This is a genomic window from Caproicibacter fermentans (assembly GCF_009746625.1).
GTDB lineage: Bacteria > Bacillota > Clostridia > Oscillospirales > Acutalibacteraceae > Caproicibacter > Caproicibacter fermentans.
Genome location: NZ_VWXL01000053.1, coordinates 115,344 through 167,889 on the forward strand (window position 1 = coordinate 115,344; position 52,546 = coordinate 167,889).

Annotated in this window: 70 protein-coding genes, 2 other RNA genes and 1 other annotated feature (1 of these 73 running past the window's edge); of the genes, 48 read left to right on the forward strand and 24 right to left on the reverse strand. The window is 49.7% G+C overall.

Translation table 11 applies throughout. The annotated features are described in order from the left end of the window. A protein-coding gene (locus tag CAFE_RS10070; RefSeq protein ID WP_156990566.1) for a D-alanine--D-alanine ligase family protein crosses the window boundary here: on the reverse strand, positions 1–20 show its 5' end (the start). Its footprint begins 1,048 nt before the window's first position; the window shows 20 of its 1,068 coding nt (coding positions 1–20); it begins with the start codon at positions 18–20; its stop codon lies off the left edge, out of view. 307 nt (positions 21–327) lie between these two features. Here CAFE_RS10070 and CAFE_RS10075 point away from each other — a divergent pair, with 307 nt between their 5' ends. The 11 genes from CAFE_RS10075 (at position 328) to CAFE_RS10125 (ending at position 7,727) form a co-directional block, all read left to right on the forward strand. Continuing rightward, positions 328–1,119, forward strand: a complete 792-nt coding sequence (locus CAFE_RS10075) for a DUF7674 family protein (RefSeq protein WP_156990567.1) — start codon at positions 328–330, stop codon at positions 1,117–1,119. Positions 1,120–1,390: 271 nt separating this feature from the next. Beyond that, complete coding sequence (gene rpmG / locus CAFE_RS10080) at positions 1,391–1,540, forward strand: 50S ribosomal protein L33 (RefSeq protein ID WP_066650113.1); 150 nt, start codon at positions 1,391–1,393, stop codon at positions 1,538–1,540. A 25-nt stretch (positions 1,541–1,565) separates the two neighbouring features. Next, positions 1,566–1,802, forward strand: a complete 237-nt coding sequence (gene secE / locus CAFE_RS10085; protein ID WP_066649903.1) for a preprotein translocase subunit SecE — start codon at positions 1,566–1,568, stop codon at positions 1,800–1,802. 23 nt (positions 1,803–1,825) lie between these two features. Further along, positions 1,826–2,347 (forward strand): transcription termination/antitermination protein NusG, encoded by a 522-nt coding sequence (gene nusG / locus CAFE_RS10090; protein ID WP_066649906.1) that lies wholly within the window; start codon positions 1,826–1,828, stop codon positions 2,345–2,347. A 114-nt stretch (positions 2,348–2,461) separates the two neighbouring features. Further along, entirely contained in the window at positions 2,462–2,887 is a 426-nt protein-coding gene (rplK, locus tag CAFE_RS10095) for a 50S ribosomal protein L11 (RefSeq protein WP_066649909.1), read from the forward strand. Between the two features lie 62 nt (positions 2,888–2,949). Then, a complete protein-coding gene (gene rplA, locus CAFE_RS10100) occupies positions 2,950–3,645 on the forward strand; it encodes a 50S ribosomal protein L1 (RefSeq protein ID WP_066649911.1) in 696 nt (231 codons plus the stop codon). Between the two features lie 44 nt (positions 3,646–3,689). Further along, positions 3,690–3,830: a sequence feature (ribosomal protein L10 leader region), on the forward strand. Between the two features lie 28 nt (positions 3,831–3,858). Then, positions 3,859–4,395, forward strand: coding sequence for a 50S ribosomal protein L10 (gene rplJ / locus CAFE_RS10105; RefSeq protein WP_066649914.1), 537 nt, complete (start codon positions 3,859–3,861; stop codon positions 4,393–4,395). A 31-nt stretch (positions 4,396–4,426) separates the two neighbouring features. Beyond that, complete coding sequence (gene rplL / locus CAFE_RS10110; RefSeq protein WP_066649917.1) at positions 4,427–4,801, forward strand: 50S ribosomal protein L7/L12; 375 nt, start codon at positions 4,427–4,429, stop codon at positions 4,799–4,801. Positions 4,802–5,019: 218 nt separating this feature from the next. Then, positions 5,020–5,568 carry a DUF4342 domain-containing protein gene (locus CAFE_RS10115; protein WP_156990568.1) on the forward strand — a complete coding sequence of 183 codons (549 nt, stop codon included), beginning with the start codon at positions 5,020–5,022 and terminating at the stop codon, positions 5,566–5,568. A gap of 19 nt (positions 5,569–5,587) precedes the next feature. Then, a complete protein-coding gene (locus tag CAFE_RS10120) occupies positions 5,588–6,265 on the forward strand; it encodes a response regulator transcription factor (protein ID WP_083210274.1) in 678 nt (225 codons plus the stop codon). Then, a complete protein-coding gene (locus tag CAFE_RS10125; RefSeq protein ID WP_156990569.1) occupies positions 6,255–7,727 on the forward strand; it encodes a sensor histidine kinase in 1,473 nt (490 codons plus the stop codon). The genes CAFE_RS10120 and CAFE_RS10125 overlap by 11 nt, the downstream gene beginning before the upstream one ends. 41 nt (positions 7,728–7,768) lie before the next feature. Here CAFE_RS10125 and CAFE_RS10130 read toward each other — a convergent pair whose 3' ends face one another. Beyond that, positions 7,769–9,127: a D-alanyl-D-alanine carboxypeptidase family protein gene (locus CAFE_RS10130; RefSeq protein ID WP_156990570.1), complete on the reverse strand. Its 1,359-nt coding sequence runs from the start codon at positions 9,125–9,127 to the stop codon at positions 7,769–7,771. 170 nt (positions 9,128–9,297) lie between these two features. Here CAFE_RS10130 and CAFE_RS10135 point away from each other — a divergent pair, with 170 nt between their 5' ends. Beyond that, positions 9,298–9,996, forward strand: coding sequence for a metallophosphoesterase family protein (locus CAFE_RS10135; RefSeq protein WP_066649925.1), 699 nt, complete (start codon positions 9,298–9,300; stop codon positions 9,994–9,996). Between the two features lie 96 nt (positions 9,997–10,092). Further along, complete coding sequence (locus CAFE_RS10140; RefSeq protein ID WP_156990571.1) at positions 10,093–10,464, forward strand: group II intron maturase-specific domain-containing protein; 372 nt, start codon at positions 10,093–10,095, stop codon at positions 10,462–10,464. Between the two features lie 111 nt (positions 10,465–10,575). Here CAFE_RS10140 and CAFE_RS10145 read toward each other — a convergent pair whose 3' ends face one another. The 7 genes from CAFE_RS10145 to rny form a co-directional block, all read right to left on the reverse strand. Then, complete coding sequence (locus CAFE_RS10145) at positions 10,576–11,385, reverse strand: DUF4367 domain-containing protein (protein ID WP_156990572.1); 810 nt, start codon at positions 11,383–11,385, stop codon at positions 10,576–10,578. After that, positions 11,382–11,936 (reverse strand): sigma-70 family RNA polymerase sigma factor, encoded by a 555-nt coding sequence (locus CAFE_RS10150; RefSeq protein WP_066649938.1) that lies wholly within the window; start codon positions 11,934–11,936, stop codon positions 11,382–11,384. The genes CAFE_RS10145 and CAFE_RS10150 overlap by 4 nt, the downstream gene beginning before the upstream one ends. A gap of 116 nt (positions 11,937–12,052) precedes the next feature. After that, the gene (gene recG / locus CAFE_RS10155; protein ID WP_156990573.1) at positions 12,053–14,083 is read right to left on the reverse strand and encodes an ATP-dependent DNA helicase RecG; all 2,031 of its coding nucleotides are present in this window, start codon (positions 14,081–14,083) and stop codon (positions 12,053–12,055) included. A gap of 47 nt (positions 14,084–14,130) precedes the next feature. Further along, positions 14,131–15,816, reverse strand: coding sequence for a DAK2 domain-containing protein (locus tag CAFE_RS10160; protein WP_066649940.1), 1,686 nt, complete (start codon positions 15,814–15,816; stop codon positions 14,131–14,133). A 165-nt stretch (positions 15,817–15,981) separates the two neighbouring features. Then, positions 15,982–16,242, reverse strand: a complete 261-nt coding sequence (locus tag CAFE_RS10165; RefSeq protein WP_066649941.1) for a stage V sporulation protein S — start codon at positions 16,240–16,242, stop codon at positions 15,982–15,984. A gap of 120 nt (positions 16,243–16,362) precedes the next feature. Continuing rightward, positions 16,363–17,130 carry a TIGR00282 family metallophosphoesterase gene (locus CAFE_RS10170; RefSeq protein WP_187037224.1) on the reverse strand — a complete coding sequence of 256 codons (768 nt, stop codon included), beginning with the start codon at positions 17,128–17,130 and terminating at the stop codon, positions 16,363–16,365. Between the two features lie 132 nt (positions 17,131–17,262). Next, complete coding sequence (gene rny, locus CAFE_RS10175; RefSeq protein ID WP_066649948.1) at positions 17,263–18,852, reverse strand: ribonuclease Y; 1,590 nt, start codon at positions 18,850–18,852, stop codon at positions 17,263–17,265. A gap of 556 nt (positions 18,853–19,408) precedes the next feature. Between rny and thrS the strand changes: the two genes are divergently transcribed. After that, the gene (thrS, locus tag CAFE_RS10180; protein ID WP_156990574.1) at positions 19,409–21,319 is read left to right on the forward strand and encodes a threonine--tRNA ligase; all 1,911 of its coding nucleotides are present in this window, start codon (positions 19,409–19,411) and stop codon (positions 21,317–21,319) included. 74 nt (positions 21,320–21,393) lie between these two features. On the opposite strand, the gene CAFE_RS10185 is transcribed toward thrS, so the two are convergent. Continuing rightward, positions 21,394–21,606 (reverse strand): hypothetical protein, encoded by a 213-nt coding sequence (locus tag CAFE_RS10185; RefSeq protein WP_066649955.1) that lies wholly within the window; start codon positions 21,604–21,606, stop codon positions 21,394–21,396. A 364-nt stretch (positions 21,607–21,970) separates the two neighbouring features. Here CAFE_RS10185 and nrdD point away from each other — a divergent pair, with 364 nt between their 5' ends. Together nrdD and CAFE_RS10195 are read left to right on the forward strand one after the other, a co-directional pair. Then, a complete protein-coding gene (gene nrdD / locus CAFE_RS10190; RefSeq protein ID WP_066649957.1) occupies positions 21,971–22,240 on the forward strand; it encodes an anaerobic ribonucleoside-triphosphate reductase in 270 nt (89 codons plus the stop codon). Positions 22,241–22,325: 85 nt separating this feature from the next. After that, positions 22,326–22,469, forward strand: coding sequence for a molecular chaperone GroEL (locus CAFE_RS10195; RefSeq protein ID WP_066650120.1), 144 nt, complete (start codon positions 22,326–22,328; stop codon positions 22,467–22,469). A 57-nt stretch (positions 22,470–22,526) separates the two neighbouring features. Here CAFE_RS10195 and CAFE_RS10200 read toward each other — a convergent pair whose 3' ends face one another. After that, positions 22,527–23,579: a PocR ligand-binding domain-containing protein gene (locus tag CAFE_RS10200; RefSeq protein WP_187037219.1), complete on the reverse strand. Its 1,053-nt coding sequence runs from the start codon at positions 23,577–23,579 to the stop codon at positions 22,527–22,529. A 118-nt stretch (positions 23,580–23,697) separates the two neighbouring features. On the opposite strand from CAFE_RS10200, the gene CAFE_RS10205 reads away from it, so the two are divergent. The 4 genes from CAFE_RS10205 (at position 23,698) to CAFE_RS10220 (ending at position 25,612) form a co-directional block, all read left to right on the forward strand. After that, complete coding sequence (locus tag CAFE_RS10205; RefSeq protein ID WP_066649959.1) at positions 23,698–24,330, forward strand: undecaprenyl diphosphate synthase family protein; 633 nt, start codon at positions 23,698–23,700, stop codon at positions 24,328–24,330. Positions 24,331–24,417: 87 nt separating this feature from the next. Then, positions 24,418–24,570, forward strand: a complete 153-nt coding sequence (locus tag CAFE_RS10210) for a hypothetical protein (protein WP_156990576.1) — start codon at positions 24,418–24,420, stop codon at positions 24,568–24,570. 17 nt (positions 24,571–24,587) lie between these two features. Beyond that, positions 24,588–24,824 (forward strand): histidine kinase dimerization/phospho-acceptor domain-containing protein, encoded by a 237-nt coding sequence (locus tag CAFE_RS10215; RefSeq protein WP_066649960.1) that lies wholly within the window; start codon positions 24,588–24,590, stop codon positions 24,822–24,824. A gap of 110 nt (positions 24,825–24,934) precedes the next feature. Beyond that, positions 24,935–25,612, forward strand: a complete 678-nt coding sequence (locus CAFE_RS10220) for a polysaccharide deacetylase family protein (protein ID WP_066649970.1) — start codon at positions 24,935–24,937, stop codon at positions 25,610–25,612. Positions 25,613–25,767: 155 nt separating this feature from the next. Here the strand turns inward: CAFE_RS10220 and CAFE_RS19675 are convergent, their stop codons facing one another. The 4 genes from CAFE_RS19675 to CAFE_RS10235 all read right to left on the reverse strand — a co-directional run bounded on the left by CAFE_RS19675 (position 25,768) and on the right by CAFE_RS10235 (position 28,588). Beyond that, positions 25,768–25,923 (reverse strand): hypothetical protein, encoded by a 156-nt coding sequence (locus tag CAFE_RS19675; protein ID WP_166525111.1) that lies wholly within the window; start codon positions 25,921–25,923, stop codon positions 25,768–25,770. A gap of 115 nt (positions 25,924–26,038) precedes the next feature. Then, positions 26,039–26,248 (reverse strand): cold-shock protein, encoded by a 210-nt coding sequence (locus tag CAFE_RS10225; RefSeq protein ID WP_066649973.1) that lies wholly within the window; start codon positions 26,246–26,248, stop codon positions 26,039–26,041. A gap of 281 nt (positions 26,249–26,529) precedes the next feature. Then, positions 26,530–26,667 (reverse strand): hypothetical protein, encoded by a 138-nt coding sequence (locus tag CAFE_RS10230; RefSeq protein ID WP_156990577.1) that lies wholly within the window; start codon positions 26,665–26,667, stop codon positions 26,530–26,532. Between the two features lie 460 nt (positions 26,668–27,127). Then, the gene (locus CAFE_RS10235) at positions 27,128–28,588 is read right to left on the reverse strand and encodes a recombinase family protein (protein WP_066649976.1); all 1,461 of its coding nucleotides are present in this window, start codon (positions 28,586–28,588) and stop codon (positions 27,128–27,130) included. Between the two features lie 75 nt (positions 28,589–28,663). On the opposite strand from CAFE_RS10235, the gene CAFE_RS10240 reads away from it, so the two are divergent. From CAFE_RS10240 to CAFE_RS10255, 4 genes are all read left to right on the forward strand, one after another. After that, positions 28,664–28,954, forward strand: coding sequence for a hypothetical protein (locus CAFE_RS10240; RefSeq protein WP_066649978.1), 291 nt, complete (start codon positions 28,664–28,666; stop codon positions 28,952–28,954). A 431-nt stretch (positions 28,955–29,385) separates the two neighbouring features. After that, positions 29,386–29,532, forward strand: coding sequence for a hypothetical protein (locus CAFE_RS10245; RefSeq protein WP_156990578.1), 147 nt, complete (start codon positions 29,386–29,388; stop codon positions 29,530–29,532). A gap of 459 nt (positions 29,533–29,991) precedes the next feature. Continuing rightward, positions 29,992–30,531 carry a hypothetical protein gene (locus CAFE_RS10250; protein ID WP_066649983.1) on the forward strand — a complete coding sequence of 180 codons (540 nt, stop codon included), beginning with the start codon at positions 29,992–29,994 and terminating at the stop codon, positions 30,529–30,531. A gap of 102 nt (positions 30,532–30,633) precedes the next feature. Then, positions 30,634–30,825: an alpha/beta-type small acid-soluble spore protein gene (locus CAFE_RS10255; protein ID WP_066649984.1), complete on the forward strand. Its 192-nt coding sequence runs from the start codon at positions 30,634–30,636 to the stop codon at positions 30,823–30,825. 168 nt (positions 30,826–30,993) lie between these two features. Here CAFE_RS10255 and CAFE_RS10260 read toward each other — a convergent pair whose 3' ends face one another. After that, the gene (locus CAFE_RS10260; RefSeq protein WP_066649987.1) at positions 30,994–31,248 is read right to left on the reverse strand and encodes a hypothetical protein; all 255 of its coding nucleotides are present in this window, start codon (positions 31,246–31,248) and stop codon (positions 30,994–30,996) included. A gap of 245 nt (positions 31,249–31,493) precedes the next feature. On the opposite strand from CAFE_RS10260, the gene CAFE_RS10265 reads away from it, so the two are divergent. Further along, entirely contained in the window at positions 31,494–31,706 is a 213-nt protein-coding gene (locus CAFE_RS10265) for a cold-shock protein (RefSeq protein ID WP_066649990.1), read from the forward strand. A gap of 65 nt (positions 31,707–31,771) precedes the next feature. Here the strand turns inward: CAFE_RS10265 and CAFE_RS10270 are convergent, their stop codons facing one another. Continuing rightward, entirely contained in the window at positions 31,772–32,728 is a 957-nt protein-coding gene (locus tag CAFE_RS10270) for a glycosyltransferase family 2 protein (protein ID WP_156990579.1), read from the reverse strand. A 414-nt stretch (positions 32,729–33,142) separates the two neighbouring features. Between CAFE_RS10270 and CAFE_RS10275 the strand changes: the two genes are divergently transcribed. Continuing rightward, positions 33,143–33,988, forward strand: coding sequence for an SDR family oxidoreductase (locus tag CAFE_RS10275; protein ID WP_233452776.1), 846 nt, complete (start codon positions 33,143–33,145; stop codon positions 33,986–33,988). A 58-nt stretch (positions 33,989–34,046) separates the two neighbouring features. Here CAFE_RS10275 and CAFE_RS10280 read toward each other — a convergent pair whose 3' ends face one another. The 4 genes from CAFE_RS10280 to CAFE_RS10295 form a co-directional block, all read right to left on the reverse strand. Further along, on the reverse strand, positions 34,047–34,613 hold the full coding sequence (locus tag CAFE_RS10280; RefSeq protein ID WP_066650000.1) for a uracil-DNA glycosylase: 567 nt from the start codon (positions 34,611–34,613) through the stop codon (positions 34,047–34,049). Between the two features lie 72 nt (positions 34,614–34,685). Next, entirely contained in the window at positions 34,686–35,465 is a 780-nt protein-coding gene (locus CAFE_RS10285; RefSeq protein WP_066650003.1) for a YhfC family intramembrane metalloprotease, read from the reverse strand. Between the two features lie 37 nt (positions 35,466–35,502). Further along, the gene (locus tag CAFE_RS10290) at positions 35,503–36,075 is read right to left on the reverse strand and encodes an SdpI family protein (RefSeq protein WP_156990580.1); all 573 of its coding nucleotides are present in this window, start codon (positions 36,073–36,075) and stop codon (positions 35,503–35,505) included. Further along, on the reverse strand, positions 36,053–36,349 hold the full coding sequence (locus tag CAFE_RS10295; protein ID WP_156990581.1) for an autorepressor SdpR family transcription factor: 297 nt from the start codon (positions 36,347–36,349) through the stop codon (positions 36,053–36,055). Before CAFE_RS10295 ends, CAFE_RS10290 begins: the two co-directional genes overlap by 23 nt. 452 nt (positions 36,350–36,801) lie before the next feature. Here CAFE_RS10295 and ffs point away from each other — a divergent pair. The 6 genes from ffs to ssrA all read left to right on the forward strand — a co-directional run bounded on the left by ffs (position 36,802) and on the right by ssrA (position 40,528). Beyond that, positions 36,802–36,902: signal recognition particle sRNA small type (gene ffs, locus CAFE_RS10300), an RNA gene on the forward strand. Positions 36,903–36,977: 75 nt separating this feature from the next. Further along, entirely contained in the window at positions 36,978–38,624 is a 1,647-nt protein-coding gene (gene dnaX / locus CAFE_RS10305) for a DNA polymerase III subunit gamma/tau (protein ID WP_156990582.1), read from the forward strand. A 15-nt stretch (positions 38,625–38,639) separates the two neighbouring features. After that, positions 38,640–38,990: a YbaB/EbfC family nucleoid-associated protein gene (locus CAFE_RS10310; RefSeq protein WP_066650029.1), complete on the forward strand. Its 351-nt coding sequence runs from the start codon at positions 38,640–38,642 to the stop codon at positions 38,988–38,990. A gap of 3 nt (positions 38,991–38,993) precedes the next feature. Next, on the forward strand, positions 38,994–39,602 hold the full coding sequence (gene recR, locus CAFE_RS10315) for a recombination mediator RecR (RefSeq protein ID WP_066650031.1): 609 nt from the start codon (positions 38,994–38,996) through the stop codon (positions 39,600–39,602). 78 nt (positions 39,603–39,680) lie between these two features. After that, positions 39,681–40,145, forward strand: coding sequence for an SsrA-binding protein SmpB (gene smpB, locus CAFE_RS10320; protein ID WP_066650033.1), 465 nt, complete (start codon positions 39,681–39,683; stop codon positions 40,143–40,145). An 11-nt stretch (positions 40,146–40,156) separates the two neighbouring features. Next, positions 40,157–40,528, forward strand: a transfer-messenger RNA (tmRNA) gene (gene ssrA / locus CAFE_RS10325). Between the two features lie 118 nt (positions 40,529–40,646). Here ssrA and CAFE_RS10330 read toward each other — a convergent pair. Continuing rightward, positions 40,647–41,837 (reverse strand): site-specific integrase, encoded by a 1,191-nt coding sequence (locus CAFE_RS10330; protein ID WP_156990583.1) that lies wholly within the window; start codon positions 41,835–41,837, stop codon positions 40,647–40,649. Further along, positions 41,809–42,816 (reverse strand): hypothetical protein, encoded by a 1,008-nt coding sequence (locus CAFE_RS10335; protein WP_156990584.1) that lies wholly within the window; start codon positions 42,814–42,816, stop codon positions 41,809–41,811. The genes CAFE_RS10330 and CAFE_RS10335 overlap by 29 nt, the downstream gene beginning before the upstream one ends. Before the next feature lie 302 nt (positions 42,817–43,118). Here CAFE_RS10335 and CAFE_RS10340 point away from each other — a divergent pair, with 302 nt between their 5' ends. The 15 genes from CAFE_RS10340 to CAFE_RS10410 all read left to right on the forward strand — a co-directional run bounded on the left by CAFE_RS10340 (position 43,119) and on the right by CAFE_RS10410 (position 51,953). Further along, positions 43,119–43,298, forward strand: a complete 180-nt coding sequence (locus CAFE_RS10340; protein ID WP_156990585.1) for a hypothetical protein — start codon at positions 43,119–43,121, stop codon at positions 43,296–43,298. 20 nt (positions 43,299–43,318) lie between these two features. Further along, positions 43,319–43,555 (forward strand): hypothetical protein, encoded by a 237-nt coding sequence (locus CAFE_RS10345; RefSeq protein ID WP_156990586.1) that lies wholly within the window; start codon positions 43,319–43,321, stop codon positions 43,553–43,555. Positions 43,556–43,565: 10 nt separating this feature from the next. After that, positions 43,566–44,312, forward strand: a complete 747-nt coding sequence (locus CAFE_RS10350; RefSeq protein WP_156990587.1) for a DUF4373 domain-containing protein — start codon at positions 43,566–43,568, stop codon at positions 44,310–44,312. Next, positions 44,309–45,529 carry a replicative DNA helicase gene (locus CAFE_RS10355; protein ID WP_156990588.1) on the forward strand — a complete coding sequence of 407 codons (1,221 nt, stop codon included), beginning with the start codon at positions 44,309–44,311 and terminating at the stop codon, positions 45,527–45,529. The genes CAFE_RS10350 and CAFE_RS10355 overlap by 4 nt, the downstream gene beginning before the upstream one ends. Next, positions 45,526–45,762, forward strand: coding sequence for a hypothetical protein (locus CAFE_RS10360; protein WP_156990589.1), 237 nt, complete (start codon positions 45,526–45,528; stop codon positions 45,760–45,762). Before CAFE_RS10355 ends, CAFE_RS10360 begins: the two co-directional genes overlap by 4 nt. A gap of 20 nt (positions 45,763–45,782) precedes the next feature. Continuing rightward, complete coding sequence (locus CAFE_RS10365) at positions 45,783–46,406, forward strand: hypothetical protein (RefSeq protein WP_156990590.1); 624 nt, start codon at positions 45,783–45,785, stop codon at positions 46,404–46,406. 84 nt (positions 46,407–46,490) lie between these two features. Next, entirely contained in the window at positions 46,491–47,330 is an 840-nt protein-coding gene (locus tag CAFE_RS10370; RefSeq protein WP_156990591.1) for a sigma-70 family RNA polymerase sigma factor, read from the forward strand. Beyond that, positions 47,299–47,553 (forward strand): hypothetical protein, encoded by a 255-nt coding sequence (locus CAFE_RS10375; protein WP_156990592.1) that lies wholly within the window; start codon positions 47,299–47,301, stop codon positions 47,551–47,553. The genes CAFE_RS10370 and CAFE_RS10375 overlap by 32 nt, the downstream gene beginning before the upstream one ends. A gap of 14 nt (positions 47,554–47,567) precedes the next feature. Beyond that, complete coding sequence (locus CAFE_RS10380) at positions 47,568–47,969, forward strand: phage tail assembly chaperone (RefSeq protein WP_156990593.1); 402 nt, start codon at positions 47,568–47,570, stop codon at positions 47,967–47,969. Positions 47,970–48,132: 163 nt separating this feature from the next. Beyond that, on the forward strand, positions 48,133–49,590 hold the full coding sequence (locus CAFE_RS10385) for a hypothetical protein (protein ID WP_156990594.1): 1,458 nt from the start codon (positions 48,133–48,135) through the stop codon (positions 49,588–49,590). Between the two features lies 1 nt (position 49,591). Then, entirely contained in the window at positions 49,592–49,978 is a 387-nt protein-coding gene (locus tag CAFE_RS10390) for a hypothetical protein (protein ID WP_156990595.1), read from the forward strand. Further along, positions 49,975–50,142: a hypothetical protein gene (locus tag CAFE_RS10395; protein WP_156990596.1), complete on the forward strand. Its 168-nt coding sequence runs from the start codon at positions 49,975–49,977 to the stop codon at positions 50,140–50,142. The genes CAFE_RS10390 and CAFE_RS10395 overlap by 4 nt, the downstream gene beginning before the upstream one ends. Positions 50,143–50,161: 19 nt before the next feature. Then, positions 50,162–50,416 carry a hypothetical protein gene (locus CAFE_RS10400; protein ID WP_156990597.1) on the forward strand — a complete coding sequence of 85 codons (255 nt, stop codon included), beginning with the start codon at positions 50,162–50,164 and terminating at the stop codon, positions 50,414–50,416. 13 nt (positions 50,417–50,429) lie between these two features. Further along, on the forward strand, positions 50,430–51,014 hold the full coding sequence (locus tag CAFE_RS10405) for a hypothetical protein (RefSeq protein WP_156990598.1): 585 nt from the start codon (positions 50,430–50,432) through the stop codon (positions 51,012–51,014). 90 nt (positions 51,015–51,104) lie between these two features. Then, entirely contained in the window at positions 51,105–51,953 is an 849-nt protein-coding gene (locus CAFE_RS10410) for a zinc ribbon domain-containing protein (protein ID WP_156990599.1), read from the forward strand. Positions 51,954–51,983: 30 nt separating this feature from the next. Here the strand turns inward: CAFE_RS10410 and CAFE_RS10415 are convergent, their stop codons facing one another. Further along, positions 51,984–52,196 carry a hypothetical protein gene (locus CAFE_RS10415; protein WP_156990600.1) on the reverse strand — a complete coding sequence of 71 codons (213 nt, stop codon included), beginning with the start codon at positions 52,194–52,196 and terminating at the stop codon, positions 51,984–51,986. A gap of 101 nt (positions 52,197–52,297) precedes the next feature. Between CAFE_RS10415 and CAFE_RS19680 the strand changes: the two genes are divergently transcribed. Next, a complete protein-coding gene (locus CAFE_RS19680; protein WP_166525112.1) occupies positions 52,298–52,474 on the forward strand; it encodes a hypothetical protein in 177 nt (58 codons plus the stop codon). Positions 52,475–52,546: the final 72 nt, after the last annotated feature.

A 52,546-nucleotide genomic window follows, 5' to 3' on the forward strand; every position in this document is an offset into this window, starting at 1 on the left:
GCAATTTTTTTACGGTTCATTCCTTCATCCTCCATTGCAGCACCTGCTTTGCAATTCCGCAAACAGTCCTGCAGAGCAGCATTTTTAAAAAAGCAGGCTTTGTGCAAACAGAATTCTACAAATATATATGATAGCACAACGCCGCCGCGCACGCAATCGCTTATTTCCGGAAATACGGACCTTATAAATTGTATGGTGACAAAAAAATGTTTATGTAGTATAATCAAGTATAATTACTGTCTGTAAGCAAAAAATTGAACGGAAATGGAACGGAAAGTTTAGATAAAAAGTTAGGTTAAAGTTGAGATTCGGGAGTGAACGAACCATATGGATCAAAAAGTATTTGAAATGGTGACGGGCAGTGTTGAAACGGCCCTGAACGGCCAGGGGTTCCGCAGAACGGAAGGCGAAGTAAAAAAGGAAGAAGGGCGCGAGGTCCTGTTCCTCGGGGAAGGAGCCGCCTACAGCGTTCTGTATCAGGAGAACGGCAAGCGCTTTACGCTGCGTACCTGCGACATGGACGGCGAGGAGCCGAACGGCCAGTGGAAAACCCTTTCCATGTGGCTTTACGACCCGGATACTGACACGCCGGCTCAGGCACAGAGTATTGTGGAGGATTTTACGGAAACCCTCACCGGCCCAAAGCAGACGGCGGCGGTTAAAGCGAGAAAAAAACGCAAAAAGGACGACGACAATAACGTCGATCCGCTGTTCTTTTTCAATCGGTTTCTCGGGCTGTTTCCCGAACTGAAGGATGAGCTGAATGAAGAAAAAGCCGTTTACGGCGACGTCCGGTCGGTTACGTTTGCAAGGGAACGGCTTCTTCCGAAGATCAACGCCCTGGTGAACAACCCGGCGGAAAAAGACCGCATTGCGCGCTGCTGCCAGCTCTTGAACGACCTCTATATCGCGGGCGATATGGACGTGAGGTCCATCATCACGATTGTCGTCCTCAATGGGATCGAAGGGGAAAGGGCCGTTGAGGGCGTTCGTGCCCAGATGAACGAGGATCTGCTGAAAAGCTACAAATCCGCCCTGAAGATGAAGGGCAAAAAAGTAAAGCCGGAAAAGAAAAAGAAGCCGAAAAAATTCACGGCGGATTCCTTGCTCAACCGCTGACGATTCCTATGACTCCGAAACAAGGAAAGCACAGCCGTAAAGAAGGTTAACGTTTTGCGGCTGCGCGCCTTTTTCAGAATCGGTCCAAAATGGGAAAATGTGTAAAAAATATAAAATGATTACTAAAAAAAACTTGACAGAAAAAAACGATTGTGCTATGATGTCTATACCTCGATAAAGGGGTTATTTTTTTGTGCCCGTTTATTTTGAGGGAGGCCGAAGCTTCTTTCAGGGGCTTAAAAATTTTTTCCGTACAGCGGGAGGTGCCGTCATGAGAACCAAGGTAACATTAGCCTGCACAGAATGCAAACAGCGCAACTATGACACGATGAAGAACAAAAAGAATGATCCGGACAGGCTTGAGATGACCAAGTACTGCAGGTTCTGCAGGAAACATACGCTTCACAGAGAAACGAAGTAATCCGGACGGAGGGACAAAAGAAATTATGGCCGATAAAAGTGGAAAGAAAGAAAACTTCTTTACCAAAGCTGGCAAAAGTATTTCTAAATTCTTTCGCGAAACCAAAAGCGAAGCCAAGAAAATGGTCTGGCCCACCCCGCGGTCGGTATTCAAAAACACCGGCGTCGTTCTGGCGACCATTATCGTAATCGGATTGTTTGTTTTCGGACTGGACACGCTGCTGGTCAACCTGCTCGGGCTGATTATGAACGTCGCAAAATAATCTGAAGAAGCGGAGGGTTTTCTTTGCCAGAGGAAGCAAGATGGTATGTGGTCCACACCTATTCCGGCTATGAAAACAAGGTAGCCTCCAATCTTGAAAAAACGGTGGAAAACCGCCAGCTTCACGACCTGATCCAGCAGATTCTGGTTCCGACCGAAACCGTCACCGAAATCAAAGATGACAAAAAACGCGATGTGGAGCGGAAGATCTTCCCCGGCTATGTCCTTGTAAAAATGATTTTAACCGACGAGTCCTGGTATGTGGTGCGGAATATCCGCGGCTGCACCGGATTCGTAGGCCCATCCTCAAAACCGATTCCCTTAACGGATGAGGAAGTGGCAAGGCTTGGCGTTGAGAAAAGAGAGATTGAGGTTTCCTACGATGTCGGCGATTCGGTCCAGATTATCGACGGCCCGCTGGAAGGGTTTGTCGGTGTTGTGGAAGAAGTCGACAAGGAAAAGAACCGGGTTCACGTTACGGTGTCCATGTTTGGGCGCGAAACGCCGGTTGAGCTTGAGCTGAACCAGGCTCAGGCGATGGAATGATTTTATTTTTCGGTAATACGGCGGATTCCCCGCCTGTTATGAGGGGCATCACCCCTGTGGGAGGAACGGCGCAGCCGTTCCGCCATCAACCACGAATTTTGGAGGTGCAGTAAAATGGCTCAGAAGGTTACGGGCTTTATTAAGCTCCAGATACCTGCCGGCAAAGCTACGCCGGCGCCGCCGGTAGGACCTGCGCTTGGTCAGCACGGCGTTAACATTATGGCGTTTACAAAAGAATTCAACGAGCGCACAAAAGGCGAAGCGGGAATGATCATCCCGGTTGTCATCACGGTATACGCCGACCGCTCGTTTACGTTTATCACCAAGACGCCGCCCGCCGCGGTCCTGATCAAAAAGGCATGCGGAATCGAAACGGCTTCCGGTCAGCCGAACAAAACCAAGGTGGCTAAAATTACCCGTGAGCAGATCCGTAAGATCGCCGAGACCAAGATGCCCGATCTGAACGCGTCTTCCATTGAATCGGCCATGAGCATGGTCGCCGGAACCGCGCGCAGCATGGGTGTTGAAGTCGCGGACTGATCAAAGGCCCAGGTGGGAGGAAGTATGAATCCGATTTTACCACTTCACAGGGAGGATAACCAATGAAACACGGAAAAAAATACAACAACAGCGCAAAGCTGATTGACCGTTCCAGCCTTTATGACGCGAATGAGGCCCTTGATCTTTGCGTAAAGACCGGCACGGCAAAATTTGACGAGAGCGTCGAAATTCACGTAAAGCTCGGCGTTGACAGCCGCCATGCGGACCAGCAGGTGCGCGGCGCCATCGTTCTTCCGAACGGAACCGGCAAAACCGTGCGCGTGCTCGCACTCTGCAAAGGCGATGCGGCGAAAGAAGCCGAAGCGGCCGGAGCTGAGTACGTCGGAGCCGAGGAAATGGTTCAGAAGATTCAGAGCGAGAACTGGATGGATTTTGACGTCCTGATCACCACGCCCGACATGATGGGCCAGGTCGGGCGCTTGGGTAAAATTCTCGGTCCCCGCGGACTGATGCCGAACCCGAAGGCCGGAACCGTTACCCGCGAGATTGGAAAGGCAATTACCGAAGCGAAAGCCGGTAAGATCGAGTACCGGCTCGACAAGTCCAATATTATTCACTGCGTTATCGGCAAGGTTTCTTTCGGCAGCGAGAAGCTCCGCGAGAATTTCGACGCCCTGCTCGGCGCGATTGTCAAGGCGAAGCCGGCGGCCGCAAAGGGCCAGTATATTAAGTCCTGCGTTGTCGCGTCCACGATGGGCCCCGGCGTGAAAATTAACCCGAACAAATTCGGCGTTTGATTTTTATTGACATTCACTGTTTTCTCTGTTATAATAATTGAAAACAATAGTTTTTTCTTTATTCAAAGACAGCAGGCGCTGTATGCTTAATGGATTTTCCGGCCTGCCGAGAATAAGGTTCGATATGCATTTGTGTGTTGAAGGCCTTTTCTGCGGCAGCGGGAAAGGCCTTTTACGTTGCGTGTTGATCTGAAACAACGGAGGTGAATCTATTTGCCAAGTGAAAAGATTTTGGAAGGGAAAAAGCAGGCTGTCTCCCAGCTTTCCGAAAGCCTGAAAGCAGCCCATACGGGCGTTATCGTAAACTATAAAGGGATCACGGTGGAAGCCGACACCAAGCTTCGCAGGGAACTGCGTGAAGCAGGCTGCCAGTACAAGGTCGTCAAGAATACTCTTCTGCGTCTGGCGCTGCAGGAATCCGGCATTTCCGGTCTTGACGGTGTTCTGGAAGGGACAACCGCGATTGCCGTCCATTCGGAAGATTATGTCGCGCCGGCCAAGATCCTTGCGGGCTACGCCGATAAGAGCGACACTTTTAAAATCAAGGCCGGTTTTATTGACGGGAAGGTCGCGACCGCGGACGAAATCAAAACTCTCGCGTCCCTGCCCTCGAAAGAGGAACTGGTCGCTCAGGCTCTTCGCGGCTTGAACGCGCCGATTACCGGTTTGGTCACCGTTCTCAACGGTACGATCAAGGGACTGGTGGTTGCTCTGAACGCAATCGCCGAAAAACAACAGGCATCCGCTTAAAAAAATATATTAATTTGGAGGTTTCTATCTTATGTCTGATAAAGTTGCAAAGCTGATTGAAGATGTAAAATCCCTTACGGTTCTTGAGCTCTCCGAGCTCGTCAAAGCTCTTGAAGAAGAATTCGGCGTATCCGCCGCCGCTCCGGTTGCTGTTGCCGCCGCTCCGGCTGCCGCCGCTGCCGCCGCAGAAGAGAAGACCGAATTTGATGTTATCCTGAAGTCCGCCGGTGCGCAGAAGATTCAGGTTATCAAGGCTGTTCGTGAGATTACGGGCCTTGGCCTGAAGGAAGCGAAAGAACTCGTTGACGGCGCTCCGAAAGCTGTCAAGGAAGGCGTTTCCAAAGACGACGCGGAAGCAATGAAGGAAAAACTTACAGGCGCAGGCGCAGAAGTAGAAGTAAAGTAAGTTTCGTTCATCTGTTGTTCTCCTGTACCATAAAACGGGAAAAAAGAACCGCCCCGGCAATCCTGTGGATTGTTTGGGGCGGCCTTTTTCTGTTTGGTCTTGCAAAATAATAAAAGTTTTCGTACAATGTTTTTAATCCTATTTTAATGATCCTCAAATTGTCCTTAAAGTCGTTCCTGTTACTCTAGAGATACAGAAACGAAGGAGGAACAAATCAAATGGTTACTTTGGAGCAGGTTGAAAAATTGAAGGAACGGGCGAATGTAAGCTATGATGAGGCGAAGGCGGCGCTGGAAGCTACCGGCGGCGATCTTTTGGAAGCGCTGATTTATCTGGAGAAGCAGGGCAAAGTGAAAACTCCCCGGGGAAATGGGTTTTACAGCAGCGCGGAAGAGATTCCGCGCGACAGCGAAAAACAGGCGCGGGGTGAATTCCGTGGAGCGGACAGGGGAGAGAGCTTTTCCGGGCTGCTGAAACGGATCGGCAGGTTTTGCCTCAAATTGATCCAAAAGGGAAACAGCAACACGTTTGAGGTTTTGAAGGGAAACGAGTGCAAGGCTTCCATTCCGGTAACGGTTCTTGTGCTGCTGCTTGTTTTCGCATTCTGGGTTTCGCTTCCGCTGATGATAGTCGGTTTGTTCTTCGGTCTGCGCTATCGCTTTCAGGGGCCGGACCTTGGCAAGGATTCCGTCAATCACGCCATGGACAGTGTGGCGAACGCGACGGACGATTTGAAAAAATCGATCTGCGAGGATAAAAAAAATTGAGTGCCGGGTGGTGAATCGGTTGGGCAGGAAAATTCTGATTGTGGAAGACGAGCAGAAGATCGCGCGGTTTATCGAAATGGAGCTGAATTACGAGGGCTATGCGACTGAAAAGGCGGCGGACGGACGCACCGGGCTGGAGCTTGCCGAGACAGGCGGCTTTGACTTGATCCTGCTGGATCTGATGCTTCCCGGAATGAGCGGTATGGAGGTCCTGCGAAGGATCCGCCGCTCCTCCGATGTTCCGGTGATCGTGCTGACCGCAAGGGACAGCACAATGGATAAAGTTTCCGGACTCGACGGCGGCGCGGATGATTACATTACAAAGCCGTTCGCAACAGAAGAGCTCCTTGCCAGAATTCGCAGCGCCCTGCGAAAAAGCTCACCGGCGGAAAGCGAACAGCTTTCCGCTTTCGGCGTTGTACTGGATCCTGCGCGCCGGAAAGTAACCGTGAACGGAAATTCCGTTCCGCTGACCAAGCGCGAATTCGATCTGCTCTGTTACCTGATGAAAAACAAAGGCGTGGTTTTGTCGCGGGAAGTCCTGCTGGAAAATGTCTGGGGCTATGAGTATGAAGGGGAGACCAACGCCGTGGACGTTTTTGTCCGTTTTTTACGTTCCAAAATCGACGACGTATACGGAATCAGGCTGATTTCCACGGTACGCGGCGTCGGTTATGTGATAAAAGATGAAGAATGATACGCCGAAAACCGGAAAAGAGCCTCCCGAGGACCGCGCCAGACGGTCGATCGTATTTCGGCTGAACACGGTTTTTTTCTTCGAAATGATCGGAATTTTTCTGGCGCTCGATCTGCTGTTTACCGCTTCTCTGTTCCTTGTTTCGGCCGGTCAGGCGGAGCGTGCCGCCGTCCTCGCGGTTTCCGCCTTTGAACGCAAAGAATCGGACGTTTTCCAGGGCGGCGGAGTGACGGTGAGGGAAAGCGGGACAAAGCCGGACGGCACGGCGATACCGGCTTTTCTCGGCAGGCTGTTTTATGACCCGTCGCTGTCGGGGGAGCGCTATTTGACCTACCCGGAAAGCAGCGGCGCTTCCCTGCTTCACCGGCTTGACGGAATGGCTTACGCGCTTGCTCTTCGGAAAAACGGGCGGGACTGCGTCGTCACGGTCGATTTAAGCGGCGAGGTTCATCAGGGGAAAACGGTTTTAATCCTTCTCCTGGCCGCCGAGCTGCTGCTGCTTTTTTTCGGTCTGCGGTCGCGCGCGGGAAGAATCCGAAAAACGCTGCGTCCGATTGCCGAGCTTGCCGAAACGGCCCGCAGACTGAACCAGTCCCGGCCGTTTACGCCTGAGGAGATCGAGACGCTCGCCGGGAAAATCAACGGGATCAACGCGTCGCGCCTGGACACCCGCATTGCGGTAAACAGCACGCAGGATGAACTCAAAAACCTTGCGGGTGCCATCAACTCGATGCTGGACAGGATCAACGAATCCTACCGCGCTCAGGTGCGCTTTGTCTCGGACGCCTCCCATGAGCTTCGTACTCCGATCGCCGTGATTCAGGGGTACGTCAGCCTGCTGGACCGCTGGGGAAAGAACGACGAAAAAGCCCTTCAGGAGTCCATAGAGGCAATCAAAAGCGAAACGGACAATATGAAGCAGCTGGTGGAGCAGCTGCTCTTTCTGGCCCGTGGAGACAACAATACGATGCTTTTGCAGAAAGAGCGGTTTGACGTTTCCGTCCTTGCAAAACGGGTATTTCGCGAAACGAAGATGATTGACAAAGGGCACGATTACCTGCTTCAGGCGGAGCCTGCGCCGATCGAAGCGGACGAGGCGCTGATTAAGCAGGCAATGCGGATTTTAGTGGACAATGCGGTGAAATATACGCCTGCCGGGGGCGCAATCCGAATTTCCGTCGCGAGCCGGGACCGGGAGGTCCGCCTGACGGTTCAGGACGATGGAATCGGCATTGAGCCGGACGCGGTTCCAAGGGTTTTCGATCGCTTTTTCCGCACCGACGAATCCAGAGCCCGTGCCACCGGCGGCGCGGGGCTTGGGCTTTCTATCGCAAAGTGGATCGTCGAGCGTCACGGCGGACACATGGAGGTCCTGAGCCGTGAAAAAATCGGAACGCGAATTTCCCTTGTTCTGCCTGTAGCACAAGCGGAAAAAGAACCGGACACAGAGACGCCTGAATAGGCGTTTCGGCGTCCGGTTCTTTTGGGTACCGACGCGGCTGATTACATTTTTCTGTATTTCTTCACTTTGCGCATGTTTTTCTTTTTTCGGTTATAAATCAGTGTCAGGATAATATAAATGACCACAAGGAGAATAATCAGGGCGGCGATTATCAGGAACCAGATGGAGGTGAAAATCGACTTCACCACGTCGGTCATGTGCAGCAGCTCGCTTCGCTCGACCGATTCGGACGCGACCAGGTTGATGGTGGCAAGCGTCTGGTCGGCGTATTTGAGCGTTGCCTTGCCGATAACATCTCCCTTTTTCACCGGCGCGTCCACATGGTCCGGGATGGTTTTATTGATGATAATGCTGCTCGAAGAGACGTCCTTCGGCAGGATAGCGGAAAAGCTTTTTTCCGCTGAAAGCAGCAGGCTGTCCTTTTGCCAGGCGTAGTTCAGCTTGACTTCCCCCAGGGACTGGTCGGTTCCGACGATTTTTTTCAGTTCCAGCTTTGTCAGCGCCCAACGGTAGAGGGCCGCGCTGTCGAGCATTTCGCCGCGCGCCGTGACCGCTTTGCCGTTGGCGTCGACGGAAGGCGCCCCCAGCGCTACGCAGAGATAGGTGTAGCCATAGGCGGAAGCGGTCGAAATCAGGCAGTAGCCCGCCTCGTCCGTATGTCCGGTTTTGATGCCTTTTGCGTAGGTGTAGAAATATTTCCCGCCGAGGGCGTTCTTGTCGATGAGAAGGTTTGTCGTGGAAAGCGTCGGCATCTGCTTCCCCGCGTCCGGCCCGCCGACAGGCTTGTAGGTATAGCGTGTCTGGGAGCAGATCTGCATAAAGTAGGGCAGGCTCATCGCGCAGCGGGTAATTTTCACCAGATCGTTCGCGGTTGTGTAGTGCTGGTCGTTATGCAGCCCGTGCGGGTTTGCAAAACGCGTACCCTTACAGCCCAGAGCCTTCGCCTTTTCATTCATCAGCTCGACGAATTTATCAACGCTCCCGTTTCCGACATAATCGGCCAGGACCAGAGCCGCGTCGTTTCCGGAGGGAACCATCATGCAGTTGAGCAGCTGATAAACCGTCAGCACATTGCCCACTCTGATGTTCGACATCGAGCTGCCTGTTCCCAGCAGCCGGTCGACCACTTCTTTGGATACCGTTACCCGAGTTCCCTGCAAATCTTTCACATGTTCGCTGACGATGATGTAGGTCATAATTTTAGTCAGGGAAGCCGGCTCCCTGCGGGTGTCCGCATTTTTCTGGTAAACGGTGGTTCCCGTGTCAAGATTCACCAGGGCGATCGCCGCGCAGGAGGTGTCGAAGTCGACGGGAAAACTCGCGGCTTGAGCGGGAACGGCGGTGAACAGAACGCAGCAGACGAGCAGAACGGAAAACAGGGACGCTAGCTTTTTTTTCATGGAAATTTTGCCTCCGATGTGATATGATAATAAAGCCGGTTAGGCGCGTATTTATTTTAGTTGATCTTATCTTTAGTATAACAGCCAATTCCGAAAAGATAAAGAACTAAGCCACATAAAAAACGATTCTTTGCGTTCCCTTTGGGAATAAAATAATGGAGGAGACCGGTATGATCTATTTAACCGCCGATACGCACGGGGAAATGAGCCGTTTCGATTCCCCGCAGATGCGCAGATTAAGGGCGGGTGATACGCTGATCGTCTGCGGGGACTTCGGCTTTCTTTGGGACGGGGGAGCCGCGGAGGAGAAGGCCCTGAAAAAGCTTGGCAAAAAGAAATACCGCATCCTGTTTTTGGACGGAGCGCATGAAAATTTCGACCTGCTGGAAAGCTACCCGATTTCCGAGTGGAACGGAGGAAAAGTCCGGCAGATCAGCGGAAATCTGTACCACCTTCTCCGAGGCCAGGTCTATGAAATCGAGGGGAAAAAGGTTTTTGCGTTCGGCGGCGGCGAGAGCACCGAGAAGCAGTTCCGCATGGAAGCGGGCAGATGGTGGGCGAGGGAAATGCCGACCATGGAGGAGATGCGCGAGGGCGCGGAAAACCTGAAGGCCGCCGGAAAAAGGGTGGATTATATTGTGACGCATACTCCGCCGCCCAGAATGGGCGCCGCTCCCGCAGAACCCGGAGCGGGCGGGAAAAACCAGCTCGAAGCGTTTTTTGAGCAGATTACAAAGCAGGTCGGCTACGAAAAGTGGTTTTTCGGCTCCTTACATATCGACCGAAAGGTCACCTACAAAAATTATGCGGTATTTCAGCAGATCCTTCCTGCTTGGGAAGCTCCGTTAAAACGTCACTTCAGAAAATAATGCAATGCTCCGGTTCTGCGGTCCGCAGAACCGGAGCATTTAATAGTGTGCCCGGCATGGGCAGACTCAAGCGGGTGAAAGACCCGAACGCGCCCGGTGGCGGGAAGCGCACAGCTGAACGGCAAGGGATATGAGTGGAAGAAAGTACGAATCCGGCGGTTCGTAACGGGATGGGTGAATTACTTCAAACTGGCGGATATGAAAACCCTGCTCACAGCCATCGATGAATGGCTGCGAGTGAGGCCCCGGACGTACATCTGGAAATGCTGGAAAACGATAAAGAACAAATACCGCAACCTGCGAAAACTCGGGGTAACCCAAAGAAACGCAGGAATCATGGCAAACACGAGAAAAGGCTATCGGCGTGCCGCCGACAGCCCCATCGTGAAGCTTGCTATATCAAAGGAACGCCTTAAGAAAGCAGGCTACACGTTCTTCCTTGACTGCTATGCTTCTGTAAAGGTGTAAACCTGGGAACCGCCGTGTACCGAACGGTACGCACGGTGGTGTGAGAGCCCGGGGGCTATTCGCCCCCTCCTACTCGATTAAGCTTACATCGCGATTTCCGTAACGCAGGAATTACTTTGACTGCTGAAAGGATTCCGCGAACGAAATCAAATCCTGCTCGGAGATATTTTTTTGCGTAGCAATGAAAACACTTGCCTTTCCGGCTTCCCACTCAATGGAACCACCGTCGACCAGAGCTGCGTCATGTCCGTTAATTTTCAGCTGTTTCACGTTCGTGCCGGCGGTTGCCGTGCCGTTTTCAGGGGTGTTGGATCTTTCCTGTACAAAAATTTGCTTTTTTCCGTTTTTATAATACAGATCGATATAGTCGCCGCTGATTTTTCCGTTCTCATCTGAATAAAGTTTCGCACAATCAAACGAGTAGCCGGAGGGCATTGCCGCGGGCAGAAGAGGCTGAAAAGAAAGCTGAGCGGTGGCTTTACTTAAGTCTTTTTCGGTGACGCGATTGTCCGATTGGTCACCGTTTGAAATAGTGCCGAGCTTTTTGCCGCTTTTATCATAGATATCAACGCTTTTGCCCTCCGGCATGCTGGTGATCAGGTTCCCGTTTTTGTCATAGATTTCCGGATTCGAAGGTTCCGCGTTCGGGTCCTCCTGGTAAACGATATTGTGCCCCAGATTGATGGTCTGAAGAATTCCGCTGACCGCGGTTTTCGCGAAAGCCGTCTGGGAAAATCCGATCAGGCAGACAAGACACGCCGCCGCAGCCGTCCAACGGGTTCTCGACCTTGAAGCGGAGAATCCCGCCGCGCGGCGAAACCCGTTCTTCATTTTATTTTTCTCAAAACGGTTCAGCTTCGGGTTTTCATATCCTTCTGTTCCCTCCTGCACATCATTAAGCAGGTCGTAAATGTTTTTCATGGTTTTACCTCCCTAACTTGTCTCAGTTTTTTTCTTCCGCGGGACAAACGGTTATATAAGGCGGATACCTTGATGTTCCGCTCCCGCGCGAGCTGGTCGGCCGGTTTTTCGCAGACATAGCAGTCCCAGAACAGCCTGCGGTCCTCTTCCGGCAGTTCCCGGAGCAAATCCAGGACCGCTTCGCGTACCTCACTGCAGGATTCCGACTGCGGTGCGGCGGAGCAATCCAGTTCCTCGTAATTCAGAGGAAGCTCGTTCCGGTATTTTATGCTTCTGCGCAGGCAGTCGATGGCCTTGTACCGGCACACCGCCGCCAGCCAGCCGGAGAAACTGCTTTTTGTGCTGTCAAAATGGCTGATCTCGTTCCAGACCGCGAGTAGAATGTCGTTTTCGCACTCTTCCCACTGGTTCGGCAGAGCAGACAGGCGTTTTCGCACAATGGACCGTATCATGCCGCCGTAGGAATCGATCACGTAATCCAGTGCCCGTTCGTCCCGCGCTTTCAGTCGGTCCACAAAGTTTTCACGGTTAATCCTTTTTGCATCAAACATGTTATCTCCTTTTCTGCCGTTCCCTGCAAAATTGGCGCGCTCATCTTTACAATTCGCACGCGCCCGTGCAAATCTATCAAAAAAGGCCGCGTTTTTTCGAACGCAGCCTAAAAATATCAATCCGTCCAGTTTTCAAAGAGCTGCCTTACTTCTGCCCGCAGTCCCCGGTGCTCCGGCAGGGAGAGCTCCGGATCCGAATCGAATATTTCTTTCGCGACCGACTGAGCTTCCTGCAAAGGGCCCATATCCGCCATCATATCCGCGATTCTCAAATCGGGAAGTCCGTGCTGCCGGTTTCCGAAAAAGTCTCCGGGTCCGCGGAGTTTCAGGTCCTCCTCCGCGATGTGGAACCCGTCGGAGGTGGAGCACATAATTTTCAGCCGTGCGAGAGCCTCGTCATTCTGTGCCGCGGAAATCAGGATGCAGGCTGACGCGTGGGTCCCGCGCCCGATGCGCCCCCGCAGCTGATGCAGTTGGGAAAGGCCGTAGCGTTCCGCGTTCTCGACCAGCATGACCGTGGCGTTCGGCACGTCGACCCCGACCTCCACGACCGTGGTGGAAACCAAAACGTCGGTTTCCCCCCGGGAAAACCGATCCATCACCGCTTCTTTTTCCTTTGGCTTCATTTTTCCGTGCAGCATGGCGATTCTGCAGTCCGGCAGCCATTTGTTCTTCAGAAGCTCCGTATAAGCCGTCACGCTTGCCATATCGCTGCCGCCCTCCTCAATCGTGGGGCAGATGATGTAGGACTGCCTGCCTTTTTGAATCTGCTTTTTAACAAAGCTGAAAACGCGAGTGCGGTAATCCGGCGTTACGGCGTAGGTCTCCGTTTTCTGCCTGCCCGGCGGCAGCTCGTCCAGTACGGAAAGATCCAGATCGCCGTAAATCATCAGGGCGAGCGTTCGGGGAATCGGCGTCGCGCTCATAATCAGCATATGGGGGCGGCCGCCTTTCGCGGCGAGCGCCGCCCGCTGGGTGACTCCGAACCGGTGCTGTTCGTCTGTAACCACAAGACCCAGCCGAAGGAATTTTACCTCGGCCGAAATCAGCGCGTGCGTGCCGATCAGCAGGTCGATTTCACCGCAGGCAAGCGCGGCGCGCAGCTTCTTCTTTTCGGCGGCGGGGAGAGAGCCGGTCAGAAGGCCGACCCGGATTCCCGCGGGGGACAGCAGTGCCGAAAGCGTTCGCGCGTGCTGCCGCGCGAGAATTTCCGTCGGGGCCATCAGGGCCGCCTGCATGCCGTTTCGAATCGCGGAGTGGCACAGGGCGGCGGCCACGGCCGTCTTGCCGGAACCGACGTCCCCCTGAATCAGGCGGTTCATCGGGAAACCGCCGAGCAGGTCCGCCATTGCTTCGCGAACGGCCCTTTTCTGGGCTTCCGTGGGCGAGAAAGGCAGCAGACTGTAAAATTCCGCTGTGAAGTCTTTCTGAAGCTGAAACCGGCTTCTGGAGCGGGAACGGCCCCCGATTTTCAAAAGACCGAGCTGCAAAACCAAAAGCTCTTCGAAAATCAACCGTCTTCTTGCCAGCGCAAGCGACTCCATGTCGCCCGGAAAATGAATGTTTTTCAGAGCGAAATCCAGGCGGGGAAGGGAATGCTCTTTTCGCAGCATCGGCGGAATCGGGTCGCGGATCGGGTCCGGCAGCAAACGGAGCGCTTCGCGGACCGCGTTTCCGATCATCCGGCTGGAAAGGCCGTTTGTCCGGCGGTAGACGGGCAGAACCTGGGGGCAGGATTCAGCTGGATAAAACTCCGGCGAAGCCATCTCCCGTTTGAGGAAATTAGCGGTAACTTTGCCGTAAAAAAGATAGGTTTCGTTTTCCCGCAGCAGGTTCATGACGAAACGGTTGTTGAAAAAGGTTAGTTCCAGAGTGCTTTCCCCGTCATCCGCACGGGCCTTGTAGAGCGTCATTCCCCCGCGGATTCGAGTCTCGCGGGGCGCCTGAATCACGGTTGCCCGGATGGCGCAGGGCGTTCCCAGCGGAGCGGTACGGATGGGTGAGGGGTGGCTCAGGTCCTCATAGGCTCGGGGGTACAGACGCAGCAAAGCGCCGACCGACGGCGCGCCGAGCTTTCGAAAAAGCTCCGCGCGCCGTTTGCCGACGCCTTTCAGTGTTTGTATTTCCTGTCCGTATAAGCTGGCCATTTTACCACCTGCAAAACGTTTTTTGCCGAATCAGGCGGGCATGGCTGTCATTCAACCGAAACAATAAAGTAGTAGACCGGCTGTCCGCCGTTGACAAGGGTGATTTCAATATCGCCGCTGACTTTGGCCTTGATGCGGTTATACGCGTCGTTCGCCATTTCCTCCGTCACGTCCGCGCCGTAAATCAGCGTGATAAACGAGGTTCCGCGTCCCACCATGGAGCGTGTCAGCTTGGAACAGGCGTGAACCACGTCCTTGCTTTTTTCAATCAGGCTTAATTTGCCGTTCACCAACCCCAGCGTGTCCCCTTCGCGGATTCTTTTTCCCCCGAATTCGGAGTCGCGGGCCGCGAACGTCACGGTGCCGGTCTCAACGCCGGACGCGGCTTCCATCATGCCGACGGTGTTGACTTCGACGCTTCCGTCCGGATTATAGGCCAGCAGTGCGGAAAGGCCCTGCGGAATCGTCCGGGTCGGCAGTACAATCACCTTCCGGTCCTGAATCAGAGGAATGGTCTGCTCAGCAGCCAGAATGATGTTTTTGTTATTTGGCAGAATGATGACGGTCTTCGCCGGAGTCGCAAGAACTGCGGCCATCAGTTCCTCGGTGCTTGGATTCATGGTCTGCCCGCCGCTGACCACCTGAGTGCAGCCAAGGTCGGAAAAAAGCGTTTGCAGCCCTTCGCCCGCGGCGACCGCCACAAAACCGACTTCTTCCACCGGCTCCGCCGGTTCCGGAGCCGCTGACCTTGCTTTGGCGGCTTCGTTTTCCTCGGCGTTTTTCCGGTGCTGCTCTTTCATATTATCAATCTTTACCGTCAGCAGCTGCCCGTAGGCAAGGCCCGCTTCCAGCGCGTTGCCGGGATCCTCCGTGTGTACGTGAACCTTGATGATTTCATCATCGTCCACAACAAGGACGCAGTCGCCCATGCTCTCAAGGTAGGTGCGAAGGTCCTGGGGGTCTTTCGCGCATTCGGAGTTCCTTCCGATAATGAACTCAGTGCAGTAGGTGAAATGAATCACTTCGTCGAATTCGGCGGCCGCATTGCGGAAAAAGTCGCTGTCCAACGTCCTGTCCCTGCCGGGCTGATCGCCTTCCGCCTCCGGCGTTTCGTTTGAAATCACGGTGTGGTCGCGGAACACGCTCAGCATACCGTCAAAAATATGGCACAAGCCTTTGCCCCCGGCGTCGACAACGCCGGCGCGTTTCAGAACGGGAAGGAGCTCCGGAGTTTTGGCAAGCGCTTCCTGTGCTCCTCTGCAAATGGCTTCCCATACCGCTACGGGGTCATCGCCGTCAAGCGCGGCGGCCTTTCCCGCTTCGCATGCGATCCGTGAAACGGTCAGAATCGTGCCTTCGGTCGGCTTCATGACCGCTTTATACGCGGCCTCCACGCCAATGCCGAGAGCCGCGGCAAGGTCGGAGCCGCCGACTTCCTCCATCCCCTCCACGCCTTTCGCGAATCCGCGGAACAGCAGGGAAAGAATGACGCCCGAATTTCCTCTCGCGCCGCGCAGAAGGGCGCCGGAGGCGATCTTTGCGACTTCCCCGACGGAACTCGGCGTTGTTTTAGCCAGCTCCGCGGCGGCGGAGCCCATCGTCATGGACATATTGGTTCCCGTATCTCCATCCGGGACAGGGAAAATGTTAAGTTCATCGACCGATGTTTTATAGCGGATTATATTATTTGCACCGGATATGATAGCGTTTTTTAAATCAATCCCGTTTATCACTTTGGCAGCACTCCCTCAATTCTAACAGCGGTTAAAAGCCGGTTCGATCCGGTTTCATATCGTCTATTATACCATACACTTCCATTGGATTCAATCTTAATAATTTGCCGGAATGAAAGCGAAAAATAAAGATATCCCCACGTAAAGTGAGGATATCGGCATGTATTACCGGGGTTCTACGATGAGCTTGATTGCGGTGCGTTCCTCGCCGTCGATTGTGACGCTTGCAAAAGCCGGGGTGCATACTGCGTCAATTCCCGATGGTGCCAGATAACCGCGCGCGATAGCTATGGCTTTGATAGCCTGATTGGTGGCGCCGGCGCCGACGGCCTGGATTTCCACCGCGCCGGATTCCCGGATGACCCCCGCAACCGCGCCGGCAACGGAATTAGGCGCCGATTTTGACGACACTTTTAAGATTTCCATAAGCTATCCTCCAACTTTTTTTAATAGTAACATCATAAATCGAAAAAAAAGTTTTTGCAAGATATTTTATAAAAAATAATTATAAAATCTAAATTTAGACAGCAATATAGCCAAACTTTATCATAAGATTTGTAGCCTTTCGATGGAAATCGTCTTTCCTGTCTTTTCATCGATGGAAAAAACAGCGCCGTCAATCCGGCAGTCGCCGTCCGCCAGATCAAAACGAACCGGCATTTTCGTCCTCATTTTCTGAATAATAAGTTCCGGTTTGACCCCCAGCACGGATTGAATCGGACCGGTCATTCCCAGATCCGAAAGATACCCCGTGCCGCCGGGGAGAATGGTTTCATCTGCGGTTTGCACATGGGTATGCGTGCCGAAAACCGCCGTAACGCGGCCGTCTAGGTAATAGGCAAGAGAACGTTTTTCTCCGGTCGCCTCGGCATGAAAATCAACCAGTGTGATTTTCGGCACGCCCGCCGAGAGAATCCGGTCGGCCGCGTCGAAGGGGGATTCCATGCTTTCCATGTAAACAACGCCGATCAGATTCAGAACGCCTACCTGAATCCGCCCGAGATCGATGACTTCAAAACCCTTTCCGGGCGCGGACGAGGGGAAATTCGCGGGGCGGAGCAGGGCCGGGCAGGAATCGTAAAGATCGTAGCTCTCCCTGCGGCGGAAGCTGTGGTTGCCTGATGTAATGACATCCACGCCGCTGTCGAACAGATGATGAACGGACGCGGGGGTCAGTCCGTTGCCGTCGGCGGAGTTTTCCCCGTTCGCGATGACCAGATCGATCCCTTTCATCTTTTTGACGGCCGGCAGATGACTGCGCAGAAAATTGCAGCCGATGCTGCCGACCACGTCTCCGATTGCCAATATATTCACTTGATTACCCCCAAAGATGGATAAAAAAGAGGGAACAGCACTCTGTTCCCCTTTCGTTCCAAATGTTTGAACAGGAGAGACGTTCCTCCTGTGCCAGAGTCTGCACCGCAGCTTCAGCTGACGGATGAAATTTCATTTTGCGTATTCAATCGCTCTGCTCTCACGGATTATGGTAACCTTTATCTGGCCCGGATATTCCAAATCACTTTCGATTTTTTTACAGATATCCCGTGCCAGAAGCACCATTTTGTCATCGCCGACGGATTCCGGTTTTACCATGATTCTGATTTCGCGGCCCGCCTGAATGGCGTAACTCCGGTCGACCCCGTCAAACGAGGAGGCAACGGCCTCCAGTTTTTCCAGGCGCTTAATGTAGTTCTCCAGGTTTTCACGCCTTGCCCCCGGGCGGGCCGCGCTGATTGCGTCGGCGGCCTGAACCAGACAGGCGACGATCGTTTTGGCTTCAACATCTCCGTGATGGGCCTGTATCGCGTGTACCACCGCGTCGCTTTCCTTATATTTGCGAGCCATATCGACGCCGATGTCGACATGGGAACCTTCGATTTCATGATCCAGCGCTTTGCCGATATCATGCAGCAGACCGGCTCTGCGCGCAACGGTTGGGTCCAGCCCGAGTTCGCTTGCCATCATGCCGGCAAGATAGGCGACTTCAAGGGAATGGTTCAAAACATTCTGGCCGTAGCTGGTGCGGTAACGCAGCCGTCCCAGCAGCTTAACAAGTTCAGGGTGTACGCCGTTGACGCCGGCTTCAATCACGGCGTGCTCGCCTTCCTGCTTAATGGTGGCGTCCACCTCTCGACGAGCCTTTTCGATTGTTTCTTCAATCCGCGCGGGATGGATTCTTCCGTCTGCGATCAGGTGTTCCAGGGCGATGCGCGCCACTTCGCGGCGGACCGGTTCGAAACAGGACAAAGTAATCGCTTCCGGCGTGTCGTCAATAATCAGGTCAACGCCGGTCATGGTCTCGATCGCGCGGATATTCCTTCCCTCGCGGCCGATAATCCTGCCCTTCATTTCGTCATTCGGCAGCGGTACGACGGAGATGGTGGCTTCCGCTACATGGTCCGCGGCGCAGCGCTGAATTGCGGTCGAAATAATCTCCCGTGCGGTTTTTTCCGATTCTTCCCTCGTCTGCTGATCGAATTCCATCAATTTGACAGCCTTTTCATGAGTTAACTCATTTTCAAGATTGTTCAGAAGATAATCCTTTGCCTGATCCTTGGTGAAACCCGAAATCCGTTCCAGCATTTCAAACTGACTCTTTTTCAAAGCTTCCGCTTCGCCGAGGCGTTCCTCCGCGTGTTTCAGCTTATTGTTCAGGATTTCATCCTTGGCCTCCAGACTTTCCGTCTTTTTGTCAAGTGTCTCTTCCTTTTGCTGAATGCGGCGTTCCTGCCGCTGTATTTCTTTCCGGCGCTCATTCAGTTCGCGCTCGGATTCCGTCCTTTGGCGGTGGATTTCATCTTTCCCCTCCAGAATTGCTTCCTTTTTCTTCGCTTCCGCCGTCTTGATCGCATCGCTTACTATCCGCTTTGCTTCCTGTTCCGCCGAACCGATGGTATATTCCGCAATCTTTTTGCGGTGAGCGACCCCCCCGAGGAAGGAAATAACCGCGGCCACGGCGGCGGCTGCGACGACAGCGATAATACAGGTAATGAGAGTAACAGTCAAATTTTGGCACCTCCTTTTCCTTTTCTTCATAATAAAAATTTAATAAATCATAGAAATTGGGTATCATGGGTGCGTTATCCCATAAAATGCAAAATATTGCATCATGAAAATAATTGTATTACTTTCCATGCCGGTCTGTCAAGAAATTTGCTTAGAAATGCTTCCTGGGTTTTCATAATTTAGGACATGCTGCAAAATGATCGCAGTATCATTCGGAAATGCGGATGCCACGTTGACATTTTATGCATAAGGTGTTACTATAATAATCATTACAAAAGATCTTTTATTCATAGATTTATGAAAACTGAAAAAGCCGAAAATGTTGACGAGGAAGCCTCGTCCGGGACCCCGCTTCAGAGAGCGTGCGCTATGAGCTGAAAGCGTATGCAGCAGGATGGACGAAGACTACCGCCTCCGAGTGTACACCGAAGCGAAAATAGCAAAAGGTGCGCCGGCTGCCGCCGTTATCGGGCCGCAAGGAGGGCAGGAGCATGACTTTTGCCGAATTGGGTGGAACCGCAGGATCAATACCCTGCCCCAGGATTTGGGGCGGGGCTTTTTTTATTTTTCAAAGGAGTGTAACACGATGATTCATGTCAGTTTAAAAGGCGACCTTCGCGACTATGAAAGCGGAACAACCGTTGCTGAGGTTGCGAAATCCATCGGCGCCGGGCTTTATAAGGCCGCGTGCGCCGGAAAAATCGACGGAAAAACGGTTGATCTGCGCACGCCGCTGAACGGCGACTGCAGCCTGGAGATTCTGACGTTTGACGACGCCGAGGGAAAACGCGCTTACTGGCACACCACCTCCCACATCATGGCGCAGGCGGTGAAGCACCTGTTCCCGGAGGCGGGCTTTGCCATCGGCCCCGCGATTGAAAACGGCTTTTACTATGATTTTGATCTGCCCCGCACGCTGACCCCGGAGGATCTCACCGCCATTGAGGCCGAAATGAAAAAAATCATCAAGCAGAATTTGCCGCTTGAGAGGTTCGAGCTGGACCCGGATGAAGCGATCGAACTGATGGAAAAGGAAAACCAGATTTACAAGGTGGAGCTGATCAGGGAACATTCCGGTAAGGGAGAAAAAATCAGTTTTTACCGGCAGGGCGATTACGTCGACCTGTGCGCCGGCCCGCACCTGATGACAACCGGTCAGGTCAAGGCGGTCAAGCTGACCAACTGCACCGGCGCCTACTGGCGCGCGGACAAAAACAATAAGATGCTGCAAAGGGTTTACGGCATTTCGTTCCCGAAAGCCTCCGAACTCGACGCGTACCTGACGATGATGGAGGAAGCGAAAAAGCGTGACCACCGCAAGCTGGGACGCGACCTTGATCTGTTCGATATTTACGACGAGGGCCCCGGCTTCCCGTTCTTTCTGCCGAAGGGCATGGTCCTGCGCAACTTGCTTGAAAACTTCTGGCGCGAGGAGCACGCGAAGCACGGGTATCAGGAGATTCGCACCCCAATCATCCTGAGCAAAGACCTCTGGCTTCGCTCCGGGCACTGGGATCATTATAAGGACAACATGTACACGACAAAGATCGACGACGGGGATTACTGCATCAAGCCGATGAACTGCCCTGGCGGAATGCTGGTTTATAAGCGCAAGCTGCATTCCTACCGCGACCTTCCGGAGCGCGTGGCGGAGCTGGGACTGGTGCATCGGCACGAGCTTTCCGGCGCTCTGCACGGCCTGATGCGCGTTCGCTGCTTTACCCAGGACGACGCTCACATCTTTATGACGCCGGAACAGATCGAAAGCGAAATCCTCGGTGTGATGGACCTGATTGACAGCTTTTACAAGGTGTTCGGCTTTGAATACAATCTGGAACTTTCCACGCGCCCGAAAGATTCCATGGGAACCGACGAACAGTGGAATATGGCGACGGACGCGCTGATTCACGCCTTGAAAGCGAACGGAAAGCTCTATGTTGTCAACGAGGGCGACGGCGCGTTTTACGGCCCGAAGATCGATTTCCATCTGCGTGACTCCATCGGAAGAACCTGGCAGTGCGGCACGATTCAGCTTGATTTCCAGATGCCAGAGCGGTTCGACCTGACCTATACCGGCGCCGACGGCGAAAAGCACCGCCCGGTTATGATTCACCGCGTTATTTTCGGAAGTATCGAGCGGTTTATCGGAATTTTGACGGAGCATTATGCAGGAGCGTTCCCGCTGTGGCTCGCTCCGGTTCAGGTCAAGGTGCTTCCGATTTCGGACGGCACGCAGGAATATGCCCGGAAGGTGGCCGATGAGCTGGCCGCGGCGGGCCTGCGGATGGAACTTGACACGCGCAATGAAAAAATCGGCTACAAGATTCGCGAAGCGCAGCTTCAAAAAATTCCTTACATGCTCGTAATCGGCGAAAAGGAAGCTCAGACCGGGGAAATTTCCGTTCGCAGCCGCAAGAGCGGCGACCTGGGCGCCATGAGCCTCTCTGAATTCGTGAAAAAGGCTTCGGAAGAAGTTGCGACAAAAGCAAAAGACTGATTTCCATAACAATGCAGCGAGAGGGCCGTACCCGCATAAACGGGTACGGCCCTCCTTTTGATGCAGCCTCAACCTCAGCTTTTCCTTTTTGATTTGATCCACTCAGCGAAAAGATCTATCAAAAAACATGTGGCGTAAGCGAAACTGAAATTTAGCAGTGCATGAATCCACAGGGGCGGATAGGTATTGTTGTAAAACCATGGGCGCAAAAGCCTGGGCAGAACGGTGCCGCCAATCGCTACCCCAAGGCTGACGCCGATGGCGGATTTCAGGGCTCTTTTGACCACCAAATCCCTCCTCAGTAAAATTGCCCGTTTCGGTTGTTATCAGCAAGCTTTGGCTGTCCGTCTCGACGACGAGAGCAAAACCTCGCGGGGCTTTGTAATTTGGCCGGATGTAATTCACTATGATGCTGATCATTGGATCGTCGTTACAGTTTGCGTCAGTTGGGCTAATCATAGAGCCATATCATACCATAAATTTTGTTTCACAACGTTAAGTTTTCGTAAATTTTAGGCGAAGGCCGGCAGGATGGACCGGAGCCTTGGGCTTGTACGGCAGATTGTTAAACTATATATAGATTTACTATTGACGATTCAGTCAATATATTGTATGATATGAAAACAGATTAAGAAAGAAGGCTGTTTGAAGATGCAGACGAATGTAACGGTTACCGGGAATGGATTGGCAGAATCAGAGGTCAATAACTATATTCAGTATGTCAATCAGAAGAATCCGGGCAGAGTCATCAAATCCCTGCGGATTGAGCCGGACGGCGACTATGTGAACCTGTCCTATGAGCTGGAGCAGGTTCCGTTTGAGAGGATCCGCCGGATCACAGGGTATCTGGTCGGGACCATGGACCGCTGGAACAACGCCAAACGCGCCGAGGAGCGGGATCGCGTAAAGCACGGGATGTAATATTTTTATTTTGGGAGGCGATCGCTCCGATTTATGGTTTTTCTCTGAAGAAAGGGAAATGCTAATCGACGGGGTGATCGTGTTTATGACTGAAATTGACCCAAAAATGAAGGATCGATTTAATTCTCTGTCAGAGGATTTGAAATCGGAGATCATGAAGCAGAATGTTCAGATCCGCAGCCTTCAGGATCTGATTCACTGCCTTGAGAAAATTGTAAAAGAAGGCTGACGAAAAGAACGCCGCGCGGCTGTTTGGCCGTGCGGCGCATCCTTGTTTTATGGAAATTTAGAGTTCGTCCTTGTCTTTCAGCATGTTGTCCAGTTCATCCGCAAGATGGACGATCTGCTGGACCGCGTTGGAGACGTCCTCCAGCGCTTTTGCCTGCTCGTGAGATGTGCTCAGGGTCACTTCGGAATGGGTTACCGTTTCGCTGATGGATTTTTTGATTTTTTCCGTCAGCAAAGAAATTTCATTGGCTGTTTCTTTGGAATTATCCGAAAGATTTTTGATCTCTCTGGCTACGACCGCAAAGCCTACGCCCGATTCGCCCGCGTGGGCCGCCTCGATGGAAGAGTTGATGCCGAGGATTTTCGTATTCATCGCTATTTTGTTGATCAGCGTAAGAATATTTCCGATTTCGGCATTAAATTTTCCTATCTGTGCAATTTCCTGATTTAAATCTTCCTGCTCGCCCATAATACTTTGTGAAGACGATGCGAGTTCTTCCAAGGTGGCGGAAATTTCAACAAATTTGCCGGCAAGTCTTTTTGCGATCGTTTCCAGCTGCAGCCTTGTGTAGCCGCTTTGCGCGAGGGAATTTACGACAATAAAGAGTACTTCTGCCGCCGCCGAGATGCGTTCGGATTTGGTCGCTTCGATTTCATGAACGGCGTTCACCAGCCCGTCTTCGCTAACTCCGATTTCCTGCGCGGTCTTTCGGTATATTTCTTCATCCGGGCTGCCGGCAAGGCACTGCCCTCCGAGCACGGTGCCGACAAGCTCGCCGCCCACCATGACGGGAGCCGCAAAATCGATCAGACCGGCGTGGCAGTTGCCGATACAGGGGCGTCCGGTTTTGGCGGCTTCTAAGCCCATTTGATGATGGGATTCCGCACAGCGTCTGTCTCCGATTGTGGATTTATGTATAAATTCGGTGCAGAACTTTGTGTAAGAGCTGGGTTGGGTGACCGGATTCCCGCCGCGGTCAACCGTGACGCTCGCGCAATTCATCCCTTTGGCGAAATTATCCTGAAATTTTTGCAACAGGACAATGTCCACAATGTCTGTGATTTCCAATGCCTTTAAATCAATTTTTTCATGGTCCAGAAGCTTAATCACAAGTCCATCCCCTTTTTACACTATTTTATCATTTCCTGGAAAATGTTATCAGTTGAAAGGAATTATAAGGAATTAATCAGATTGGTAATAATTTCCTGATTTAATTAAAGGGATTTTTATGGAACAGTTTAAAAGAATACCCGCCCACATCGGCATCATTCCGGACGGAAACAGAAGATGGGCCCAAAGAAACGGATTAAGGAAAGAAGACGGGTATGGGCACGGCATTCAGCCGGGATTTGAGCTTTATCGTCTGTTGCTGGAATGCGGCGTGAAAGAGGCGACCTTTTACGGCTTCACCAAAGACAATAATAAAAGGGCGAAAGAGCAGCGCGACTCATTTACGAAGGCCTGTGTGGATGCCGTCGAACTTTTAAGCGGCAAAGACGCCAATTTGCTGGTCGTGGGAAACGCGGAATCGCCTGCTTTCCCAACGGAGCTGAAAAAATACGCAAACCGAAGGGTTTGCTTCGGCAAGGGAACGATCAATCTGAATTTTCTGGTGAATTATGACTGGGAGTGGGATATAAACGGCCTTGCACAAAACGGGCGGATCAAATCGTCCGGAATTCCAAGAATGGATCTGATCATCAGGTGGGGCGGGCGGAGACGTTTAAGCGGCTTTTTGCCTGCGCAGTCGGTTTATGCGGATTTTTACATCATAGACGATTTTTGGCCTGATTTTAAGCCTTCACATTTTTATGAGGCTCTGCGGTGGTATCAGAATTGTGATGTAACACTGGGTGGTTAGCTCTTAAATTGTTCATAAAAAATTCATAATTTTATGTTATTATGTAAACAATACTTTAAGATCAAATTGAATTACGGGAGGTCTAAAATGAAAGTGAACTCTAAGATTGCGCTGCAAAGCAAGTTAAGGGTGTTCCTGGCTTATTATCACACGGCCGAGAAGGAAAATGATCAGGAACGCAAGGACAAGCTGGAACCATATATTGAAGACCTCCGGGAAGAAATTAAAAATACGGAATAAGCAGGCAGAGGCTCCGTTTGGGAAACCCAAACGGAGCCTCTGCCTTTTTCATGGCGGCCAGACGGGAAAGCCAGAAACTGTATCGCCTCAGGCAGGATTTCACGGCAAATATTTCCCACGAGCTGCGAACTATCGTTATGGTGATCCGGGGATCGCTGGAAGCCGTTTTCGGCGGTATGGTGACGGATCCGGAACAGATCGGCAGCTATCACCGTCAATATGCTTGGCGGAAACATGTTCCTGCAATGGCTTGAAAACGACCTTCTGGATCTTAACGCGCCTTACAGAATACGGATTTTCGGATAAACCGGTTTTATGTTATCTTAATACGCATATATTTTGAAACAGAAAGGGGAAATAGACTATGCGTGTCATTACTTTTACCCGTAAAAGGATTCTCACCGTTCTGTTCTGCGCTTTGGCCGTCGTAGTGGCAGCCGCCGTAGGAGTTCGCAGCGTGCAGGCCGTACAGGCCTCGTCTGCCAAGCGGCTGCTTCCGATTTACAATGTAAAGACGGAGGAAAAGAAAATCGCCATATCATTCGACGCGGCGTGGGGAAATGAGGAAACACAGACCCTGATTGATATTTTAAAGCAATACAATGTGAAAACGACCTTTTTTGTAGTCGGCGCATGGGTCGATAAATATCCGGACTCTGTAAAAGCTTTGGCGGCGGCGGGGCATGAAGTCTGCAACCACTCCGATACGCATCCCCATATGCCGAAGCTGTCTGAAACCGATATGAAAAAGCAGATTGTTTCCTGCAATGATAAAATTAAAGCGGTTACAGGCGTCAGCCCGATTCTTTTCAGGCCTCCATACGGCGATTACAATAATGCAGTGGTAAAATCCACCCAGGATTTAAATATGTATCCGGTTCAATGGGACGTTGAACCATATGATATAAGAATAAATATGTTTATGCAGCAGCCTTTCGTCCGAAATGTAAAATCAGCCGCCCGAAACGGGCGGCTGATCAGTCGGAATCGTTGCATTCTGTATTTTTACTTTTCAAAGGATTTTCTGGTGAGTCGTTTTTGAGCCGCTCTTGCCATTCAGCGGCGAGCGTTTCTTGAATTTTTTTAAAGTCAGGCGAGTCCTTTTTATAACTTTTGATTTTCATGGAGATATTTCCCTTTCAGCCAAAGCAGAGCATAAACAAACAAGGCTCCTACTGTAAAAGTAGAAGCCGTAGGTTACTCTTCCAAAATTCCGATCTCGTTTTGGAGGTCGCTTATGATAGGCGCAAGAAGAATCATACGTTTTAGGTCTTTGGTTCTTTTCGCTTCTTGATAACAGACCGTATACACGGTAAGTTTGCTTTTAAGAACCACGATGTTGTTTTGATTCATGTTCGACCTCCGTAAAGATTCACTGTTTACATCAAACAAAACAGCAAACGGTTTTGGCGAAAATTAGACGACCTAAAATAAGAAAAGAACCGCCCATATAGGGCGGAACGGAGGTTTATGCGATACGTACGTTTGACGCGCGCAGCTTTCCGTTGCGGGAATCCGTTTCAGTATCGTAAACTACTTTCTGGCCTTCTTCCAATGATTTATAACCGTCAGACTGGATAGCGGAGAAATGCACGAAAACATCCTCGCCGCCATCATCGTTGGAAATAAAGCCATAGCCTTTATCTGCGTTAAACCATTTTACTGTACCGTTATTCATAAACAGGTACCTCCATTAAATTAAATTGTATCCGCCGCGTAAAAAAACTCACATTTTTTGTAAATCTTCAACAATGTGAATGACTTACAAAAAATGTGAGACATTTCGTACATTTTAGAATACTCCTAGAGTATACCACAGCCCTGTGAAAAAATCAATGACATTATATGGAAATAAAAAACTTTCGTTTGCAGCTGAGGGCGCGCCCGGGTCAGCGCTGAGCTATAAAAGGAAATAAGAGCAAAAAAGTATCCGTAACTTTATCGTCACGGTTTCTTGTACTATTTGCCGGCCCCTGCTTTTGGGCTCTTGATTTTTTCAGGATTAAATTTTTTAAATGCCTCCTGATTGATGATCCCTTCAAGAAATTTTTTCTTATCTTTTTCCGGAAGTTTTATAACTTCATATATAACGCCCATGGTTTTCCTCCTTTCTATAATCCATCATATGCTGAAACACGTGCAAATGCAAGCAAGATTATGTAAACTTTAAGTTGGTTTTTGTTAAAATGCAAATTTTAATGCCATTCTTTCCTATCCACAATTTCAACCGAGTTATCAACATATAGTATTCAAAGATTGAAATTGATCAATATCATGTGGACAGCCTTCGTCCGTTTCTTTTTTTATTTGACAAAAGCAATGAATCGTGCTACACTACAAAAGTTGGAAATATTCAACAAGCCTAACTTTTCATGCCAAACCGAAGGCTTTAATTTCGGCGTTGGAGTCATTTTAAACTGTTTTAAGGACTAAACAACAAAAGCAGGGATAGCAGTCGATAACCCGGGCGTAACACGGGACAAAATATTATGGGGCATCCGTTTTGAACGGATGCCTTTTTCGCGCCTGTTTTTAGGGAAGGAAAGGTTGTACTTAACTATTTAAATATGACTTTCACGTGCTCAGGTCCCGCCTCCACACGGGAGACAAGCATGTGAGCAATAGCTTTCTTCGCGTCGAAGTCCAGCTCTGCGAACGGCACATCCGGAACACTCGGACGGGGGCGGTTCGAAACGGTATTGATGAGGTTCAGCAGCTCGCTTCTCCGGGAGTCCAGAGCCGCTATACGCTGGTTCATATAACGCATGGTAATTTCATTAGACTCTTCCAAACGGTCGATCAGGTTTTCAATCTGACCGTCGATTTTGGCGACTTCAATTTTTTCAGCGTTATGGCTGTCGACCGGCTCATCCTTTTCAGGCGCGTCTGCAAGGCGATCCAGTTCCGCCTGAATTTGTGCAGCGGCTTCATTTTCGACTTCCCGGACGCTCTCCGTGTGCTTTGCGTCGCATAGGTGCAGATTGGATTTACCGGAGCAATAAAAATATAGATATCCGCGCGTATGAATCACCCTGAGCGAATAGCCGCATTGGTCGCACTTGACCAGACCGGAAAGCCAGGTATATTTCCCGCATCCGGTTCGCTTCAGCTGCCGATTGCTGTCCAACTTCCGCTGGCAGGCGAGGAAAGTCCGTGAATCAATGATTCCGTCATGCGCGGTAAGGGCGATAAGCTGTTCGTCCAGATTTGCGTACTTATTCGCGCCGCGGTCCCGCCTGCCCCAGATGAACAGCGCTTTTTTACCGGTAAAGTCGTCGATTTCGTTGAAGAGGATCAGGCCTTTTTCGCGGTAATAGTAATACACGTCCGCGTTGGCCTTAACGTAAACGGGGTTATGAAGAATCCTGCTGATAGACACATTATCCCATGTTTTGCGCCCGATTCCGGTGATCCCCTGCTTGACCAGCAGGGCGGCGATGCTGCCGAGCGAAACCCCGGAATAAGCGTAACGCTCAAAAATTTCTTCGACCGTCTTGATGTGTTCGTTGGGAACGAGGACGGAGGCGGCTTTTCCACCCAATACGGTGCGTTTTACGGAGAATCCGAACGGAGCCGGTCCTCCGGGGTATACACCGCGTTTTGCGCGCTGGTAGTAATTATCCTTGATTCGCTCCGCGATCGTTTCACGCTCAAGCTGGGCGAATACCATGATGATATAAACCATTGCCCGGCCGACGGGGGTGGAAGTATCGAATTTTTCGTTAACCGACACAAATTCCGTTCCGTGTTCTTTCAGCATATCCCATACTGCCCCAAAGTCGGTGATGGAACGGCTGATCCGGTCCAGGCGGTAAACGATGATTTTGTCAACTTCTCCCCGCTTGACGGCTTTCATCATTTTTTGGAACGCCGGTCTGTCCGTGTTCTTGCCGGAATATCCGCGGTCGGCGAAAACCTTCGGCTCTTCACTGCATTCTTTGCGGCATAGCTCGATCTGGCCGTCAATGCTCAGCGAATCTTTTTTGTCAACGGACTGGCGGGCGTAAATGGCGATCATAAGCAATCTCAATCCTTTTTTATCTTGAAATTTGCAGGAGTGAATGATATACTTTACGAACAAGGCGGTGTTATAATGCTGGACAAAAATGATTTGCAGGCAATTGCCCAACTTATGGACTTGAAATTGCAGCCTATTAATGGGCAACTGGATTCTATGGGAAAACGTTTCGATTTTATGGGGAATCGTTTGGATTCGATGGAAAAAAGGTTGGATTCCATGGAAAAACGGTTGGGTTCCATAGATGAGCGCCTTTCCAGCGTGGAAGAAGACACGAAAGTAACCCGCAACGCGGTAAATGACCTGATTGAATGGGCCGATGATGCCAGCATTCAAATTGTTCCGTTGTTCAAGAAGAGCAAATAATCAGAGCAGTAATCCCCCGCGCCGGGTTTGCGGCGCGGGTTTTTTTATCGCTATCTCTGAAAAATCCTCCGATATGGGATCGCCCTCTCAGGCGGCCGCTGAAAGGGTGGGGCCCTGGTTTATACATAGTAACGGTTTAAGACGCTGTTTCAGACAGCCTGTCACGATCTGTGGTTACGGGCTCTTTTTTGCTCATTTCCTAACAGGGAATCAACTGTTACGAAAGCTGCGATTTCGCACAGACTTTTAATGGCTTTATCTTATCATTAACGGCATGGTTAAACGAGAATATTTTGCGATTTTTTATTATTTTTTCAATAACAGTACTCTTCAGCATCGATCATGGCGTCTTTGCCAAAGCAAAGCCGGATTAAATTTATCGGAAAGATGTACAACCAGATGGACATAAAAATGATTCGGGGGTGATAGGGTTGCCGCTGAAATGTGAGGTTGTACATAATCCGAACCGAACTCCGGAGGACGACCGGGTCGCGTACCGGCGGATCTGCGAAATTTACAAGGAGTTTCACGAAAGGGAGGCGGCCCGCAAAGCCGCGGAGCAGCAGGAAAAGGAATAGGATAAAACGCTGGACGTTGAATCTGGAAAACAGGAACAGGACAATGACAGCCGCGTCTGCGGATTTGCAGAAAATTCCTAGAAGAGCCCAAATGTTAATTTTATATCTTTTGTTGATTCTCTTGACTGGAAAAACCCCACTCCGCAACAGATTATTGACCGCGTAACGAAAAAGGTAAAACCCGGTTCCATTGTTCTGTTTCATAACGGAGCCAAAAACACGCCCGCGGCGCTGCCGGCTGTTTTAAAAACACTGCAGTCGGAGGGATATACCATTGTTCCGGTTTCCCAGCTGATTGCAAAGGATCATTACACGATTGACCCGGCCGGAATGCAGATTCCAAATTCCCCGTCAAAAAAATAAGTACCTCCAAAACGATTTGGGGGCAATTACCTTACATATTTCAGCGGAGCAGGTAAATACTGTTTTCAGAATTTTGAAAACAGGGGCGTATGATTCATGGTAAACATTTTTTTATGCGGAGACCTGAACGACACGTCCGTATCGCAGGCGCTGATTTCTGCACTTCCACAATACGGAGGGGTAAGATATTCCGGCCCGAACCGTGTTTCGGAATACGGTTCTTCCCCGGAATATTTCTTATATGAATACGAAAAATTACCTGAAATCGGCCTGAAAAGAGGGATGGTGCTTTTCAAAAATGGGTTTCCACCCCAAAAACCGCTGCCATGCCCTCCGGGGTTCCTTTATGTTTTGGAATCGAAAAACGTCAATGCGGCAGCACTGCTGAAAGGATCCGAAGCTACCGCGGTTACCTGCGGCACAAGCCCAAAGGACACCCTGAGCATAGCGGGGCTGGAGGACGGGACGGCGACTCTGAGTCTTCAGAGAACACTGAACACGCTGGACGGGCAGGTGCTGGAGCCGCACGATTTTAACGCAAAATTCAACACGCTCATCAGTCCCCACCAGCTGCTTATGGTATGCGCCGCTTTGCTGATTGCGGGCGTGGATTCATTCAAGGAATATAATCTTTAGATATTGAAAAAATTTACATTCATAAAAAAGAAATCACAACGCAAAATAGTAAAGCAAACGCAAGGGAAATGAAATAAGATTGAATGAAGGAGTGTTGCTTTTATGTCCAGTAACAAACATGTTGTTCCGGAAGCTCGTGAAGCTCTGGATAAGTTTAAGATGGAAGCTGCGTCCGAAGTCGGTGTGAACCTGAAACAGGGTTACAACGGAGATCTTTCCACGAAGGAAGCCGGTTCTGTCGGCGGCCAGATGGTAAAGAACATGGTCAAGAAATACGAGGAAAGCATGAAATAACTTTCCGCAATTCTTCATCCCGTACTTTGACCGTCACCCATTGGGGCTGACGTTGTAAATTCTAGGGCCGTCTCAAAATAGCTGGTAAGGCTATGGCGAGGCGGCTTCTTTTTGCGCTTTTTTAAAAAGCCGGTTCCGTTTTTGCGGGACCGGCTTGGAAAATTCGGCTTAGGATTTTTTTCCGCCGATTTTATGGTGACGAAGAGGCTTCCTTCGGATTTCCGGGTCGTCTATCTGCCTTGGCGCGGGGACTGAATAGATATTGGAATAGTTTTCGGCTTCGTCTTCCGTCGCGGGAAGAGACGGCATCAGGCCGGTACACTCCATGGCGGAAGCAGCCGGCTGTTCATCCATGAAAGAAACATCGTCTTTCAGTTTCAGCCTTGGTTCTTCGTTTTCTTTGCTTGATTTATTCTGTTCCATTTTATACTCCTTTCTTTTTCGTTAGTTTCTCCGGCTTGCCGCACATTAAACGGAATTTTTAATTAAGGCTTTAATAAGATTCAGTTTGACAAAGAACGGGTTCTATGTTAAAATGATTACCGTCTTCTAAATGTGCCAATGGAACTCACATCTTTATGTAAGTCATTGAACGTTTAATGATTTGCGCTGGATGTGAGTTTTTAGTTTCACATTAGGACATACTAATATCGGAGGTGCTTTTCGAAATGAATAAAGGCACGGTAAAATGGTTTAATGCGGAAAAGGGCTATGGATTTATTTCCAACGACGACGGCGGCGAAGATGTGTTTGTACATTTTTCCGCTATCCAGGCTGACGGATATAAAACTCTTTCCGAAGGTCAGAAGGTTTCCTATGACACTGAAACGGATTCCCGTAACGGCAAGCTGCGCGCTGCCAATGTCCAGGTGATCGAGTAAGATCGAACTCAAAAAAGCCGCCTCCTTCGGGAGACGGCTTTTTTGATGTTTTCGGGCCGTCAGGATCAATTTTCATGATTCGTCTTGTGGTGCTTCATTCTGCGAATCTCGTGAAACTCATTCAAACGAAGTTCAAAGTCCTGTCGGTTTTGCTGAGCCAGAACGTCCAGTATTACTCCGCAGAAAATGGAAAGCAGCGCGCCCAGCGTCAGAAAACCGCTGACAATCAGGGTGGGAATCCGCGGGACCAGGCTTGTTCTGAGATATTCGATGAAAACGGGTGCAATCAGGACGGCGCCGAGCAAAAACATCAGCCCGCCGAGAAATCCGAAGAATTGAAACGGACGGCAGTTTTTATACAGCCGTACCACGGTTCGCAGTACTTTGATCCCGTCGGAATACGTGTTCAGCTTGGATTCGCTGCCCGCCGGACGGTCCCGGTAGGGCACGACGACATTTTCAATTCCCAAATTTTTATCCAGAGCGTGAATGGTCATTTCCGTTTCGATCTCGAATCCCTTTGATAAAACCGGAAATGTTTTGACGAACTCATAACTGAAAGCGCGGTACCCGGTCAAAATGTCGCTGATGTCCGTGTGAAACAGGAAATTGATGGATCTTTTCACCAGCGTATTGCCAACACTGTGGAACGGCCTTGAATTCTCCTGAAAATAAGTAGCGGAGAGCCGGTCTCCGATTACCATATCTGCTTTTTCATTTAAAATAATGTTTGCCATCTGCCGGGCACATTCGGCAGGATAGGTGTCGTCCCCATCGGCGATAATATAACACTCGGCTTCGATGTCACGGAACATGCTGCGGATGACCTGACCTTTCCCCTGGCGGTATTCGTACCGCACAACCGCGCCCGCTTCTCGGGCGGCAAGGTCCGTTCCGTCCGTCGAGTTGTTATCGTAAACGTAAACAACAGCCTGCGGCAGTGTGCGCCGGAAATCCGAGATCACCTTTGCCACGGTCCGCACTTCGTTGTAACAGGGGATCAATACTGCAATTCTGTCCATGTGCAACCTCCAATTCGCGATACCTTTTCCCGATATACGGGAGCAGCATTCAAATGTTCATCAGTCATTCATTCTTACTTTCTTCACAGATATTTCTTATTTCATTTATATTCGATTCACTTCACGGACATATTGGGGCCTTATACTAAGATTATTCCGAAAGAGAAGAGAACATAAGATCAATATGGATTATAAGTCTCCCCGCGAGGGGATTAACCAATTTTTTTCATAATACTTTCTCTCCACTTGCCGCCCCGAAAGGGGCGGCATTATTTTTCGGGATAGGGCTTGCAAAAAAGGCTAAACTATTTTAGACGTTAAGCCGGCAGATTCTGTCCGGAAAAACAAGTGAAAGGATTGATGATTTTGGCAGACATCAAAAGCACCTATCAGAATGCCCCGGCGGCAACGCCGATGGATTTTCCGGCCCAGCATCAGGGCAAACAGCCGGGCTGTCAGCAGCAGATGAATCCGCAGCCGGTCACCGACAATCCCGCCTACCGGGGCTGCCAGAAGCTGCAGAACCGCGTTGCCGTCATTACGGGCGGAGACAGCGGGATCGGGCAGGCGGTGGCGGTCGCTTTTTCCAAGGAAGGCGCGGACATTGTATTTGCCTATTTGGAAGAGCAGGAGGATGCGGACAAGACTTTTCAAATGGTAAAGGCGGCGGGAAGACAGTGCACCGCGGTGAAATGCGACCTGCGCAAGGAATCCGGCGCGATTCAGGTCATTGACAAAGCCATGTCCGTTTTCGGAAAAATAGATGTTCTTGTCAATAACATTGCGGTGCAGTTTCCGCAGAACGGTATGGAACAGATTTCTTGCGAACAGCTCTATAACACCTTTGAAACAAATGTGTTCAGCTGTTTTTATATGACGAAAGCCGCCTTGCCTCATATGAACCAGGGCGGTTCCATCATCAGTACCGCTTCCGTCACCGCGTATCAGGGAAATCCATCTCTGATTGACTACTCCGCAACCAAAGGCGCGATCGTTTCATTTACAAGGTCGCTGTCCCAGTCAATTGCGTCCAAAGGCATCCGCGTCAATGCCGTGGCGCCGGGGCCGGTATGGACTCCGCTGATTCCATCCAGCTTCGATGAGCAGAGGGTTTCAGCCTTTGGCAAGGATGTGCCGCTCGGCCGGGCGGCGCAGCCGTTTGAGCTTGCGCCGGCTTACGTCTATCTGGCCTGCGAAGACTCGGCCTGCGTAACCGGTCAGGTCATTCACGTGAACGGCGGCGTGATTACGGAAAGCTGAACAGAAAAGGGACGGGCTAAATGCCTGTCCCTTTTCTGTTGTCGGGTTCACGAAAACATTACTCAATTCCAAGCTCGTTCATTTTATCCCGCAGCTTTAGAAAATCCTCGAAGGCGCCCGGCTTGTTGTTCGGGTTGCGCAAAAGCGCCGCGGGGTGGAGCGTCGCGGTCATCAAGACTCCGCTTTTTTCGGTGAACAATCCGTGTTCCTTCGTGATTTTAAAATCCGGACGAATCAGTTTCATCGCGGCGATGCGCCCCAGACAGACGATAATTTTCGGCCTCATCAGCGCAACCTGATTCCGAAGCCAGCCGATGCACTGCTCCTGCTCCTCCGGCATCGGGTCGCGGTTCTTCGGCGGCCTGCATTTGACGATGTTGCCGATATAAATGTTTTTGTCACGGCTGAGATCCACCGCGTCAAGCATTTTGTCAAGAAGCTGTCCGCTGCGTCCGACGAACGGTCTGCCCTGCAGGTCCTCCTGCTCGCCCGGCCCCTCGCCGACAAACAGGACTTTTGCATCCCGGTTTCCCATTCCGAATACGACGTTGGTACGCCCTTCGCACAGTCCGCATTTGGTGCAGTTCAGACACGCGTGCTCCAGTTCTTCCCATGTTTGATACAACTGTAATCGCCGCCCTTTTTGTCGTTTCCTGTCTCTATTATAACATACGAAAAGGCCTTGGAAAAGGGCGGATCATGCGCTTTCGTCTGTCAATTCTTTCTTCTGAAACGCCGGACGCATTTGAAATACAAGCCACAGGCCGGCAGCGCCGACAATGCCGACGGCAAATTCGCTGGCCCAGGCAGTTCCGTATTTCGAGAGAAGCGGGATGACCGAATCCGTCAGGGTATGAGCGGCGAGCGCATACAGCCAGAAGCGGAATTTTCCTTCTCTGACGCCGAGAAACACCAGGACGGACGCGAAAACATGAAACAGGACGGTAAAGATACGTTCCCAGACAGCCATGTAAACGGTGTACGGCGCAACGGCCAAAAGCGCGTCGACAGCCGGCTTTAGAGCCGGGGCGGATGCGGGAAGAGTGCCGTTGTTCAGCATCAGACAGAAAATCAGGTTGGAAACCTCCGTCAGACCGACCAGCAGCACGGTTTCGCACAGACCATGGCCCAACCCGAACGCGACCGCGTCCCGGAAGGCCCGCTGCTTTTTCAAAAGATAACGAGCGCCGAGATAACGCGCGCCCTCTTCAAACAGCCCGGCGGTGAATGCGAGCGCAATCACATAGGGGATAAAATTGTTTTTCGCAAAGGCTTGAAACCACTCCTGCTTGCCCAGTGCGGACAGAATCGGCAGGCGCAGGCAGATTTGAGAGACAAAAAACGCCGCAGCGCCGATCCACATGGGCTTTTGGCTGATTTTGTGCTTCAGGCAAAGTACGAAAAGCAGGATTGCGGGAACAATCAGCGTGCAGACCGCCGCAAAGGCAAACGCCAATAAAACGGACAAAGAAATCATGAATATCATCTCTGGTTCTTTAAAATTTTCAATCCTCTCAGTTGCCGCGCCTGAAAATCGCGTAGGAATAAATCATCGGCGCAATCAGTACACCGCCCGCCACCCAGATGGGCCCCGCCATGCGGTGCGTTTTTTCCCAGTTGCTTTCGCTGGCAAGCGTCCACGGGACCCGGATCCCCATCGTATAATTGAACTTGCATTTTGGAAGGTAATTTCCGATGACGGCGATGCCGATTCCAACCAGGGCAGTGACGATCATGTTCATGTTAAAGCGAACGTCCAGAGCACTTAGGATAACAAAAATATCCATTGCGTTTGCGAGGATGACGATGAACCACAGGGAGATGCCTCTCATTTGCGGAGAGCGATCAATATTTTGGCTTCGCGGGTCAATCTTCAGCATGATTTTGACAAGCACGGCAGCCGCGAGAATGATCGCCGGAAGGGCGAACAGCCCGAATGCTTTGGAACTGTAACCGTCCGCAGCGCCGGCGCTGTTCCAGTGATCCGCGATCTGATCCGGCAGATAGGGATAAAACGCAGCTGAAATCAAAAATGGCAGAACGGCGAAAAACCAGTAAAACAAATCACTTTTTTTCAGCTTCTTCATGGGAATCTCCTTTTTGATCCAAAAATGTTTGAAACCAGTTCAAGACTTCTTCAAAGACGGAGAGGTTCAGCTCATAAAAAATATACTTTCCCTCGTGCCGGTCGAAAACAAGTCCCGCGTCTTTCAAAATTGCCAGGTGATGGGAAACCGTTGCCCCCGTCATGGAGAAATGAGCGCCGATTTCTCCCGCAGACAGCGGCCGTACCCCCAAAAGATTCAGAATTTCGCGCCGCGTTGGGTCAGAAAGTGCTTTGAAGGTGTTTGCAAGAGCCAAGCGGTCACTTCCTATCGTTTAGACGTTCATCTAAATGAAACAATACCATGTGCTTATCAGCTTGTCAAGATCCATATGCTGCATGCTGCCATGAGTCACGTCTTTCCGCGCAAACTTGCCGGTTGGATTCCAATGTGGTATGATAGCGGAAAACAGTACGCATCCCTGCAGGGGGATCTATGAAAAACGATGCTCAAGCACTGAGAAAGCGGGGGCAGCTCGCGGAAAAAGAGCGGCGGAGGCTTCTGGGAATCCGGAAGAGGAACTCCCGGATGTTTTTTCCAAGGAAGCGGCAGAACGTTCCTTGAAGATGATTGGGGCCGGCACCCCGGATGACCCGAAAACATAAAATACGGGTTGTCTTTTCGGGAAGAATAGGGTATAATAACAACGTGATCTTTACACACGCAGAATAAAGCAAGGCAGAAATGCGTGCGATGGGATATGCGGCCGGGCGGGCTCTGTGCGGCGGGGCGCCGTGAACCATGTCAGGCGGGGAACCGAGCAGCATTAAGCGGAGTTGCTCCGTGCGACGCAGTTAAGTCTGTTCGTCCGCATATCCAATCGCATGAGCGCCGCGGCATCGCGGCCTGTCTTGCTTTCCGTTTTTGGAGGGCGGTGATTTGGCATGTATCAGGTGCTGTACAGAAAATGGAGGCCGAAGTCCTTTTCCGACGTAGTCGGCCAGCCGCAGGTCACCGAGACGCTGAAAAACGAACTGACGTCCGGTCGTGTCGCTCACGCGTATCTTTTTACCGGTTCCCGCGGAACCGGTAAAACCACCTGCGCGAAAATTCTGGCAAAGGCGGTCAACTGCCTGAACCCGAAGGACGGGGATCCCTGCGGGGAATGTGAAATCTGCCGCGGGATCGACGACGGGTCGGTCATGGACATCGTCGAAATCGACGCGGCCTCCAATAACGGAGTCGACAGCATCCGCACCCTGCGCGAAGAAGCGAATTTTACGCCCGCCGCGGCGAAATACCGGGTTTATATTATTGACGAAGTGCACATGCTTTCCGTCGGCGCGTTTAACGCGCTGCTCAAAACGCTGGAGGAACCGCCGGCGCATGTGATTTTTATCCTCGCCACCACCGAGGTTCACAAGCTGCCGGCGACGATTCTGTCAAGGTGTCAGCGCTTTGATTTTCACAGAATACCGCCGCAGGAGATTGCCGAACGGCTCACCTATGTCGCGGAGCACGAGGACGCTTCCATTGAACCGCAGGCGGCGCTTCTGATCGCCCGTCTGGCCGACGGCGCGCTTCGCGATGCGCTTTCGATTCTGGACCAGTGCTTCGGCCGCGCCAAAACGGTGACGGAGGACGTTGTGGTGGAAACGGCCGGACTTGTCGGCCGGAATCATCTGTTTGAGCTGGCCGACGCGGTTCGCCGTCAGGATTCCGCCACCGCGCTTGAGATGATCGACCGCCTGCACGCTTCTTCCAAGGATATGGCTAGGCTGTGCGAGGAATTGTCCTCCCATTTTCGCAGCCTGATGCTGATCAAAACGATGAAAGAGCCCCGGTCGCTTCTCGCGGTGACTGATTCGGAATACGGCGAGCTGACGGAGCAGTCCAGGGCAATTTCGATTGAAACAATCCTGCACGCGATCGACGCGCTGCAGGCGACGCTTGAAAAAATGTTTCGCGGCGGAGACCGGCGGGTTGAATTCGAACTTGCGATGATACGTCTTTGTTCGCCGCGGCTGGATACTTCCGCACAGGCGCTGCTGCGGCGAATCGAGGCGCTGGAGCATGGAGCGCCCCCTCAGCGGACAGCGGCGATGCCGTCCCGGCGCGCGGCGGCCCCGGCAGCTCAAAGAGAAGAGCCGGAACCGCCCGACGCGAGCGGCTGCCCTGAAGCACCGGTCCCGGGGGACATGGAAACGCCCCAAAAGAGGCCTGCCTCTTCGGCGGAACCGGAGCAGGTTATCGGCGAACTGAAAGCGGGCGCGGAACAACTGACCGAATGGCCGGAAATCGTACAGGCCCTGAAAAGCTATTCTCACACGGTCGCCGCGGCGTTCAACGGTTCCACCGCCTATCTCAGCGGGGAGTACGTTCTGATCGACGCACCGAATGAAATTGCATTTAAATTACTTCGGAAACCCGAACAGCGCGAAAATATGCGCAAGGCGATTCAGCAGGTGACGGGCCGGACTTACAATCTCGGCCCATACCGGAAGCCCAAGAAAGACAGCCCGGAGGACGACCCGCTCGCACAACTGGCACAGAAAGCAGAGAATCAGGGAATTCCGGTGGAAACGAAATAACAGGAGGAGATCGCAATGAAAGCAAGACTGCCCCAGGGATACGGCGGAGGCGGCGCTTCCAATCTGCAGCAGATTGCGCGTCAGGCGCAAAAGCTGCAGGAGCAAATGGCACAGACGACCCAGGAATTAGAAGAAAAGGAATACACAGCCTCTTCCGGCGGGGACGCGGTGCGCGCGACCGTGACGGGGAAGATGGAAGTGAAATCGGTTGAGATCAAGCCGGAGGTTGTGGACCCGGAAGATGTTGAAATGCTTTCCGACCTGATCCTTGCCGCGGTGAACGAGGCGTTGCGTTCCGCCGCGAACGACAAAACGGAACAAATGGAAAAGATTTCGGGCGGACTGAATGTTCCGGGGTTCTTTTAAGCGATGCCGGCCTATCATATTCCATCCCTGTCACGTCTGATCGACCAGTTTGAGCGGTTCCCGGGCATCGGCGGCAAAAGCGCGCAGCGTCTTGCCTACTATGTGCTTGGCCTTTCCGATGACGGCGTCAAGGAATTGTCGGACGCGATTCTGGAAGCGCACAAAAAAATTCATTACTGTAAAGTATGCTGCAATCTGACGGATGAGGAGCTTTGCCCGATTTGCCGCAATGCCGCGCGCGATCATTCCGTGATCTGTGTTGTGGAGGATCCTCGCGACGTGATCGCTCTGGAGCGCACCCACGAGTTTAACGCGGTTTATCATGTCCTTCACGGTGTTATCTCCCCGCTGAACGGAATCGGACCCGATCAGCTGTGTGTGAAAGAACTGCTGGCCAGAATCGGGGAGACAGGCCCGAAAGTCACAGAGGTTATCATGGCGACCAATCCGACTGTTGAAGGCGAGGCTACCGCCATGTACATTTCACGGCTTTTAAAGCCGCTCGGCGTGAAGGTTACGCGCCTGGCCTACGGAATTCCCGTCGGGGGAGACCTGGAATACGCGGACGAATTTACGCTGACCCGCGCGCTGGAGGGCCGAAGCGAAATCTGAATCCCGCCGGTTTACATAACTCTTGACAACCGGCGGGAAATATGATATTCTCTAATTCCCGGGGAAAAGGGGCTTTTTATGCAGAAGGATTCTTTTAAAACGATTGCGAAAAATAAAAAAGCCTATCATGACTACTTTGTAGAGGAGAGCATGGAGGCCGGCATCGAGCTTTGCGGGACAGAGGTGAAGTCCATCCGCAATGGTCAGGTGAACCTGAAGGATGCCTGGTGCGCGGTCGACAACGGGGAACTGCAGATCAGAGGAATGCATATCAGCCCGTATGAACACGGGAATATCTTTAACCGGGATCCGATGCGGGTTCGCCGTTTGCTGATGCATAAAAAGGAAATTCTGAGACTGTTCGGACTGGTAAAGCAGAATGGGTATGCGCTGATTCCTTTGTCCGTCTATTTGAAGGGTTCAATGGTCAAGGTCCAGGTTGGTCTTTGCAAGGGCAAAAAGCTGTATGATAAACGTGCCGATATGGCGGCAAGAGCGGCCAAACGTGATATGGAGCGCGCCATAAAGGATCGTAACCGTTAATCCGATAACATGGGGATGTAAAGGCTTCGACGGGGATTGTCAACCAGGGTAAGCGAGTAGCGACGCGGAATGCTTTATTTTCGCAAAGCAATAATAAATGACAAAACTGAAAACGCTAACTATAACTACAATTATGGGATGGCGTACGCAGCCTAATTAGACTGCCGTTCTTACCGGGAGCACCGCGGCCCGGATAAGAGCGTCGATTAGCGGTGAACGTGAACCGGGGAACGCCTTTACCCCGGTCACGGTTGAAAGGCTACCAAAGCGCGAAGCTTGCCGTTGGGCGCCGCGCTGAGGGAATGTTAAATCACCGGCTACACTCGTAGAAGGCCCTGGCAAGCAATTCTCGGACACGAGTTCGACTCTCGTCATCTCCACCAATGAAAAAGGCTTAAAATTCCGCATGAATGCTGGATTTGTGAGCCTTTTCTTTTTTGCAAAATCTTAAAATTGGCCGTTACTTGGCCGTTACAAAGCGAAAAACAACGGACACCATTTTCAGGTGCCCGCTTTTTTTATGTCTTTTTTTAAGGCTAATGCGTCCCCGATTGCATCCGCAGCCCGCGCCTGTGCCTGGGCGAAAGTGTGAGCATAAATGTTCAGTGTCGTTGATGTTTCTGAATGACCGAGGGACGCGGATACCGTTTTAATATCTACCCCGGCGTTTATCAGGAGAGAGGCGTTCAGGTGCCGGAAGGAATGAATGGTCACGCGCCGCATTCCAGTTCTTTCAAAGAACGCGTCAAGCCATTTCAAAGGCGTTGAGGTTCCCATTGGTGCGCCGTTCCAAGCTGTGAAAAGCCGATCCATGTCCTGCCACTTGTCGGCCAGTCTCAACCGCTCTTCGTTTTGCTTGATTCGATATTCCCGCAGCAGGTCAAAGACGGCAGCGGGCAGCTTTAGGGAACGCTGGGATTGTTTCGTTTTCGTCGTATCGGTAAATGTGCCGTGCTTTGTATTGGAGTAGAGCGAGGTCCGGCGAATTGTAATAACGCAAGAATCGAAATCAATATCTTTCCATTCAAGGCCGAGAAGCTCCCCCTTTCGAAAGCCGCCATAAATTGCCAATGTGAAAAAGACGCGGAACGGCATCGGCTCCTTTTCCAATAATTCAAGAAACCGCTGTGCCTCTTCCAGAGAATAACAATCGCGCGGTTTTTGTTTAAGAGGCGGCAGAATAACCCGGCGGCAGGGATTGTCCTTTATCATGTCCTGCTTGACTGCATAGTCAAAAATTGTTGATATGAAAGATAAGTACCCTCTTACGGTTTTCGGAGCCAGCGCACCACCGCCCGTCTTTATATCCGGTTCCTGTAAGTTCTTTATGAATGCTTGAATGTGCCGGGAACTAATCTTGTCCAGTCTCAGACCTCCAATCGCCGCATACGCCCGACCGGTGTACTGCTTGTAGCGGTCAACCGTCCGCGTCCGCAGGTTTGGCTTTGCATATTCATCGAACCATTGAACCGCGAACCGCTCAAATTTGATATTGGCATCCTGAACCGATGCGCCACGGCAGCTTTCCTCAAATAATACTTTTTGCCGGTCCAGCTCCTTTTCAATTTGCCGTTCTGTCATTCCGAGATCAGGCTTCCAGGTCTTGGTTTTCTCAATTTGCCGCCCGGAAGCCGTATAGCCGCAGAAAGCCCGGATACGGTAGCTATTTCCCCGCTTCTGGATTGTTGCCATTGTCAGAAACCTCCTTCGTATTGCTCGATTGTCTTCGTTTGTACGCTTTTTGTGGCGAACATAGAGGACAGTAATTATTATTTTTCCGCGTAGGTTGATACCATTCGCCGCAGCAAGCACAACGCCTGATATTTTCGCCTGATGGATTGGCCATAAGCATAATTAGTTGATACTGTGCAGCATCGAAAACATTTGCCGCCTTTATATAATATTTGAATCCATTTTCATATTTTATTTCACAGGTAAATTTGGTTTTTGACAGCATAATAGTAAAATAATCTGCGTATTCGCTTTGACCAGCGCTTAAATGCTGCATTTCTTTAACTGTTTCAAAATTATGCTTTAAGTCATTCAGATAACTATAAAATGTTCCAATTCTAAATCCTTCTTTTTTAACTGTATTATTTACGGGAGCGTTTGGAATCAATGGGGGAGCAGCATGTTCACAAATGTATTTAAAATCATTTCGACGTTCATAAGGAATGCTATTTCCCTTATTAGCGGGAATGCCTAAATTATTATCCGTGCCCTGTGTGGGAATATCTAAATCACAATCAATGCTCTTGGTAATATCAGATTCAAATGGTATACCATATTTTTTCGCCCATTCTATGGCTAAATTTATTTGTTGCTCAGATATAAATAATTCAATTCTTGATTCATTGCCAAATGGGATTTTCCCGGCTTTATCGATAAGATTCAACAACGAAAAAAATAAATTTGGATCATTTGCTTTAACATGGTTTGTAATTAAATCAGCGTCAAACCGTTTCTTGCCGGATTCTGTTATTTCAATTTCACTAACTGGAATATTGTCTATATTAGTATAAGCTAATGCGCAAATTCCCGGATAAGCTAATTTATCAATTTTATAATCGTCAAATTTAATCAAGTCATATGCAAACTCGGAGGATAAAAACATTCTATTGCCGTCTTGGGTGGTAAACATACCCTCAGCGCTTTTTTTATAATTGCTCATATTTGCCTCCCATCGTTGAAGTTTATGAATAAGTTTATGATTTACAATTTATCTATAAACTATTATACGCTATACTTTGAACAGAATCAAGAACAAATACAAAAATAAAATTGAATCGTCTGGCAAATAGGCACGAGCATTTTCGGATAGTGTGCATTGAGGCTCACCCAAAATTTAAACAGCGCATAGCGCGGCTCGATTGTTAGCGATAAGACCTTGCGGGTATGGGCGAAGAGTTCACCGTATGGGCGGCATTTAACGAAAGTACAGACGGGAAAATACATTGTAAGGAGGTTTGCAAAATGAAAAAGGTAAACCTTGATATAAGAAGACTTATTGAGGAATCTGGATTTCCTTACTGGTTGGTAGCTGAAAAACTCGGAGTTGCCGACACAACGTTCAGCAAGAAACTTCGCCATGAACTTCCACTCGAAGAAAAAGCGAAAATTCGGCAGATCATTCATGAACTTGCCGCAAATTAACGAAAAGGAGGCGCGCCGGATTGGTACGACTCAGGCTATTGGATGAAGTTATTCCCGAAATCAAGAAAATAGACCCCGATACTGCCTTGACCCGGAACGCCGTCCGGCAACTCGGTCTTTCGGGTAAGGTGCCCGTGGTGATGGCAGGTCGCAAACGGATGTACAACTTGGACGCTCTTCTTACTTATTTAGGAAGCCCTGGGGTTGAACAGCCTGAGCAGGTAAACGGCATTCGGGCCGTCCCGGAAAGGCTGTGAAGGTGAATAAATGGCAAGGCCACGGAAAGATACGCTCGACTATTTTCCACACGATACAGACGCAGCAAGCGACGAAAAAATTGAAGCTATGCGTGCCCTGTATGGAAATGATGGATATGCTTTCTATTTTCTTCTTCTTGAGCGAATTTATAAGGGCAATGGAGTTTTAGACATCCAAAACCCGTCTATTAGAACGGCAATAGCGCGGAATATTACGTCGGATAGCGGATTGTTTGACAAAATGCTTGATACTGCCTTTGACATTGGGCTATTTGATAAAGCTTTATTTGATGAAAAAGGTGTCCTATCAAGCCCAGCTATTGAACGGCGTACAACTTCGATAAATGGCGAACGGTCGAGGAAAAGAGAATGGGCACAGCGACAATCAGAGAGGCAAAAAGATATAGATGTCCAAAACCCATCTAATAGACAACAATTGACACACAAAGTAAAAGTAAAAGATAAAATAACCCCTATACCCCCAACGGGGATTGATGGACTGTTTGATACGTTTTGGAAAGCCTATCCGAAAAAGGTCGGCAAGGGCGCGGCAGAGAAATCATTCAAGAAATATAAGCCTGATGATACGCTATTGTCGGCTATGTTAAAAGCCATTATTGTCCAGAAGGATTCCAAAGAGTGGACAAAGGATGAAGGCCAGTACATACCAAACCCGTCAACATGGTTAAACCAGCGCCGCTGGGAAGACGAAACTCCGAGTACAAACAATGAAGGGAGTATACCTTATCTTACATGAAACCGAATTTTATAGCGGAACAAGCGGCCTGTGGCTGTGTAATGATGGATTCAAAGGCAATTATGCCGCTTATCGTTCCAATCGTTGCGGAAGATGATTTTCAAATTCCAGAATACAGAGAGATTTATTCTGCCTGCTTGAAATTATACCGTGAGAACCGGCCCGCTGATGCGGTTACAGTTCTTCCTACCCTCGGGGATGAATATAAGCAGATTGTATTAGAGGCAGCCAGCGCAGCCCCGGCAATAAGCCATTGTGAAGAGTATGCAAGACAAATTCATGAACGCGCACAGCAGATTAAAGCATATGAGAAAACCGCTGTGCTTCTCAATTCGATTGACAGCGGCGAGGATATACCGGTCTGTCAGGAATTAGCCGGTCAGATTATGAAATGCTTTGACAGCGGCAACGAGAAAAACACAGTTTCAGCGGAAGATGGGTTCCTGAATTTTTGTGACAGGCAAGATCACCCGAAGCAATATATCCATACCGGCTTTTCGGTTCTCGATAAGTATTTATTCCTCGACAAAGGCGATTTTATCATTATCGGAGGCAGACCGAGCGCCGGAAAAACAGCCTTTACACTTCAAATGTTGCTTTATATGGCCCGTAGCCTTAACGTAGCGTACTTTTCCCTTGAAACGAAGCCGGAAAAGATATTCGACAGGTTGATAGCGAATTATGGCGGCGTTTCATTTTATGACATTAAAACAAGCAGTCTTAATGAGTCCGATTGGAACAGAATTACACAAAGCTATAACGATTTCCATAAACTCCATTTTCAGATTGTTAAGGCGGCAGGTATGACCACCGAGCAGATCAAGTCTAAGGCGCTGCAACTACATTCGGACATTATCTTTATAGATTACTTAACCCTTATCAAAAACCCGGCTAAGAGCCTGTACGAACGCGCAACGAACATCTCAATGGACTTACATACATTAGCTCAGAAAGACAATATCACGGTTATTGCGTTGTCACAGTTAAATCGTGATGGAAAAACAACTCCTGATATGACAAATCTGAGGGATTCCGGCCAGACAGAACAGGACGCCGACGCAATTCTTTTGATGAACTATAACGATAGAAAGCCGAATGAGCGTGAATTAATCATTGCAAAGAATAAAGAGGGCAAAATAGGCCGGATTCCTCTTGATTTTGACGGTGATAAACAGAAATTTGCACAAGTAGATACAAGATATGGAGGTAATGAATGAATATTATACAAAACAAGCATTTGTCCATTGGCCAAATCAAGAAGATTGAACCGAGGATAAACAGAGTTTTGAATGACGCGGCCCACATTCAAGAGGCAGACTGGCCGGATTATTCAAGATTCAAACAGCGGCTTATTCCATTAGTAGGATATTACTGTAAAAATGAATCGCTTCAAACAAGCGAAGCATACGACATTGTGATATCAGCATTATGCAAAGCGTTAAAAATTTAATTGTTAGAAAGGAAAAATCTATGCTGACACTTTTACAATCGCAACCGAAAATCAAGCCGAGTATGCCGCTGTTGTGGATCAAGGCTTTTCAAAATGCGCTCTTACAGGGAGACTCCAAAAAAATCATTGTAGCTGGAGTAAAGTATATCAATGCTTCCCGGCCCACAAAAGATAAGGCAGACGCGGAACAGGCACAGGGACGCATGGACCTTATCAACTGCATTCAAATGTTTATGGCACGGCTTACGCCAAAAGAATTCATGCAACTTTTCCCGATTAAAAAAGACTATGACGGTGACCGTTGGGGATGCAAGGACTATTTTTATACGATGGAACGCATTCGGGAAATGGATCAAGACAAGCCAATAGGTGGAGAGCTGGAATTATTCAACTTTTTATGGGACTACTGGAATTGGGAAATTGATGAATTTTTAGTTGAATCTTTTTCTTCAATGGATGCCCTGATGCACTCCAAGGGTAAGGAGGGGCCGATGGATATGCTTATGGATGGAATGGGAATGACTCCTTACTATATGAAAAAAGACCCGGTGACCGGGACAGAGTTCATGATTAACGGCGATACCGGCAAGTCAGTATCGATAAAAAAGGCGGTTCCGCGATATTTAAAACTGATTGAAAGCTGAATAAAAATAGCCGCCCCCATTTGGAAGCAGCTTACCGGTAAATTCTTGTTAATTTATTCTACTGCAAAATGGAGGCGGTTGTCAATGACAAATGAAGAACTCGCGGTACTTATTCAGCAAGGCCACAAAGAATATGTTCCGGAACTTTATGAGCAGATCAGGAAGCTTCTAACGAAAATAGCATATCGATATTTCAACCGTTTTAATGATATTTGTTCCCGCTGTGGGATAACGCAAGAAGATTTAAACCAGGAAGGATATTTTGTAATGCTGGAAGCGGTACAAGGCTTTAAACCGGAGCAAGGAAATAAATTTGTTTCTTATCTGAACTTCCCATATTGGAATCATTTTCAGAAATTGACCGGTTGCAAGACCAGCAAGCGGGACCCTATCAACAATTCGGACAGCTTAGATAAGCCGCTGTCATCCGACGATGAAAATTTCACACTGATGGATACGGTCGAAGATAAAAATTCGGGAACGCCGTTTGATGAAGTGGAACGGGGCCTATACCTTTCTTCTTTACATGATGCGATTGAAAAGGGGTTGGAAACGCTGGACTCCATTCAGAAGGATACAATCCAATGCCGGTATTATGAGGGTAAAACCTTAGATCAGACCGGAGAAATTATAGGGTGTTCCCGCGAACAGGTACGGCAGCACCAGCAAAAAGCGTTAAGGACGCTCAGAAAACCGAAAACGGCGAGGACCTTAATCCCGTTTCTTTATGATGAAATGGACGCGAGAGCTTATCGCGGGACCGGGTTAAGTGCTTTTAGAAACCGAGGCGGCAGCGCCCCGGAACTGACGATAGAGCAGATCGAAGAAATGAGGCGGAAATATTCTGTTTCCGCTGTTTACATAGATCATCTTAAAAAAATGGAGGTGCAAAATGGCAAAAACATTGAGTCAGGTATGCAATGAATTGAGGATTCAGACAATTGGAAGCGTGATGCAGAAGCTTCCAACCGACCAGCCCGACGAAGCGTATGTCAAATGGACGCATACGCTGAACTCCATCAGCAAGTTGAAAAATTCTCCGTACCTTGCGCTTATCGCGAAGAATCAAAAAGCAATCAATGAGCTTCAGGCCCGGAAGGAAAACTATTGCAGAATCAGCCCCGAAGATCAAAAATATTTCTTATAAAGGAGTTAACTATAATGAATAATTTAAACAGCTTTTTGAACCCAAAGCGTAAACCTAACCTTAAATTTGTCGTGTCCCCTGATTATGTGGACAAGGACGGAAAGCCCATTGAGTGGGAAATGCGTCAACTCACCGGGAAAGAATCTATTCTGCTTGCGAGTACCTTCCCGGAAGGAATCAGCATGACGGAAACATTGGCACGTTGCGCCGCCGAGTCGATTGTTTACCCGGACCTGCGTAACAAAGAGTTACAAGATGGTATATCTGAAAAAATCGGCCATAGAGTACTTGACCCTTACAATGTATTAATCAATATGGTAACTGATCCTGAACTTGGACGGATACTTTCGGAGTTTTCGGCATTCAACAGCCTGACGTTTGATCTTGAAAAGCGCGTAGATGAAGCAAAAAACTAATCAAGCAGGGTAAGGACGGTATGGCTATATACGCCCATCTTGCCCTGCAAAACCACAACATACTTCCGGGCGAGTTCCTTCAAATACCCGTCCGGGAGCGGGCGTTTATCATAGCAAGCGATTTAATCATATCCGAACAAATGAAAAAGGGAGGTGAAACAGGATGAGCAACACTTTGGAGTCTGTAATGCGTCTGACCGACGAGTATACGGGTACTATGAGAAAAGTTATCAATGCCGCAGATGAATACAAGAGACAGCAGGAAAGCGCGACGAAAGCCACGACCTCTTTTCGGGGAGCCTTGGCGAGTGTTGGCTCTGGTTCCGTTGCGTCTGGACTTGGAAACCTTGCACTAAAAATCGGAGGAATTGTAACAGCGGCCTATGCAGGGAAAAAGGCTGTTGACACACTCTTTGACGCGATTAAGATCGGGGCGCAGCAACAGGTTCAGTTAAGCACGTTCCAGTCTCTGACAGGCAACGCACAGGCGGGAACAGCGCTCTATAATTATGTTTCGGCATATGCGGAAAAGTCGGCATTAGGGCGGGAAGATTTAGCAAATGCGACGGAATCATGGTTATCCTTTACCAAGAATATCGATCAGATCGACCAGCTAAACAAATTGGTTGAACGGTTATATGCAAAGAACCCGGCGCAGGGGGCATCAGGAGCGGTTTTTGCTCTGAAGGAAATCTTAGGAGGCCAGACGCAGAGCATTAAAGACCGATATAATATGACCGGCATTTCAGCGGATAAGATTGTCCAGCTTACCAACAAAGGTGACATTCAGGGAACGATTCGTTATCTGGATCAGGTGTTTAACAAGTTCGGCGCTACGCAGGATGTTGTAAATAAAAATTTTTCTTCCCTCTTGACGCAGACCAATATTTTTACATCGAATCTGAAAACGGCGATGGGTGATGAAGCAAACCCGGCAGTTCAAAACCTCTCGTTGACAATGCAACGATTAAACGCGGATATGAAAGCCGGAAATTATCAACCGTTCTTTAGTGCTATTGCTACCGGAGCGGCAGGAGTAGCTAATGCGGTTGCTTTTGTGGCGCAGAACATTGACAAAATCGCCCCGGCGGTTGCCGGAGTCGCTACGGCGGTTATTACTTTTACATTGGCAATGAATACCGCCCGGACGGTTGCGGAAATCACAGGAGGATCCGTTGCCCTTATGACCGGCCAGTGGATAGCATTCGGGGCCGCTGTTTTAGGGGTTGCAGCAGCCGCAGCGGTATCGAAGTCACTTATGGATAAGGCAAACAGCGAGACTGCCAGCCAAACAAAGGCTCTTTCCGAATATGCAAAAAATTATCAAAAGGTAACAAACGGCGGGACAACCGCCGCGACAACAAAAGTCCCGGTTGAAGTATCGAATAGCAGCCCGATCAAAGTATCCGGTTCCGTTGAAGTGAAAACCGAAAATCTAAAGTATGTTTTGGAAGCTGCGCAAGCAAAGTTCTATGCGCAGTTTAACGCGACGAGTGTAACACCACAGTTAAGAATCGATACAATGAACGTCCATAAAACGACCGACTTTAACGAAGTTGACCGTTATCTTGGGAATCTCCTTTCTCAGCGAGTTTCAGCATCCGCAGGGGGTGTCTATTAACATGCGGGTTAACGAAGAAAAATTGATTGCAGCCCTTCTTTCCAGCAACTCGACGAAAGAAGCCAGCTTAAAAAGTGGGGTTGCCGAACGGACGATTTACACTTACAAACAAAAACCGGAATTCAAGCAACGCCTTAATCAGGCAAAAACCGAAATGCTTGAAATGACGGTTGCAAAACTCAGCAATTCAACCGCAGAAGCAACCGAGGTATTAGCGGACGTAATGAAGGATAAAGAAGCCAATCCTCAGACCCGCATTTACGCCGCGAGAAGCGTTCTGGAATTTGCCGCTAAGTATACGGATACCGTTGATGTCGCACAGCGGTTGGAAGCCTTAGAGCGCCGTCAAGCCGAAAACAGCAGTAAAACCGAGGGGTGGATGGAATGACCAACAAAGCGCGCCTTGAAAAGCTGGAACGAGAATCTCCCGGTCTGGTATCCAGCCGAATTCTTCAAAAGCTCCATGTCGGGTGCGATAATCTTCCGGATTATATTCCGGCAGATCAATTCAAAAAACTATTCAATGAAATGTGGATAGAAGATAAAAATTAATAAAAGAGGGTGTGTTTATATGAACGGCAGAATTCTTACAAAATTAAATGAGATGGAAAAACATTCGCGCGAGTGGACATGGACATTAAAGGACGGCAGCGTCGTTCCAATGCGAGGCGAGTATAGCCCGTTTGAGTTCATTGCGCGGAATGGCAGAGGCATTAAGCCTGAAAAACATCCGGTTTCTTATCATTGCGCTGAATCTCTGGAACCGCTTGAAGCCGCTGTCTTGCAAGCAGCACTTACCACTGCAAGCAGATTTATAAATAATTGAAACGAGGTATATTATGCAGGAAAAATTCGATGAATTAAATAAGATACTTAAATCATTCGCGGCTCTTAAAGCCGATTTCAATACCAAGATCAAAAGCATTGAGGAAAATTCCGCTTATTCTGTGGAGGGGAAGCGACAACTCCGGAGGCCTATTGATGCTGAGTTTGCTCCTGTGGTGGACGAGACCGAGAAGAAGGTTGAGCAACTTTTAAATGAGATCAATGAAGGAATTACAGAACAGGCGGACAATACGGACTTTTTAAGCGATACTCAGTTTACAAACGCGTTAAAGATGATTGAACTTTCGCACGGCGAACTTCCGATTGACGTTGTAGACAAGATAAACTCCCAATTTTCCAATAGCCTCAACGCATTAAAGGCGCTTCAATCCGTATATAAAGCGCAGAAATGTTACCCCGGAAATATTGAGGAAATCATGACGAAACGGGCGCAGCAAGTCCAACAGGCGCAAGATAAAGCCTATTATACTTTTCTGCAAGGGGAACCTTTACAGCCGTTGGCGACGGACATAGCTCAATATGCGAATGATAACGGATTTACGTTTAACACGGACTTTATTTCAATGGATGAAATGTAAAATTAGAGCGGGCCGGATTCATTCCAGCCCGTCCTTTCATATTGACAGCTATTTTATTTCAGAGCATAATAGCACAGAGGGGGGATTGACATGTTTTGCCGAAAATGCGGGAAATCAATTCCAGAGGATAGCGTATTTTGTCCTTACTGTGGGGAAACGGTAAAATTCGAAAAACCGGCAGCAGGAAAAACCGATATCGTTTCTTATGGCCACTGTGAACGTTGTGGAAAGCCGTTACAGGCCAATGATGGAACATTGTGTGCGGAGTGTGCCGCAAAGATGATTGAAAAGTATGCGCCGAAAGAAAAAACGGAGCCAAATGAGCGTTATCCATACGGGGCTTGTGGCCTTTGCGGAGAGCCTTTAGAAGCAGACGATGAACTTCTTATCTGCAAGAAGTGTAAAGCGGCGCAGGATGAGCGAGACAGGACCATAAAAGCATCGAACAGAGAACGAGCAGAGACGAAAAAGCATGGGAGCGCCGGGGGGATAGCTGCTATCTTAGTTCTTGTGTTTTGTGCAATCGGTATGATCGTTTATATTTCACGGAACAGCGGTTCACATCCGGTTAAAGCCAGTACTACCATATCCTCAAATCCGGGCGTTGTTGATTCTGCAATAGTTCAGGAAAATACAACCGAATCATCCAGCAACAGCAGTACGGACGATTTATCTGAGTTAAAAAATCAGGCTTTAACGTATGCGGTTGCATGGGCAGATGAACATATGGCGGACTACGGCAAAATTAGTCCTGGAACCAACCAGAGCGGGATAATTGATGATGGTAGTTTTGTCCTTAAATATGACTTTAGAGCGCCAAACGTTTATGGAGCCGATGAAAAGCACATGATTGTTGAAGTTTATCAAAAGAAAGACGATCAATGGAATATGGAAGCATTTCGATTGGACGATGATTTCTTATTTGATTACAGAAATTAGGGGCTGCATTAAGCTGCCCCTTACTTTTTACTATCCTCGCATAAATTTTAAAAATGGCTCCTTTGGAATCTTGATACGGTTCCCGATAATTATCACTGGGAAACCAAATGAATCGGTATGATTTTTCTTGTCTTCGCGCGCCTGATATCTGAACGTGTTCGCGTCAGCGTTGAGATATTCTCGGACATCCATGATTGAAAGCATGTTCTTCTGGATTTGCTCAATGTCATCAAGGGTTTGCATTTTTATCAACTTCCTTTTTATAAAATTTTCCAAAATAAGTATTGACTTTTGTATCCACATTATATATAATGAATGTATCCACAAAAGTAAGGAGGCTGAGAATGGCAAAAACAGGAAGACTATCCGATGATCCTAAGACGCTTAGTACAAGAGTTAGATTATCGCGAGGTGATATCGAAAAGCTGGATTATTGCCATCAGGTGTTGGGCCTAACCAAAGCGGCGATAATTCGGCAGGGAATTGGAGAAATGTACCAAAAGGCCCTCAAACAGAAATAGAGCAATCCGCCCACCTTGCACAGTTCGCGGATTACTCTATTTCCCAAATCCATCCCCACTACACCGGAGCGG

What these genes read in the sequence shown, in the direction of transcription:
- CAFE_RS10075 (WP_156990567.1), top strand. Translation starts at nt 328, where the DNA reads ATGGATCAAAAAGTATTTGAAATGGTGACGGGCAGTGTTGAAACGGCC.
- rpmG (WP_066650113.1), top strand. Translation starts at nt 1,391, where the DNA reads ATGAGAACCAAGGTAACATTAGCCTGCACAGAATGCAAACAGCGCAAC.
- secE (WP_066649903.1), top strand. Translation starts at nt 1,566, where the DNA reads ATGGCCGATAAAAGTGGAAAGAAAGAAAACTTCTTTACCAAAGCTGGC.
- rplK (WP_066649909.1), top strand. Translation starts at nt 2,462, where the DNA reads ATGGCTCAGAAGGTTACGGGCTTTATTAAGCTCCAGATACCTGCCGGC.
- rplA (WP_066649911.1), top strand. Translation starts at nt 2,950, where the DNA reads ATGAAACACGGAAAAAAATACAACAACAGCGCAAAGCTGATTGACCGT.
- rplL (WP_066649917.1), top strand. Translation starts at nt 4,427, where the DNA reads ATGTCTGATAAAGTTGCAAAGCTGATTGAAGATGTAAAATCCCTTACG.
- CAFE_RS10115 (WP_156990568.1), top strand. Translation starts at nt 5,020, where the DNA reads ATGGTTACTTTGGAGCAGGTTGAAAAATTGAAGGAACGGGCGAATGTA.
- CAFE_RS10125 (WP_156990569.1), top strand. Translation starts at nt 6,255, where the DNA reads ATGAAGAATGATACGCCGAAAACCGGAAAAGAGCCTCCCGAGGACCGC.
- CAFE_RS10130 (WP_156990570.1), bottom strand. Translation starts at nt 9,127, where the DNA reads ATGAAAAAAAAGCTAGCGTCCCTGTTTTCCGTTCTGCTCGTCTGCTGC.
- CAFE_RS10135 (WP_066649925.1), top strand. Translation starts at nt 9,298, where the DNA reads ATGATCTATTTAACCGCCGATACGCACGGGGAAATGAGCCGTTTCGAT.
- CAFE_RS10145 (WP_156990572.1), bottom strand. Translation starts at nt 11,385, where the DNA reads ATGAAAAACATTTACGACCTGCTTAATGATGTGCAGGAGGGAACAGAA.
- CAFE_RS10150 (WP_066649938.1), bottom strand. Translation starts at nt 11,936, where the DNA reads ATGTTTGATGCAAAAAGGATTAACCGTGAAAACTTTGTGGACCGACTG.
- recG (WP_156990573.1), bottom strand. Translation starts at nt 14,083, where the DNA reads ATGGCCAGCTTATACGGACAGGAAATACAAACACTGAAAGGCGTCGGC.
- CAFE_RS10165 (WP_066649941.1), bottom strand. Translation starts at nt 16,242, where the DNA reads ATGGAAATCTTAAAAGTGTCGTCAAAATCGGCGCCTAATTCCGTTGCC.
- rny (WP_066649948.1), bottom strand. Translation starts at nt 18,852, where the DNA reads ATGAAGAAAAGGAAAAGGAGGTGCCAAAATTTGACTGTTACTCTCATT.
- thrS (WP_156990574.1), top strand. Translation starts at nt 19,409, where the DNA reads ATGATTCATGTCAGTTTAAAAGGCGACCTTCGCGACTATGAAAGCGGA.
- nrdD (WP_066649957.1), top strand. Translation starts at nt 21,971, where the DNA reads ATGCAGACGAATGTAACGGTTACCGGGAATGGATTGGCAGAATCAGAG.
- CAFE_RS10195 (WP_066650120.1), top strand. Translation starts at nt 22,326, where the DNA reads ATGACTGAAATTGACCCAAAAATGAAGGATCGATTTAATTCTCTGTCA.
- CAFE_RS10205 (WP_066649959.1), top strand. Translation starts at nt 23,698, where the DNA reads ATGGAACAGTTTAAAAGAATACCCGCCCACATCGGCATCATTCCGGAC.
- CAFE_RS10210 (WP_156990576.1), top strand. Translation starts at nt 24,418, where the DNA reads ATGAAAGTGAACTCTAAGATTGCGCTGCAAAGCAAGTTAAGGGTGTTC.
- CAFE_RS10220 (WP_066649970.1), top strand. Translation starts at nt 24,935, where the DNA reads ATGCGTGTCATTACTTTTACCCGTAAAAGGATTCTCACCGTTCTGTTC.
- CAFE_RS19675 (WP_166525111.1), bottom strand. Translation starts at nt 25,923, where the DNA reads ATGAATCAAAACAACATCGTGGTTCTTAAAAGCAAACTTACCGTGTAT.
- CAFE_RS10225 (WP_066649973.1), bottom strand. Translation starts at nt 26,248, where the DNA reads ATGAATAACGGTACAGTAAAATGGTTTAACGCAGATAAAGGCTATGGC.
- CAFE_RS10230 (WP_156990577.1), bottom strand. Translation starts at nt 26,667, where the DNA reads ATGGGCGTTATATATGAAGTTATAAAACTTCCGGAAAAAGATAAGAAA.
- CAFE_RS10235 (WP_066649976.1), bottom strand. Translation starts at nt 28,588, where the DNA reads ATGATCGCCATTTACGCCCGCCAGTCCGTTGACAAAAAAGATTCGCTG.
- CAFE_RS10240 (WP_066649978.1), top strand. Translation starts at nt 28,664, where the DNA reads ATGCTGGACAAAAATGATTTGCAGGCAATTGCCCAACTTATGGACTTG.
- CAFE_RS10250 (WP_066649983.1), top strand. Translation starts at nt 29,992, where the DNA reads ATGGTAAACATTTTTTTATGCGGAGACCTGAACGACACGTCCGTATCG.
- CAFE_RS10255 (WP_066649984.1), top strand. Translation starts at nt 30,634, where the DNA reads ATGTCCAGTAACAAACATGTTGTTCCGGAAGCTCGTGAAGCTCTGGAT.
- CAFE_RS10260 (WP_066649987.1), bottom strand. Translation starts at nt 31,248, where the DNA reads ATGGAACAGAATAAATCAAGCAAAGAAAACGAAGAACCAAGGCTGAAA.
- CAFE_RS10265 (WP_066649990.1), top strand. Translation starts at nt 31,494, where the DNA reads ATGAATAAAGGCACGGTAAAATGGTTTAATGCGGAAAAGGGCTATGGA.
- CAFE_RS10270 (WP_156990579.1), bottom strand. Translation starts at nt 32,728, where the DNA reads ATGGACAGAATTGCAGTATTGATCCCCTGTTACAACGAAGTGCGGACC.
- CAFE_RS10275 (WP_233452776.1), top strand. Translation starts at nt 33,143, where the DNA reads ATGGATTTTCCGGCCCAGCATCAGGGCAAACAGCCGGGCTGTCAGCAG.
- CAFE_RS10285 (WP_066650003.1), bottom strand. Translation starts at nt 35,465, where the DNA reads ATGATTTCTTTGTCCGTTTTATTGGCGTTTGCCTTTGCGGCGGTCTGC.
- CAFE_RS10290 (WP_156990580.1), bottom strand. Translation starts at nt 36,075, where the DNA reads ATGAAGAAGCTGAAAAAAAGTGATTTGTTTTACTGGTTTTTCGCCGTT.
- dnaX (WP_156990582.1), top strand. Translation starts at nt 36,978, where the DNA reads ATGTATCAGGTGCTGTACAGAAAATGGAGGCCGAAGTCCTTTTCCGAC.
- CAFE_RS10310 (WP_066650029.1), top strand. Translation starts at nt 38,640, where the DNA reads ATGAAAGCAAGACTGCCCCAGGGATACGGCGGAGGCGGCGCTTCCAAT.
- recR (WP_066650031.1), top strand. Translation starts at nt 38,994, where the DNA reads ATGCCGGCCTATCATATTCCATCCCTGTCACGTCTGATCGACCAGTTT.
- smpB (WP_066650033.1), top strand. Translation starts at nt 39,681, where the DNA reads ATGCAGAAGGATTCTTTTAAAACGATTGCGAAAAATAAAAAAGCCTAT.
- CAFE_RS10330 (WP_156990583.1), bottom strand. Translation starts at nt 41,837, where the DNA reads ATGGCAACAATCCAGAAGCGGGGAAATAGCTACCGTATCCGGGCTTTC.
- CAFE_RS10335 (WP_156990584.1), bottom strand. Translation starts at nt 42,816, where the DNA reads ATGAGCAATTATAAAAAAAGCGCTGAGGGTATGTTTACCACCCAAGAC.
- CAFE_RS10340 (WP_156990585.1), top strand. Translation starts at nt 43,119, where the DNA reads ATGAAAAAGGTAAACCTTGATATAAGAAGACTTATTGAGGAATCTGGA.
- CAFE_RS10350 (WP_156990587.1), top strand. Translation starts at nt 43,566, where the DNA reads ATGGCAAGGCCACGGAAAGATACGCTCGACTATTTTCCACACGATACA.
- CAFE_RS10355 (WP_156990588.1), top strand. Translation starts at nt 44,309, where the DNA reads ATGAAACCGAATTTTATAGCGGAACAAGCGGCCTGTGGCTGTGTAATG.
- CAFE_RS10360 (WP_156990589.1), top strand. Translation starts at nt 45,526, where the DNA reads ATGAATATTATACAAAACAAGCATTTGTCCATTGGCCAAATCAAGAAG.
- CAFE_RS10365 (WP_156990590.1), top strand. Translation starts at nt 45,783, where the DNA reads ATGCTGACACTTTTACAATCGCAACCGAAAATCAAGCCGAGTATGCCG.
- CAFE_RS10370 (WP_156990591.1), top strand. Translation starts at nt 46,491, where the DNA reads ATGACAAATGAAGAACTCGCGGTACTTATTCAGCAAGGCCACAAAGAA.
- CAFE_RS10375 (WP_156990592.1), top strand. Translation starts at nt 47,299, where the DNA reads ATGGCAAAAACATTGAGTCAGGTATGCAATGAATTGAGGATTCAGACA.
- CAFE_RS10380 (WP_156990593.1), top strand. Translation starts at nt 47,568, where the DNA reads ATGAATAATTTAAACAGCTTTTTGAACCCAAAGCGTAAACCTAACCTT.
- CAFE_RS10385 (WP_156990594.1), top strand. Translation starts at nt 48,133, where the DNA reads ATGAGCAACACTTTGGAGTCTGTAATGCGTCTGACCGACGAGTATACG.
- CAFE_RS10390 (WP_156990595.1), top strand. Translation starts at nt 49,592, where the DNA reads ATGCGGGTTAACGAAGAAAAATTGATTGCAGCCCTTCTTTCCAGCAAC.
- CAFE_RS10395 (WP_156990596.1), top strand. Translation starts at nt 49,975, where the DNA reads ATGACCAACAAAGCGCGCCTTGAAAAGCTGGAACGAGAATCTCCCGGT.
- CAFE_RS10400 (WP_156990597.1), top strand. Translation starts at nt 50,162, where the DNA reads ATGAACGGCAGAATTCTTACAAAATTAAATGAGATGGAAAAACATTCG.
- CAFE_RS10405 (WP_156990598.1), top strand. Translation starts at nt 50,430, where the DNA reads ATGCAGGAAAAATTCGATGAATTAAATAAGATACTTAAATCATTCGCG.
- CAFE_RS10410 (WP_156990599.1), top strand. Translation starts at nt 51,105, where the DNA reads ATGTTTTGCCGAAAATGCGGGAAATCAATTCCAGAGGATAGCGTATTT.
- CAFE_RS10415 (WP_156990600.1), bottom strand. Translation starts at nt 52,196, where the DNA reads ATGCAAACCCTTGATGACATTGAGCAAATCCAGAAGAACATGCTTTCA.
- CAFE_RS19680 (WP_166525112.1), top strand. Translation starts at nt 52,298, where the DNA reads ATGGCAAAAACAGGAAGACTATCCGATGATCCTAAGACGCTTAGTACA.